This is a genomic window from Citreimonas salinaria (genome assembly GCF_900107235.1).
GTDB lineage: Bacteria > Pseudomonadota > Alphaproteobacteria > Rhodobacterales > Rhodobacteraceae > Citreimonas > Citreimonas salinaria.
In genome coordinates this window covers 1-56,333 of sequence record NZ_FNPF01000019.1, presented here as the reverse complement: position 1 = coordinate 56,333, position 56,333 = coordinate 1, and the positions used below count along the sequence as shown (strand labels likewise).

Below are 56,333 nucleotides of genomic sequence, written 5' to 3'. Positions count from 1 at the left end.
TGGCTGGTGCCGCGTCGATGCCTCGCTCCTCGGCCATGGCGCAGATCGCCCGGCCGAGCGGATGGCTGGCACCGCTTTCGACACCGACCGCGCGCGCCAGCAGCTCCGCCTCGCTCCCGGATAGGGCGATCACATCCGTCACGCGGGGCCGTCCTTGCGTGAGCGTGCCGGTCTTGTCAAAGGCGACATGCGTCGTGCGTGCCACCGCTTCGATCACGGCGCCGCCCTTCATCAACAGGCCCCGGCGCGCCCCGGTCGACAGGGCCGAGGATATCGAGGCCGGCACCGAGATTACCAAGGCGCAGGGACAGCCGATGAGCAACAGGGCCAGGGCACGGTAGATCCAGTCCTGCCACGCCGCGCCGAAGGCGAGCGGCGGCACGAGGGCGACCAGAATGGCCGCGCTCACCACGGCGGGCATGTAGACCCGGCTGAAGCGGTCGATGAATCGCTCGGTCGGCGCCCGCGCGCTTTCGGCTTCCTCAACGAGACGCACGATGCGCGCGATGGTGTTGTCCTGGGCCGCCTTCGTCACTCGCACGCGCAAGGCGGCTTCGGTGTTGATCGACCCGGCAAAGACCGCCGCGCCCGGCTCCTTGAGGCGCGGCACGCTCTCGCCGGTCACGGGGCTTTCGTCGACCCCCGAGGTCCCTTCGATCACCTCGCCGTCGCAGGGAACGCGGTCTCCTGGGCGGACCAGCACGGTCTGGCCCACCCGAAGCGCTTGCGCGGGCACCTCTCGGGTGCGTCCTCCGATCTCGAGCAGGGCCACTTTCGGCACGAGCCGCGACAGCGCGCGAATGCCTTCCCTTGCCTTGTTGGCGGAGAGACCTTCGAGCATCTCGCCCACCGCGAAGAGAAACACGACAAGCGCGGCCTCTTCCGCTTCGCCGATCACGAGAGCCCCCGTGGCGGCAATCGTCATGAGCATCTCGATGGTGAATGGCATGCCCGTCCGGAGCATGGCGATGGCCCGCCGCGCTACCGGTGCGAGACCAAGGAGCGTCGCGAGGACGAAGGCCCACTTGGAAATGTGGGTCGGCAGGAACAGGTGCGAGGCCGCGGCAACCGCCAGCAGCGCACCGGTGCCGATCACCAGATGTCCCTTCGACGTCTGATACCAGGATGCAGGGACGGGCTCGGCCGGTCGCGCCACGGTCTCGTCGCGGACGTCGTCCTCCTGCGTCGTGTCGGGAAACGCGCCATCCGGCAGGACAAAGCCGCCTTCGGGCCTTTCCGGCGCCGCACCCTTTGGCGCGATGCCGAAGCCGACGGCCCGCACCGCTTTCTCGACTTGCACTGGCAAAGTCTTTCCCTCGTCGAGGGTCAGGCGCAGCCGCTCGGTCATCAGGGCGACATCGACACCCGCCACGCCCGGAAGGCGTTCCACGGCCCCGCGCACCTTTGCGGCGCAGGAGCCGCAATCCATGCCCGTTACGCGCCACTCGTGTTGCCGGATATTGCCGCCCGCCATGGCGTTCTCCCCGCCGTGATTCCCGTTTGGCGTCCGATATACGACCTACAGCTGCTGTAGCTTCAAGCCCCTTGGCTCGCTTCGTTCAGCCATGCCACAGCGCCGATCCCCAGCAGGATCGCCATGCAAACGATAGCTACCGGTGGCGTGTGACGGGATTTGACCAAGCAGCCCGGGGCTTACACCGACCGCGGTCATGGGATCTGTGGGACGACCGTTCGCGTGAACTCAGCAAAGCGGCCCGTGATCTCGCGGCACCAGCTTGCCAAACCGCCGCTCCAAACCTACGGAGAGTATAGGTCTGGAGGGCGACGATGCTGACGATCGGTTATCTGGCGAAGATGACGGGCACAAAGGTGCAGACCATCCGCTATTACGAGCAGGTCGGCCTGATGCCCGAACCGGGGCGGACCGATGGCGGCCAACGCCGCTATGGCGATGCCGAGCTCGACCGCCTGTCCTTCATACGTCATGCCCGGCAGCTTGGCTTCTCGCTCGATGCGATCCGTGAACTGCTCGACCTCAGCGATCATCCCGCCCGGTCCTGCGAGGAGGCGGATGCCATTGCCCGGCGCCAGCTCAAGCAGGTCGAGCAGCGCATGGCGCGGCTCGACCTGCTGCGGTTGGAGCTGGAACGCATGATCGAGGAATGCAGCGGCGGGCGAGCGGCGGATTGCCGCGTGCTCGAAGTGCTGCGCGATCACTCGGAATGCCTGACAGACCACGAGAGCATCGGCACTTGAGCGCCGTCATCGCCTATCCGCTGGCCGCCATCGCCGAGATCGCGGGATGCTTCGCCGTCTGGGCCTGGTGGCGGCTCGGCGCCTCGCCGCTTTGGCTCTTGCCCGGCATGGCCTCATTGGCGTTGTTCGGATGGCTGCTCGCGCAGGTCGAAACGTCCACGGCGGGGCGTGCCTTCGCGGCCTATGGCGGCGTCTACATCGCCGCATCGGTGCTCTGGATGTGGATGGCGGAGGGGCACCGTCCCGATCGATGGGATCTCGTTGGGACGATGGTGAGCCTGACGGGCGCAATGATCATTCTCGCGGCGCCACGCGGCGCTTGAGTGGAAACTCTTGAAATCTGAGAACACCGAGAACCAGACGCAATTCAAGTTTCAGAAAAGGTGTCAGACCAGAGGACCCTCATCTTCTATGGGTTGCGAGTGCCATAAGACTGCCCTCCAAAAACGGCCGTTTTAGAGCCGTTGCAGCCGTCTGTTTAAGATCAGCAGCTTCGGCGCTCCACAATCCCACTTCCAAACTCTGCCGGTTTTGGTAGGTTTTGCGTTAGATCCTGTGGATCGTGGGCTCAACCTTGCAGACCCGCTGGGCGATCTCGACCACGTGGCGGTGATGCGTGAGATAGATTGCCTGACCGGCTTGCCCGATTTGGTCCAGCACCACGCAAGCTGCCTCGGTCCTGTCTTCGTCGAACGTCTCGAAGATATCGTCGCACAGGAATGGCAGGCGTACATCCTGGGTGATCAGCTGCTCGTACGCCGCCGCCCTTAGCGCGAGGTAGAGCTGGAATCGCGTGCCCTTCGACATTTCGTCGGCACGCTTCGATGCGCCATAGGCATCTATGGCGATCAGGGTCTCGATGGCCCCGTCCGGCTGCGTGCTCAGGCTGGGGTAGGCGCCTTTTGTCAGCGCGGAGAAGACCTTCTGCGTCGTGTCGAGCATGCCGCTGCGATGGGCATCGCGGTAGCGGCGAATTGCGGCATCGGCTTGGCGGATGCCCGAGTCGAGGATCATGTACTGCTCGACGATTGCCTCCATCTCGAGTTCCACCGCGCTCCTGCGCTCCATGAGCGCGGCGACCGTGTCCGATCCGGTCACGTTCGAGACCTCGCGACCCGCATCAACGCGCGCCGCGATGGCGTTCGAGACCGCGGCGTCGCACGCCTCTTCCGAACTCTGCGCGGTCTCGATGTCGGCCGCGAGATCCGCGGGGTCGACGCCGTCGAGGCTTGATCGTGCCTCCTCAATAGTCTCGACCGAGAGGTGCCGGAGCAACTCGGCCACGGCCTGCTCGCGCTCGCGCCGTTTCGTGATGATCGGCGAAGCGAGAAGTGCTTCCCGGCGAAGGTCTGCCAGCGTCTCGATCGCAACATGATCCGGGAATGCGCTGGCCATGATCCGGCAATCGTCCTCGAAGCCGCGGCGCTTGCCTTGCGCAACATCCCTCGCCGCCTCGGCCTCCGCGATGATGTTCGAGAGCTTCGCGTAATCGTCCTCCGCAGCGTGCGCGGCATTGGCCGCCGCACCGAGTGCATCGAAGGTGGAGAGCGGCGAGCCCGTAGGTTCCTGCGCGTACTCGGTGCAGAGCGCCTCCACCCGGGCCTGCAGAGCTTGCTCGTCATTTTCCATGGCCGAGACACGCTGCGCCGCCGTGGCGCGGCGCTGACCCTCTTCACGAAGCTCACGCAGCAGGCCGAGGGAATTTTCCATCGCCGCTGTATCGACGGTGTCTCCGAACCGGGCGACGACTTTTTCCCGCCACGCGCGGTTTGCCTTCGCGACTCCCGTAGCACACTTCTCGTACATGCCGCGGCGCCGGCTCGTTTCCGCTTCGGCCGTGGCGAGCTCGGCTTGCGCCGTCGTATGGGCTGCGCGTGTCGCGGCCTCGTTCTCGGCGATCTCCCGGGCTCTTGCGATGGCGGCCTGCAAGTCGAGGTTCCCGCCGGTCAGCCGCGGCCGCAGCGCCTCCAGAAGCGCCAGGGACCGCTCGAGCGTTGGCGCCTGCTTTCTGGAGACCTGATGGAACGCGTCTGCAGCCTTGGCCGCCACCGCATGGTTCGTGACCCAGCCGAGCCAATCGGAGATCGTCCGGGGCTCGGGAATCCCAGCTGCACGTGCCAGTGCGACCACGTCATCCAGCAGGGCCCGGAGGTTCGAGAGAGCAGTGTCGCGTTGCCCTCGAGCGACATCGAGAGCCGCGGCCGTTTCCGCGTCCGCAATTTCTGCCTGGCTCAGCTGCGCCAAGTCGCGTGCGCGCGACAGAGTAGCGTCAAGCGCATCGTCCACCCTCCGCATGGCGCTTTCGAAAAGCTCTGCGGTCTCGGCTGTGAGAGCGATCTTGTGCGCGGACCAGTGTCCGTCCCGATCGGCACGAAGCTGACGCGCCGTGGTGTCGTCAGTGGAATGATCCTGCTTGCGCAGGGCCGCGACGCGGGCCTGGCATTGCGCAAGATCTTTCTCGAGGTCCGCGATTTGCGCTTCAAGGATCGAGACGGTCTTGCCCAACGTCGCGCCCTGTTGTTCGACGCGCCGCGCCTCGGCTTCGCTCATCGGACAGACAGGCAGGTCTTGGATCGTCCGCGCCTTGATGCCCAGTGCCATCAAGCCTTGCTCGAGCGCATCGTGCGCCGCCGCAATCGCCTGGTCGGCCTTGGCCGCCTCTACCCCGAGAGCGTAGGCATCATGGCGCTCGAGTATCGCGCTGATGGCCTCTTGCGCGGGCAGCGCATCCTCGGCTTGCCGGACCGCCTTACGGGCGCGCGCCTCAGTCTCTATGGCGCCATCCAACTCGCGTTGAGCGGAGGCTTTCTCCTTGCGCGCGTCTTTCAGGCTGGAGAGGCATTCATCCAGTGCGTTGATCTCGTGCGCAGCCAGGACGACGCTTTCGAGTGTCACGTCTTCATGGAGCCCGATGTCGCGAACGAGCGCCCGCATGCGGTCCTCGCAGGCCTCACGTTCCGCACGACGCCGCTCTATGTCGTGCTGTTCGGTTGCGACCCGTTCCTTGAGGGTGCGGCATTCATCCAGTGCAGCAGAGAGCGGGAGGATCGGGGTGTTGCGAGATAGCCCCTCCCGTGTCCGGCCCGTTTCGTCGATTAGATTGCCCAGTCGCTCAATCTCCCGTTTCTGGGCGTTGTCCTCGGAGATCATGTCGACGAGTTTTTCGGGGTCGAAGTCGAGCGCGGCAGGATAATCCGAGACCTCGTCGAGCTCCGCTTCGAGGCTGTCGATGCGACGCAGGAGCGGGATCGCGTTCTGCATGGCCTTCAGCCGGCCGAGGCGTCTTGCGAGCCCGCTTCTTTCGGCCATCGCGTCCTGCTCCGCCTTTAGAGCGCGCTGCTGCTCCTGTTTGAGCGTCTTCCACTTGCTCGTGGTGACGTCGGCGTTCCGGAGATCGCGGTCGATCTCGGCGAGCTCGGACTTCAACTCCGCCATGCGGGTCTTCTGCGCCTGCTTGCGCCACAGATCGTCGCGCTCCTTGCGCATCTGGTCGAGCGCAGCAGTCAGGTCGGGCAGCCCTGAAGCAGCCGAGAAGAGCAGGGCGCCGATGTCGCCCTTGGCCTGCATGATCGCTTCGCCGCCTTCCTCGATAGTCTTGTCGTCAAGGCAAAGCAGGTCCCGGAAGTCCTTTTCGGTGAGCCCGCCGAGATGCGCGTTGAGCGCGGTGTCGGGAAGTGCGGCACCGGTCGCGTCCAGCAAGGAGCTGCCGCGTTTCTTCACGCGCGTGAAGCGAACCGTCTTGCCGTCGATGTCGAGCTCGGCCGAGACCTGGAGGTTCGCGAGTGCATGGCGGAACGCGTAGGCATCGCTGTGGGGGAAGCCGAATAGAAGCCGCAGCGCCGCCTCCATTGTCGTCGTCTTTCCTGCTTCGTTGCTGCCGTAGATGATATGAAAATCGCCCTGCGACCCGTCGCCGAAATCGAACTCGCGGTCGGTGAAATGGCCGAAGCGCTCAACCTGGAGCTTCCTGAAACGCATCAGCGTCCGACCCCGCCGAGCCGCGCCCGTACCATCTCTGCGCCAGCTGCCGCGCAGCGTGCCGCGAATGCACGCGCTGCTTCCTCGTCCGGAGCCACACGGGCGCGAACTTCGGCCGGGACGGCGCCCAGGACCGCGCCGAGGGTCGCTTCCGTGTCGGATGCGAAGGCTTCCTCGCCGCGCACGTCGCCCATCAGCGTGCCAAGCTCGGAAAGAGCACTCCCGGCGTCGCGTGCCGCGTCCGGCGCGGCCAGGTCGAGGACGAGCTTGTCGAGCCAGAGCCGGCCGGTCTCGCGCGCAATTTCGCGTGCAGTCTCGGTCCAGACATCGCGATCGCGCAGGATCTGCCAATGGCGCTCGGGTGCACCCGTCATGTGCAGCCTGATCACGCCCGCCGGATCCTGGCAGGCCTCCGCGGCATTCATGATCGTGTCCCGCATTGCCGCGCGGATCTCGTCGTCGGTCTCGACGTCTGCCCCGAGTACGATCGTCCGATGCTCGAAGGTCACGCCCGAGGTCGGCACTTCCTCGATCTCGATCCGGCCATCCTGGATCGTGAGCATGGTCGCGCTCTTGCGTCCGGCCTCGCCGATGTCGCGGCCCTGAGGCGTGCCCGGCATGACGATCCATGGGGTTGTCGCGTGGATCTGGCGCAGATGGACATGGCCGAGCGCCCAATAATCGAAGCCCATTGCCGAAAGCTCGGCCACGGTGCAGGGCGCATAAGGATCGTGCCCAGGGGCACCAGCGAGCGAGGTATGGAGCATGGCGATGTTGATCGCGCCGGCCACCGGCGCATCGAACCTGTCGAGCAGCGAGTTAGGCTCGTGACGGTCCTTGAAGCTCACGCCGTGGATCCAGACTTCATCGGATAACTGGTGCTTTCCGCCGCGGGCGGTGAAGACGTGGACGTTGTCGGGCATGTCGACCGCACCGGTGACCGGGCTTTCGGCGTCGTGGTTCCCCTTGATCAGGTAAACAAGGATGCCGGCTTCGCGGAGTCGGGAGAGCTGGCCGGCAAGGAAGGCTGCGGTCCGTGCGCTGCGCACCTGTCCGTCGAAGAGATCGCCGGCGATCAGAAGGGCGGCCACCTTCTCGTCGATCGCGACGACGACCAAGCGCTCGAAGGCGGCGCGCGGGCCCTTGTCGCAGTGGTTGCATCGCGGGCTGATTGATGCCGGATTGGATGCCGTTCTGATGGAGACGCGCCAGGTGAAGGGTGCCTTGAAGGCGATGCCCATCAAGACGGATCGCCGGGATGCCGAAGGCATTGCGCGTCTGCTCCACCTCGGCTGGTTCCGCCCCGTCCACTGCAAGTCAGCCTCGGCGCAGGAGGTTCGCGTCCTCCTGAGTGCTCGGAAGGCAATCCAGCAGAACATGATCGCACTGGAGATGTCACTGCGCGGGCTCTTGCGGAACTTTGGTTTGAAGGTCGGGGCGATCTCCCGAGGAAGGTTCGAACACCGCATTCAAGAACTCGCTGACGGCAATGCCATGCTCGAGACGGCGACAGCTCCCATGTTGCGGGCAAGGGCTTCGCTGCGCCAGGAACTGGCAGGTCTCGAAAGACTGGTTCGGCAGATGGCGCAGGACGACCCGGTCTGCATGCGACTGATGACGATGCCGGGAGTCGGCGCAGTTGTCGCCCTGACTTACCGATCTGCGATCGACGATCCGGGCCGCTTCACCTCTTCGAAGAACGTTGGCCCTTGGGTCGGCCTGACGCCGTCGCGCAACCAGTCCGGCGAACGTGATGTCTCAGGCGGCATAACCAAGGCCGGGGACGTGGGCTTGAGGCGCGCGTTGTGCCAGGCCGCAACCGTAATGATGAACCGGGGCCGAGCGACATGGCTGAGAAGCTGGGGCGCTCAAGTTGCAAAACGGCGGGGCAGGAGAAGGGCCATGGTGGCGTTGGCACGCCGGATCTCTGTCATCCTGCATCGCATGTGGGTCGATGGCACCACCTTCCGGATGGAGGCTGCGCCGACGACCTGATCAGTACCCGTCACCTGCCTGATCGCAGGCCCTCGAGGTCCCGCAGGGACGTGGTTCCGATGATGCCGTGCTCCAGACAGTTGCTGACATCCGTCAAGCACGCCTATGAGATGGGCACATCGGAATTGCACCGAACCAGCATCATGTCGGCAGCCAAGCGCTAACCACGGACCGAAGCATGTGCCCAAAAGGATCTCACTACAGGACGGCGTAGGGATCAGGGACGAGCACCGGAAAATGCCGCTCTCCTGCTTCGGCGGGTGCAATCCTTTTGCGTAAAATACATTGACTGGGACGGACCCGTTACCGAAGTCTGGAGCCTAAGCTGCGATCAGGCAGCGTTGGCGGGACGTTCGCGGGCGTGGCGGTTACGCAGCACGATCGCTGGGGCCGCCGGCAGCGCGGCGATTGCAAACATGACCTCGGAACGCGCACAAATCCGCGATCCGCGCGTCCAGAAGCCGGCCCACGAGATCATCGTGGCGCAACGGCGCGAAATCTCCGAGATGCGTTATCTGATCGAAGAAGTGTCGGAAGGCGAAATCGTCCAGTCCATCTATCAGGACCCGCCCGCCGAGGTCGGAACGATCGAGGCGGCGCTGAACAACACCCTGATCTCCACGCTCGATCCATCGACGATGCCGGAGGCGGAGGCGGACCAGATCCTCGATCCCGGCCCCCGCTGCACGTTCAACCGGACGCCCGAAGAGCACCCCATCCTGTGGGCGGCGCAGGACAGCGGCGCCGCCGCGATCAAGCTGAACGGTGTGTTGGTGCCGCTGGAGACAACCGGAGAGACCGAGACCGGCGGCAACGTCTTCGCGGCAGAGGGCACGCGTGTGGCCGTTGCGCCTCTCGGCGAAGAGGCCGAATGGCGCTCCAACGCAGAAATGGTCTTCGAGCTGGAGCGAGGGCTGACCGCCGGATACCGCGGCTTCTGGTCGTGTGCATAGCGACCGTGAGCGGCTCATGCGCACCGGACCAGGAAGTGCGGCCTTCGGTCTCGGGGCTCCGCACGCGCATCGACTGCTGCGAGCGCCGCGAATGCGCCGGCTGAAGCTTTGTTGTGCCGTCGCTGCTCAGGGGCGCTTCAAAGACCGCGAATTTCGGCTCAGTTTGACCGGCGTCAAATCCGGCGCCTCGTCCATCTGCTATCGATCCCGTGTGGGGCAATTAGGCCCTCTTACGGGAGAGCGAAATGAGACGCTTTGCGGCAACTGCCATAATCTTCCTGACGTCGGCTGCGGTCACTGCCGGAGGTCCGGTCTTCGCCGATCCGATCGGTGACAGTTACTACCACGGCCACATGAATGGCTGGGGTATGGGACTCATGGGTTTCGGCATGATGATCCTGTTCTGGGGCGGGCTTGCGGCTCTGATCGTCCTCGCGATCCGCTGGATCGGCGACCAGCGGACCGCTCCCGGTCGCCGAGATGCGATGGACGTGCTCAAGGAGCGCCTCGCGCGTGGCGAAATTGAACCGGAGGAGTTTGATCTGCGCCGCAAGCACTTGGAGAGCTGAACTTAGCAAGACTCGGACGCCCCACCCTTGCCCGAAAAGGCTGACTCAGCCTCGAACCCGATTGCTCGTTGGTTGAAGGTGCCGTTTCGCCGACGTCGATCGGCGCATGTGCGCTGCATGCCAGGGAGCAGGCCATCCGGCAGGTCCGCGTTGGGATCGAGATCAGAGAGGTTGGCGCAAGTTTCTAACTGCACGCTTCTTGACCTTCCAGCACTGGAAGACCCGATATCAGGTCCATCAGACAAGGAGACAGACATTGGATTTCCAAGTTCGAGGCATGACCTGCGGCCATTGCGAGCGGGCGGTCACACAGGCGGTCCGGGGGCTCGACCCCGATGCGAAGATCTCGGTAGACCGTGCGTCGGGCCGGGTATCGGTGGAAAGCGCGACCGATGCGAAGGTCATCCAGACAGCGATCGAAGACGAAGGATACCACGTTTCTCAGTGAAGCTCGGCCGCGCTTGCGCAGCTGGATAATGGACAGGAGCATATCTTGAAGACATCACTCATCCCGGCCGGTATTGCGGCCCTGCTGTTCTCGGCAGGTGGCGCGATGGCTCAGGGCAGCCACGATGGCGCCCAAGGCATGATGCATGGCGACGGCCAGGGCCACATGATGCAGGGCATGCACGGCGCCTCCCCGCAAGGAGATCACGCCGGCGCGGGGGCCCGCCACGACTCGCATGGTGCCGAAACCGCTGTTGAAACCGGGTCGCCCGCGAGCGATGCGTACCGCGCCGCCAACCTCGCGATGCACGAGGCTATGGATATCGAGTTCACCGGCAACGCAGATGTCGATTTTGCGCGCGGGATGATCGGGCACCATCGTGGCGCCATCGACATGGCGCGGATCGTCCTCCAACACGGCGAAGATCCGGGCCTGCGGCAGCTTGCCGAGGAAGTGATCGAGGCCCAGGAGGCCGAGATTGAGTTCCTGGAGAACTGGCTGGCCGAGAACGCCGAGTGAAACGAGCGTCGCTGCTGATCGGCACCGGCCTCGTCGCCGGTGCCGCGATCGTGGCCGTCGCCGCTTTCCGGGCGGAACGCGACGCGGCACCCGATGACGAGGTGTCGGCCACGGGGCAGGCGCTCTATGCGTATCATTGCGCCGCGTGTCATGGCGCGGAGCTCGAAGGGCAGCCGGACTGGAAGACGCGCCTGCCGTCCGGTCGCCTTCCTGCGCCGCCGCATGACGCCACCGGTCACACTTGGCACCATCCCGACGACGTGCTGTTCCGGATCGTGCACGACGGCACGGCGGCAATCGTCGGAAGCGGCTCGAGAGCGACATGGCAAGCTTCGGCGAGGTCCTGGAGGACGCGGAAATCCGGGCGGTTCTGGCCTACATCAAGTCGACATGGCCCGAACGCGAGCGGGCGTTCCAGGAAGAGGTGTCGCAGCGGGGCTGACCGTTGCTTCGTTGAACGGCAGAAGCGGGAGAGAATTGGATACCGTGCATCTTCACCCCCCGCCGCGAAGGCAAAAATGATGCGCCGCGCCCTGATCTGGCTGGCTGTGCTCGTGGCCATCGGGCTCGCCGCGTGGGGTCTCTGGGGCCCCCCGGGCCTCGCCGCCGAGATCGATCGCGAGACGCTGGACCGGTTGGTCAAGGCTGCCGGGGCAGCCGGCCCAGTTGTGATAGTGGGGTTCATGATCGTCGCGGTGGTGGCGAGCCCGATCCCGAGCGCCCCGATCGCCATGGCGTCCGGGGCGGCCTACGGCCATTTCTGGGGTTCGCTCTGGGTGATGACCGGCGCGGAGATCGGCGCGCTGATAGCGTTCGGTCTCGCCCGTGGTCTCGGACAGGGCGTCATGAAGCGCTGGTTCGGCGACCGGATCGAGCAGGGCCTGCTGGGATCTCAGAACGCGCTGACCGCAGCCGTCTTCGCGAGTCGCCTGATGCCGTTCGTCTCCTTCGATCTGATCAGCTACGCCGCGGGTCTCAGCACGCTGAAGTTCTGGCGGTTCGCTTTGGCGACACTCGCGGGCATCGCCCCCGCAAGCTTTCTGCTCGCTCATTTCGGAACGGCCGCGGCCAGCGGCGAGGCGGGTCTCTTCACTTGGGCCGCCGCGCTGGGTCTCGGCCTGGTGACCGGGGCGCCACTCGTCTGGGCCGCCTGGCGGGGCCGGGACCATGGTCCGCGCTGAGGCTGTGCAGAATCGTCCGCCGGCAGGGGCGCCGCACTCTACCGGCTCGCAAACACAGAGGTGATTGCCTGCGGCTTGCCACCTTGCACGAGCCGAGGATAGATGAAGCCCATGAGACTGCTGGTCCCATTCGTGAGGGTGCTATGCATCGCGCTCCTGCTACCTACAATGGTGTTGGCCGCGACGCAGACGGATCACGCGCCGACGTCGCACGATTGCTGCGACGACGCGGCGCTGACCTCTGCGCATCATGCCGAAGCGGCGGCGCAAGCCGACAACGCGGACGCGGGTCCCGGTAAGGGCGGGCAGCGATCCGGCGAGGCCTTTCACATCTCCTGCGGCCTGCACGCCTGCAATTGGATCGATGCGACGAACATCCTCGTGCCTCGCCCGGTCGGACTAATCGGCACGCGATACGCGGCGGCCGGAAGCGTGATGCCGCCGTTCATGCGCGCCGAGAGCCTGGACCGACCGCCCGCCGTTTCCTCCTGAAGCTCAGCCGTCCGAACGCCGTGGGAAAGGGTTCGGTAACCCTCACAAGCAGCTCTACCGGAGCCGCAGCTGTTCAGGAGACAGAATGAAGACCTACACACTTGCATCCGCCCTTGTCCTTACGTCCACCGCGGCCTTCGCCGCCGGCTCGGGCGACCATTCCCACGATATGGCCCGTCCCGTGGGCGAGCCAGGCAGCCTTGCTGAAGTCGACCGCACCGTAGAAATACGCATGATGGAGACGGACGGTGGCATGGGCTTCGATCCCGAGGAACTCGTGGTCTCCAAGGGCGAGACGGTCCGCTTCGACGTGAGCAACATAGGCGACCTCGCGCACGAGATCGTCCTGGGCACGAAAAAGAACAATCTCGCTCACAAGCAGGAGATGGCCGATATGGCCCAGATGGATCACGACGATCCCAATGCCCTGCGCCTCGCCCCCGGCGAGGAGGGTGAGATCATATGGACCTTCTCGAATGACGGCACTTTCCAGTTCGCCTGCCTGATCCCGGGGCACATGGAGGCCGGCATGCAAGGCCCGATCGCCGTCAAATGAGCATCATCGTCCCAAGCAAGGCGCTGGCGGCGGAACCGCCGCGCCGGACGACAGGAGAAACGACATGATCCAACCAACCACCACCCGACGTGCGGTCTTGTTCGGTGGTGCCGCTCTGGGCGCCGCGGCTTTATTGCCGCTCCGAGGTAAGTGAGTTTGATCAGGAGGCAGAATAGCCATGAGTTCCGAGTATGACAAAAACAGCATCAGCCTGACGGACGCCGTGGCCATGGGCACGGGGGTGATGATCGGCGCTGGCATATTCGCGCTGACCGGACAGATTGCCGCACTGGCCGGGCCACTCTTCCCGCTGTCTTTCGTCGCAGGCGCAATTGTGACGGCTTTCAGCGCCTACACCTACATCAAGATGTCGAACGCCTTTCCGTCCGCGGGCGGCATCGGGATGATCCTGACGAAAGCCTACGGGCCGACGACCATCGCGGCGGGGGCGGCGATGCTGATGGCGCTGTCGATGGTGATCGCCGAGAGTCTCGTAGCGCGTACCTTCGCGACCTACGTTCTTCGGCCCTTCGACATCACGGAGGGGCCGCTGGTGCCGGTTATCGCCGTTGCAGTGATCCTGTTTGCCTTCTTGGTGAACGTTGCCGGCAACCGGTCGGTCGGGGTCTTCTCGCTGGTGATGGCCGTCATCAAGATCGGCGGAATTGCGATATTTGGAATTGCGGCCCTGTGGTCGAGCGGCTTCGGCTTTGCCCCCGCGTCCGAGGTCGGCCACACGTTCACCGCGACCGGCTTCATTGCCTCAGTCGCCCTGGCCATTCTCGCCTTCAAGGGCTTTACCACGATCACCAACAGCGGTGCTGAGATCACCAACCCGCACCACAACGTGGGCCGGGCGATCACGCTCTCGATCACGCTCTGCGTCGTCGTTTATCTGCTGGTCGCTTTCGGTGTCGGTTCAAGCCTGACCATCGACCGTATCATCGAAGCGCGCGACTATTCGCTGGCCGAAGCGGCTGAACCTGCGCTCGGACAGGCAGGATTCCTTCTAACGGTGCTTCTCGCAGCGGTGGCAACAGCTTCGGGACTGCTGGCCAGCATTTTTGCGGTGTCGCGCATGCTGACGATGCTGACCGACATGAAGATGATCCCGCACAGCCATTTCGGCATGTCGGGTGGAATCCAGCGCCATATGCTGATCTACACGGTAGTCATCGGCTCGGCTGTGACGGTGTTTTTCGACCTTGGCCGGATCGCGTCTTTGGGCGTCTTCTTCTATCTGGTGATGGACATCCTGGTCCATTGGGGCGTCTTGCAAAACCTTCGAGCCGAGATCGGCGCAAGAAGCTGGGTCATGCTGACGGCAATCGGCCTCGATAGTGTCGTGCTTGTCGCTTTCGCTGTCATGAAATGGCAGCGCGACCCGGTGATCGTGGTCATCGCGCTCACTGGAATGGCGGCGGTATTCGCCTTCGAGTGGGTTTACTTGAGATTCTATCCGCCATCTGCAGAGATACATCATGGCGCTCACGCTGAGGCCCGTGACGAGGGGAAACCGAGTACTTGATCGCCTGGAGCCTCCGAAATTCCGAATGAAGGGTAAAAAGGACCATGACAAACTACGCTGGTCGCGACCCGCTGATCGCGTGGGTTGCGGCCGGAGGCATGATGGCCGTTCCCGTGTTCGAGCGGTTGTTTCTGCGACGTGCCGGACCACGCCTACATCAGCACGAGGTGTAAAGGCACGACCGTTAGGCTCGCACACGCGGTGACTGCGATTACACGTGTGCCTTCTCCGGCCCGGAGCATTCGCTTGATCCAAATCAATACCATCTTCCCGCCGTAGACCTATGACTGCAGTCGGGCATGGAGCGCGAGGCGAGGAAATGGACGGATCGACCAACTTGCACGCCAGGGTAGGCACAGCCGAAGAGGCCGGACGCTTAGTCTTGTTCCCCCGCCGGGCCCAGCGTCAGGGCGCCACCCTTTGCATCGCGAGAGGAGACAACGCTCTCTTTATGGGGCTCTGGCCATACAACCACTTAGTACGACCCGCGCAGCGGACAGGAGGCGCCAGCACCTCAGCGGCAGTCTTTCTCGCCGAGGCTTTCCCGTTTGACCTTCCCGCACGGGAGGGCTGCACGGTGACTCGCACCTGGAGAAGGATTGACCGATGAGCCGCGCACAGCAGAAGGCTCCGAACATGCAAGACGCGGCCGACGACACGGTTCCGGCCGGCTATGACGGCGCAGTATTCACCTGCCCGATGCACCCCGAGGTGCGGCGGACGGCCGCCGGGGACTGCCCAAAATGTGGCATGCATCTCCTACCCGAGGGCGAGGCGGCCGATCCGGCCGAGCATCACCAAGGGCATAGCCATGTCGCAGGCGCGGCGGCCGGGCAGTACGACAGTATCCCGGCGGAGTGGTCCGGGCCTATCTACACGTGCCCGATGCACCCGGAGGTGCGGCAAACGAAACCCGGCTCCTGTCCGATCTGCGGCATGGGACTGGAACTGGAATCTGCGGCCATGGCCGAAGAGGGGCCGAACCCGGAGCTCGTGGATTTCACCCGGCGCTTTTGGGTGGGCGCGACCCTCACCGTTCCGCTGCTCGTCCTCACCATGGGGCCATTCGTTGGCCTCGGCGGCGTACGGGAAATCTTCGGCGAGAGGGCGACGCTCTGGATCGAGTTCATCCTCGGCACGCCCGTCGTGCTCTGGTCCGGCTGGCCGTTCCTCGTGCGCGGCTGGAACTCCTTCCGAACGATGAACCTCAACATGTTCAGCCTGATCGGCATGGGCGTCCTGGCCGCGTGGTTGTTCAGCGTCGTCGCCGTTCTCGCGCCGGAGATCTTCCCGGCGGGGTTCCGCGACGCCGAAGGTCACGTCGGAGTCTACTTCGAGGCCGCGGCGGTGATTGTCACGCTGGTCCTCCTGGGACAGGTGATGGAGCTGCGCGCCCGCGAGGGTACCGGCAAAGCGATCCGCGCGCTGCTCGACATGGCGGCCAAATCCGCCCGCCGCATCCGTGCCGACGGCAAAGAGGAGGAAGTGCCGCTCGAGGAGGTGCAGGTCGGTGACCGGCTGCGCGTGCGCCCAGGCGAGAAGGTCCCGGTGGACGGCACCGTGGTCGAGGGCCGCTCCTCGGTCGATGAAAGCATGATCAGCGGAGAGCCGGTTCCGATCGAGAAGACGCCCGGCGCTCCGGTCACCGGAGCCACGATCAACGGCACGGGCAGCCTGGTGATGGAGGCGACCCGTGTCGGCGCGGACACGATGCTGTCACAGATCGTCGAGATGGTCGCCAACGCGCAGCGCTCGCGCGCGCCGATCCAAAAATACGCCGACAAGGTCGCGGGCTATTTCGTGCCCGCCGTTATCGGGATCGCTGCATTGTCCTTCATCGCCTGGGCGATATGGGGTCCGGCCCCGGCCCTATCCTATGCGCTCGTCTCCGCCGTCGCCGTCCTTATCATCGCCTGCCCCTGTGCCCTCGGCCTCGCCACGCCGATGTCGATCATGACGGCCACGGGCCGCGGCGCGCAGGCCGGGGTGCTGATCAAGAACGCCGAGGCGCTGGAGCGATTCGAGAAGGTGGACACGCTGATCGTCGACAAGACCGGCACGCTGACCGAGGGCAAGCCGCGCCTCGTCGCCGTCCTGCCGGAACCGGGCCACGACGAGGTCGAGGTGCTGCGGCTCGCCGCCTCGCTCGAGCGCGGCTCGGAACATCCGCTGGCCGAGGCGATCGTGCGCGGCGCAGAGGAGCGCCGGGTCGAGTTGGCGGAGGCGACGGACTTCGAGGCCGTCACCGGCAAGGGTGTGACCGGCAAAGTCGATGGAAAGCCCGTCGCGCTCGGCAACCGAGCGCTGGTCGAAGAGCTGGGCCTCGACCCTGCCGCGCTGGCGGAGAAGGCCAACGCCCGGCGCGACGAGGGCGAGACGGTGATGTTCGTTCTGCTGGGCCGTGAAATCGCCGGGCTCGTCTCGGTTGCCGATCCGGTGAAGGAGACGACGCCGGCGGCGCTGAAAGCGCTTCACGACCTCGGCTTCCGCATCATCATGGCGACCGGCGACAACGAGCGCACGGCGAAAGCGGTGGCGTCCCGGCTTGGCATCGATGAAATACGCGCGGATGTCCTGCCGGAGGACAAGGCCCGCATCATCCGCGAGCTTCAGGAGCAGGGTTACAGCGTCGCGATGGCCGGCGACGGGGTGAACGACGCCCCAGCACTTGCCCAGGCCGATGTAGGCATTGCCATGGGCACCGGGGCTGACGTGGCGATCGAGAGCGCGGGCTTCACGCTGGTCAAGGGCAATCTCGACGGCATCGTGCGCGCCCGGCGGCTGAGCCAGGCGACCATGCGCAACATCCGGCAGAACCTGTTTTTCGCCCTCGTCTACAACGCAGCAGGCGTGCCCATTGCGGCCGGCATCCTGTTTCCCTGGTTCGGCATCCTGATCAGCCCGATGTTCGCCGCCTTCGCAATGAGCGCGTCGTCGATCTCGGTCGTGCTGAACTCTCTCCGGCTCCGCACTCTGCGTTTCTAAAGGAGAAACCAAATGGAAAATCATCAAGCTCCTGCCGACGAACCCGTTCCAACGCGTGGAGGCCTTTTCAACTCGCCTTGGCGCTACACTCTCCTGGCCGTCGTGCTTGGCGCCCTGGTCCTGGGGTACGAGTACCGGGAGGCAATTTTTACCAGTGGGCTCCTGCTCTACCTGCCGATCCTTCTCTGCCTCGGGATGCATTTTTTCATGCACCGGGGCCACAAGGGAACCGGCGGACGTAATGAACATGACTGAGGCGGAACGCGATCAGGGGAGAGCAAGACGTGCAAGCGAAAGACGTCATGACGCGCGAGGTCGTCTCGGCGCATCCTGACACGCCAGTGGTCGAAGTCGCCCGGCTGATGATGTCGCACGGGATCAGCGGCGTCCCGATCCTTGACGACAGCGGGAGGCTCGTCGGGCTGGTCAGCGAAGGCGACCTCCTGCGGCGGGTCGAGCCCGAGCGATTCGCGCGCCAGTCGTGGTGGCTAACGCTCTTCGCCGGCGAGAAAGCCGAGGACTTCGTGAAGACCAAAGGACGGTACGCGCGGGACGTGATGACGAAGGAGGTCGTGACCGCCACCCCCGGCACGGAGCTGGGCAAGATCGCCCGCCTGCTCGAGACACGCCGCATCAAGCGGGTGCCCGTCGTCGAGGGCAGCCACCTCGTCGGGATCGTCAGCCGCGCGAACCTTCTGCACGCAATGGCGGCCAACCCGGCGCCGGCGCCCCAGACCGTGGTGCAGGACCGCGACCTGCGGGATGCGGTGACGAGGGCGCTCGAGGACGCGCCTGGCGTGAGCGCCGTGCAGATGAACGTGGTGGTCGCCGGCGGCACGGTCGACATCTGGGGCTACGTCCACACCGACGCGGAACGCAACGCCGCCCAAGTGGCGGCCGAGAACGTGCCGGGGATCAGGCACGTGCATCTCCACCTTGGGACGATGCCGGCTGCCGGCTATTGGGTGTGACGCTCCTTACGCAGTGGCGCGCGGCGAGGGTGGTAGGAAGGGTGACAGCGGGAGGCTGAGCCGCGCAGCAGCTCCCGGACCGCGAAGGAGGCCGATCTTGAGCAACTCCCCTCCGAAACGACACGGACTGCTCCCAGCGATAACCCGCTTCGTCACGGACGGGTCGCCGGGACGCCGCGGGGCGATCTTCGACCTGGACGGTGTCGTGACGCACACCGCGCAGGTTCACTTTGCGGCGTGGAAGCGCCTCTTCGACGCCTTTCTCGCCGCGCGGGGGGATGCGGCGCTGTTCAACGAGGACGACTACCGCCGCTACGTCGACGGGCTGCCGCGGTACGACGGGGTTATGGCCTTCCTGCATGCGCGGGGGATTGGGTTGCCGCACGGGGAGCCCTCCGACCCACCCGAGGCGGAGACGATCTGCGGGCTGGGCAATCGCAAGAACCGTTACTTCCGCGAGGCGCTCGAGCGCGAGGGCGTGGAGGTCTACCAGGACACCTTAGCGCTGATCGAACGGCTGCGGGCCGACGGGGTCGGCACCGCGCTCGTCTCGTCGAGCCGGAATGCGCGCGCAGTGCTGGAGGCGGCGGGACTGACGCGCCTCTTCGACGTGATCCTCGACGGGAGCGACGCGGCGGTGGAGGGGCTGAAGGGCAAGCCAGCCCCCGATATCTTCCTTGCTGCCGCCGCTCGCTTGGGAGTCGAACCCACGCATGCGTTCGTCGTGGAGGACGCAACGAGCGGCGTCGCGGCGGGCCGTGCGGGCGGCTTCGGTCTTGTCGTCGGCTTGGACCGATCCGGGCAGGCGGACGCTCTGCGGGAGGCGGGCGCGGACGTCGTCCTGCCGGATCTCGCGCCCCCGGAGGAGACTCCTCAGCCGTTCCCTGCGAACCCGGATGATCTGCGGCGCCTTCTGGCGGGACGGAGGCCGGCGGTCTTCCTCGACTACGACGGCACGCTCACGCCGATCGTGGCGCGCCCCGATCTCGCGGTGCTGTCGGCCCACATGCGTCGGGCGGTGCAGCGACTGGGGGGGTTGTGCCCCCTCGCCATCGTCTCGGGGCGCGACCGGGCGGACGTGGAACGCCTGGTCGGGCTTGGCGGGCTGATCTACGCCGGCAGTCACGGCTTCGACATCGCCGGCCCGGGCGGTCTGCGGATCGAGCATGACCAGGGCGCCGTCTTCTCCGCCGCCGTGGCGCGGGCGGCGGCACGCGTCAAGACGGCACTCAGCGGAATCGAAGGGGCGCTGGTCGAGCCGAAGAAATTCGCCGTCGCGGTTCACTACCGGCAGGTCGCCGAAAGAGACTTCGGCAGGCTGGAGGCGGCGGTAGACGAGGTGGCCGCCGCAGTGCCGGAACTGAAGAAGAGCCACGGCAAGAAGGTCTTCGAACTTCGCCCGCGCTTCGACTGGGACAAGGGCAAGGCAGTTCTGTGGCTGCTCGACGCACTCAACCTTGACGAGACGGAGGTGCTGCCGATCTACGTCGGCGACGACGAGACGGACGAGGATGCGTTCCGTGCGCTGAGAGCGCAGGGCATCGGCATCCTCGTCGGCGATCACGGCGGTCCGAGCGCCGCATGTTATCGCGTCGAGACCCCCGACGACGTAAGCTGCCTGCTGGGCGCCCTGGCCGAAACACTGGAGCTGCGCGATGGCTGACAATCCCTGGATGTTGACCTACGAGCGGTTCGATCCCGAAAGCGAAGGCTTGCGCGAGGCGCTCTGCACGCTGGGCAACGGGTACTTCGCCACGCGCGGCGCGGCCGAGGAATCAGAGGCGGACGAGGTGCACTACCCGGGCACATACCTCGCCGGGGGCTACAACCGGCGCGCCACGGACCTCTCGGGGCGCAGCATCGAGAACGAAGATCTCGTCAACCTGCCGAACTGGCTGCCCCTCACCTTTCGACCCGAGGGCGGAGCGTGGCTGAACCTGCGCCGGATGGAAATTCTCGACCATCGCCAGAAGCTCGACCTGAAGCGCGGGATGCTGGAGCGGCAGCTTCGGGTGAGGGACGATGCGGGGCGGATCACCGCCATCGCGTTCCGCCGGATCGTGCACATGCGTCACCAGAACCTCGCCGCCATCGAGATGCGGATCACGCCCGAGACGTGGTCGGGGCGGATGCAGGTCGCCTCTTCGCTCGACGGACGGGTGATCAACGCCGGCGTCGAACGCTACCGAGAACTCAATAGCAAGCACCTCTCCCCGCTCGAAGCGCGCGAGGCGGAGGAGCCCGATACAATACTTCTGGTCGCCGAGACAAACCAGTCGCACATCCGCATCGCGCAGGCCGCCCGCACCCGTGCCTATCGGGACGGGGCCGAGCACACGGTCGAGCGGGCCACGAGTGTCGAAGACGATCACGTCGTCCAGACCCTAACGCTCGAAGTAGAGCGGGGAGAGACGCTGATGGTGGAGAAGACCGTCGCTCTGTTCACCTCGCACGATCGCGGCATCTCGGAACCCGCGCAGGCCGCGCTCCGGGCCGCGCACGAGGCCGGGCGGTTCGAGGACCTGCTCGACACGCACGTCCAGGCTTGGCAGCTTCTTTGGGACCGGGGAGACATCGTCGTCGACCGTCATCCGCGCACCCAGATGATCCTACGGCTGCACGTGTTCCACCTGCTTCAGACCGTGTCGCCCAATACGATCGACCAGGATGCCGGCGTGCCTGCGCGCGGACTGCACGGCGAGGCGTATCGCGGGCACATCTTCTGGGACGAGCTGTTCATCCTACCGTACCTCAACTTCCATTTCCCCGAAATCTCGCGCGCACTCCTGCTCTATCGCTACCGCCGCCTGCCCGATGCACGCCGCCTCGCACGAGAGGCCGGGCTGGCGGGCGCTATGTACCCGTGGCAAAGCGGGTCGAGCGGGCGTGAGGAAAGCCAGGTGGTGCACCTGAACCCGCGCTCGGGGCGCTGGACTCCGGACAATTCGCACATCCAGCGCCACGTGGGTGCGGCAATTGCGGTGAACGTCTGGCGCTACTGGCAGTCCACATGCGACCATGACTTCCTCGGCCAGTACGGGGCCGAAATGCTGATCGAGATCGCCCGCTTCTGGGCGAGCGTGGCTAAATGGAACGACGCCACCGGCCGCTACGACATCCGCGGCATCATGGGCCCCGACGAGTTCCATGACGGCTATCCCTGGTCCGAGTCGCCCGGCCTCGACAACAACGGCTATACCAACGTACTCGCAGCCTGGGTCCTCAGGCGGGCGGCCGAGGCGCTCGATCACGTCGAGCCGGTCCGCCGGAAGGAGCTGGAGAGCCTCCTCTCTGTCACGCCGGAAGAGATCGCGGCGTGGCGCGAGATCGCCAGTAAGCTGGCGCTCTCCTTCATGGAAGGAGGCATCATCGCACAGTTCGACGGCTATGATCGGCTGAAAGAGCTCGACTGGGACGCCTACCGCGCAAAATACGGCGACATCCATCGCCTCGACCGCATCCTCGAGGCCGAGGGCGACAGCGTGAACCGCTACAAGGCGTCAAAGCAGGCCGACGTGCTGATGCTGTTCTACCTGTTTTCGTCGAACGAGCTGCGGGACCTGATCACCGGCATGGGATACGAGTTCGACCCGCAGGTGATCCCGCGGACGGTCGACTACTACCTTGCGCGGACCTCGCACGGCTCGACCCTGAGCCGCGTCGTCCATTCCTGGGTGCTGGCCCGCAGCGACCGGGCGCGATCATGGGAGCTTCTGACGGACGCCCTGGAAAGCGACATCTCGGACATCCAGCGGGGCACCACGGCAGAGGGCATCCACCTCGGCGCCATGGCCGGCACGGTGGATCTGGTCCAGCGCGGACAGACGGGGCTGGAGTTCTACGACGACACGCTCGCGCTCAGCCCGTGCCTGCCGCAAGAGCTTCAGGGACTTCACCTCGGCCTCATGCACCGCGGCCACTGGCTGCGGCTCGACATAAGCTGCGACGAGGTGCGGGTCGCCGTCCCGCTGGGTTGGCCCGGCCCCCACCGGATCCGTGTACGCGACGAGGTCCGCGAACTTACGGTCGGAGAGGAACTTCGCTTCCCCTGCGAACTGTATGCTGGTGGATGGCGACCAACCACGGAGGCTCGGCCTCCCGATACGGCCGCCGAGCCTTCTACGAACGAAACGAGGCGCAAGGCGCGAGGAAGGCCCACATGAAGATCGTGATTTACGAGGTGGAGGAGCGCGAGCGGGTCGATTTCCGCCACCTCGAGCGCGCGCATGAGGTGAGCTTTGTTCAGGAGCCTCTCTCTTCCTCTTCGCACGCCGCAGCCGAGCACGCCGATGCGGAGGACAAAAGGAACCGGAAGGCGCTACCATACCCGTTAGAGGAGAATCCGATGCTCGGTTGCTTGATGTGTGAGACGCCAAGGGATGCGTCGCGGTGTCCGGAAGCAGGCTGCCACAGCGTGGTCCTGCGGATATCGGACCCTATGGGCGCGGACGTCACTCGGCTTCAAAGGCGCCTTCGCGGGTCGGGCCTTCGAAAGCGCTATGCAAGGCAACTCGCCTGCCAGATCACCGACCTGGGTTTTGGCGCGATCGTCCTGCCCAGAGTTGACAATGTCGTGTCACTGCTCGACGAACTGTCCGGGATGAAGTTGGATGCGCGCGTCGTCGAAGAAAGCACCTCCAAAGCTTAAGTTCGGACTTGGGTACAGGGCCGCCAGACCCTGGGATCATGAAACGACAGCCCTTGTTGAGGTAACGGAACATGCGAACCGCACACTCGACCTTTCTTGCCGCTGGCCTGATGCTGGCCGGCTGCACGGCGCCGGTCGCCACCGAGGCCCCCCGCACGAGCGTGCCGGAGGCCGTCGTCGCGCTGGCTGCTCCGTACCAGGACGTGGCGACCGCGCGGGTTCGGCCCGAAGATGGGTGCTACTGGTACCTGCACGCAGGCCCCGTCGAGACGACGCTGCTGCCCCTTCGCACGCCGCAGGGGAACCGGATCTGCACCGAGGCCTCGGAAACCGCAGGCGCGTAGGCGCCCGCCGCCCGAAGCGGCCGGCCTCCGCGCGCCTTTCGTGCCGCTCAACTCTGGGCCGTGACCGTATTCTCCGCCGGGTACAGATGCGCCGTGACACCGGTCTCCACGCGGTCGTACAGCCCGTTGATATGCGCCATGACCATGCGAACGCAGCCCGAGCTCGACCGCGTGCCGATCGAGCGTGGGGCGGGTGTTCCGTGGATCCGCAGATACGTGTCGCGCTCGCCCACGAACAGGTACAGCGCGCGAGAGCCAAGCGCGTTGTCCGGGCCTGGCTCCATCCCATCGGCGTATTGGGCATAGGTTTCCGGATCGCGCTCGATCATCGACTGCGTCGGGGTCCAGTGTGGCCACGCCACCTTGCGCCGGATCGTGTAGGTGCCCGGCTCATAGAGGTCGCCGCGTCCGATGGCGACGCCGTAGCGCATGGCGGTCCCACCCTCCTCGATGTGGTAGAGATAGCGGGCGACCGCGTCGACATGGATTTCGCCCGGCACGAGGCCGGGGTTCGCCTCGACCCGCCTGGGCAGGAAACGGGGCTCCAGCCCCCACGGGTTCGAGGTTGCCGGGTCGTAGTTCGGGGGCGTCACCTGGGCGTCCCACGCCCGCTTCTGCGCGTCGGTGGGCCATGTGCTCGCGGCCAGCGGACCGGCAAGCGGCGCCGAGAACAGCGCGGCCGCCGTCGTGATGAAGTGGCGTCGTGTCAGCATGGGTTCGCTCCTGTGCGAGTGGGTGCGGCAATCGTTCTGCCGCGGCTATGGCTTCGAACGATGACCCGGGGGGCCAGCGTCGGGGACTCGGCAGGGACAGAGTCGTCGTCAGTCAGTTTCTGCCGTCGGAAATGCTGGCCTGAGTGCGTGCGGTCTGAACCTCGCGTTCGCGCTCGGGCCAAGTCGACTTGATATAGGCCAGGATGTTCCAGATCTCCCGGTCGCTCAGCTGCCCGGCGAAACCGGGCATCCCGCTGTCGAACGCGACCCCCTGCACCGCAAGCGCCTCGCGTCCGCCAAGCTTCGTGTATTGGAACAACAACCCGTCGGCATGGTGCCAAGTGTGACCGGTCTCGTCATGCGGTGGGGCCGGCAGTATGCCGTCGGGTCCCGGGCTCTGCCAGTCGGGCTGCCCTTCGAGGTCGGCACCGTGGCAGGAGGCGCAGAATTCGGCGTAAAGGCTCTTGCCCCCGTCGATGTTGGCATCCGCCGGCACGACCAGGTTTTCCTGCGGCTGCGCCATCGCGCCCTGGCTGCCGGTCCACCACGCCGCGCCCAAAGCTACCACGCCGACGACAGTGGCCGCCGCCGCGCCTCTTCTTCGCAGCATCGTTCTGGCTTCCGCCCGGCGGGCTCGCTTTCGTGCCTCGGTCATCGCCTCCTCCTTTCAGTTCAAGGCCGCTCCCGCCAGTCCTGCCACTCGTCGCCTCTCGATTCCGTGACAGGAGAGTGCCTGGCCATTCGCCCTCCGCGCGGAAAGGAAAGCTGATCCGGATCGTGAACTTCGGCAGATGACCGCATCACTCGATCCCGTTCGCCCTCTGAAGCTCGCGCACGTAGGTGGTGATAGCCGCGACGTCCGCGCGGGTGACGCCATCGACCGGCGGCATGTTTCCGAAGTTCCAGTGATGCGCCCGCACCCCGTTCTGCGCGGCGAGCTGGAACGATGCATCGGCGTGATGGCCGGGTTCGTAGATCTTGTGGACGAGCGGCGGACCCATGCCATTGCGACCAGCGGCGTTGTCGCCATGGCAGGCTGCACATATCGCCTCGAAAGCCCGCTGGCCCATCCGGGCCTCTTCCGACAGCGTTTCTGGAAGCTGGACCTGGACCAGCTGCGCGCCTTCGGGGACCTGCCGTGTGCCGGTGGGCGTGGTTTTGCCATCGTCCGAAGCAGCAAGAAACCAACCCAGAACCGCGAGGCCAGCGACCCCCAGCACTGCGATGGATACCGTCTTTGCGTTCATTTCCCGGTCACCTCGTCCTTGCTTTCCGTTGTTCCGCCCGGCGCAGGGGCGCGAACGTCCATGCCCCAAGGCCCGTGCCTCGCGCGGGACCTGACGACTCGGCAAGTTCCGCATCGGTTCGTACACCCGCGGTTGATCCCGCCGTCCGTGGCGCAAACTGGGCGACGCAATGGGCCGTCACCGCTCCAGCGCCTTCTTCCGGCGCTCGAACTCCTCTTCGTCGATTTCGCCCGCGGCGAAGCGTTCGCGCAGAACCTCCATGGCGTCGCGCCTTGCCGGGGTCTGTCCGGTTCCGAGCCGCCTGACCAGAAGGACGACGGCCGCGATGACCAGCCCCCAGAACACCAGCATGATACCGCCCATGAACCAATGGCCGCCGCCCCACATCATGTGATCATATCCGCCCCAACCGCCGTGCCGCTCCGCGGCCGCGATCGTCGGCGCCATCGTCGCGCCAAGCGTCGTCAATCTCCCGATCATCGGAATTCTCCTTTTCGTCGTATGCTGTGTCTCCCGGCCGCGCCAAGGGCAGCGTGACGATCGCGGCCAGCCCGCCCTCGGCACGGTTTTCGAGCCGGATCTCGCCGCCATGCCCGCGCAGGATCGAACGCGCGATCGACAGCCCCAGCCCATGCCCCCCCGTCTCGAGCGAGCGCGACTCTTCGAGCCGGTAGAACGGCTCGAAGACCTGCCCGAGCTTGTCCGGCACAATCCCGGGCCCGTCGTCGCGAATGGCGACCACCAGGTTGTTGGCCTCCGCCCGCCAGCCGATTGTCGCACCGCCGCCATAGCGCAGCGCGTTCTCGACGAGGTTGCGAATGGCGCGCCGGAACGCGACCGGCCGCACCCGTGCCCTCAGCGGTTCGCCCGCCTCGCGCGTGACCGCGTCGCCCATTTCCGCCGTTAGCGCGGCGAGGAACGCGCCGATTTCGATCGTCTCGGGCTCTTCGGTGGTGGTCAGGTCCTCGGCGAACTTCAGCGTCGCCTCGGCCATGACCTGCATCTCCTCGATGGACTCGACCAGGCTTTCGCGCGTCTCGTCGTCCTCCACCATCTCGGCCCGGACCCGCAACGCGGTCAGCGGCGAGCGCAGGTCGTGGCCAACGGCAGCCAGGACCCGCGTGCGGTCGGCGACGAAGCGCGTCAGGCGTTCCTGCATGCGGTTGAACGCGCACGTCAGGTCGCGCACCTCGGCGGGGCCGATCTCGGGCAGGGGAACCGCCTCCTCTCCGCGGCCAAGCCGGTCCGCCGCCCGCGCCAGGCGGCGCAGCGGCCCGGTCAGGCGCGTCACGAGGAACCAGCACACGGACACCAGGATCAGCGCGGCGCTCAGGGCGAAGGTGAATGTCGACACCAGCGGCCATTGCAGCGGCGGCCGCTCGAAGCGCGTCCCGACATTGAGCCACTGACCGCCGGCCAGGGCGATCGACAGCGTCATCTGCACCGCGGCCATCTCGCCGCGCATCATCGAGCGGTGCATCTCGGCCATCTCGGGTGACAGGTTCGGCAGCGGCAGCACGGGCGTTTCGACCTGCTGGACATCGGCGCGGATGTCGCGGCTGTAATCGTCGCCCAGAAGTGCGCGCAGCCGCCGCTCGACGTGGCGGGCGTGATGGTGCGCTGCCCGGTCCACCGTCGGCGCCTCGGACAGGTCGAACCGCACCATAGGCGAATTCGCCGCCCGCAGGATCGAGGGCCACAGGTCCTGCGGCGCCTCTTCGAGCAGTCGCGCGACGTTGGCTGCCCGTCCCGCCGCCTCGAAACCCAGCGCGGCCCGGACGGCCAGCCTGCGTTCGTCCACAAACAGCAGCAGGCTGATCGCCTGTGCCACGACCAGCGCGCCGACGATCAACACGATCAGCTGCGCCCGAAGACTTCCGAGCGGGCGCCTCATGCGTCCACCTCGACATCCGCCGCCAGGCAGTAGCCGCCGTTGCGCACCGTTGTGATAATCCGTGGCGCCAGATCGTGGGGCTCCAGCTTGCGCCTCAGGCGGCTGATCTGGTTGTCGATCGTGCGGTCCAGCGGCCCGGCGGCCCGGCCCGAGGTGAGATCCATCAGCTGGTCGCGGCTCAGCACCCGGCGCGGCCGCTCGAGCAGCACGACCAGCAGGCGGAAATCAGCGGTGGTCAGCGTCACGGCCCCCATCTCGGACCCCTCGACCACGTGGCTGTCTGTGTCGAGCACGAGTCCCGCGAACCGGATCCGCTTGCCCGCGAAGGCGCCCGCGTGGACCTCGCCCCCGGCGGGCGCCCGCCTGAGCACCGCCCTGATCCGGGCGAGCAGTTCGCGCGGGTTGAACGGTTTGCCCAGGTAGTCGTCGGCCCCGATCTCGAGCCCCGCGATCCGGTCGGATTCCTGCCCCAGCGCCGTCAGCAAGATGATCGGCGGCGCGTCTCCGGCCGACAGCCTGCGGCAGACCGAAAGCCCGTCCTCGCCCGGCATCATCACGTCGAGGACTACAAGGTCGAAATGCCCTCCGGCAAGCTGCGCGTCCATCTCGACCGCGTCCCTGGCCGCCGTGGCGCGCATGCCGTTCTTCTGCAGGTAGCGGGTGACCGACTCGCGGATCTGGCGGTGGTCGTCGACCACCAGGATATGCGGAGCCTCGGTCATGACGCACGTACAATAGTCGAACCGGCGCGCGACGGTAAGCGCCCGCATTGTCGCCGTTTGTATCAGCCCCGACCCCTGCGACACGCGGTTACAAATCCTTGCATGACGCTGGTTCCGAAGCGCGCTGTCATTGCCCACATGAGTCAGGTGAAACAAGGCTGGAGGAACGGATTATGAAACTGCTCTCGAAAGTGGCCGTATCGGCACTCGTGCTGGGCATGACGGCAGGCGCTGCCGCCGCGCAGGGATACCAAGGGCATCATGGCGATGGCGGGCCCGCCATGCAGGACGGCCACGGCATGAAGCAGATGATGACGCGGATGCACGGCATGATGGGCGAAAGCGGCGGAATGCATGGCATGGGCATGATGGGCGGCATGCAGGACATGCACGACAGGTTCGACGAGAACGCCGACGGTGAGGTCACGGTCGAGGAGATGCGCTCGGGCTTGGAGGATCTGCGTTCGGAATACGACGAGGACGGCGATGATGCGCTCTCGATCGACGAGTTCGAGACGCTGCACAGCGCCATGATCCGCGAAGCGATGGTCGATCGCTTCCAGCACATGGACGCCGACGGCGACGGCCAGGTCACCGAAGAGGAAATGCAGGCGCCGGTCCGGCAGATGGAGCGCATGGAGACGATGCGCGACCGCATGATGGAGCGACGCGCCGACATGATGGAGCGACGTGGCGGCGCGAACGGCCAGATGATGGACCAGAATGGCCAGGCGCGTCCCGGCATCGGTCACCCGATGGGAAGCACCGGCACTGCGGACTCCGACCCCCGGGACTGATCGCCGAGACCGGCGTTGATCAGGCGCCGGGCCGGAGCAGCTCTCCGGCCCGGATCACACAAGGAGTGACGAAGGAGTTCCGGAATGGCCTACACTCACGACCGACTGCTGGCGAACACGACTCTCGAAGAGGCGGACGCGCGCATGCGCGAGGCGCTCAAGGCCGAGGGCTTCGGCGTTCTGACCGAGATCGACGTCAAATCGACGATGAAGCAGAAGATCGACGCCGACATGGAGGGCTACACGATCCTCGGGGCCTGCAACCCGAAGATGGCATGGGAGGCCATCGGGATCGAGCCGCGCATCGGCGCCATGTTGCCCTGCAACGTGATACTGCGCCGCGTCGAAGGCGGCACCGAGATCAACGCCGTCGACCCGGTCGCCTCGATGACGGCGGTAGACAACCCCGAGTTGCACAAGGTCGCAGCGCAGGTGCGCGACAAACTCGTGCGCGCCGTCGAGGCGGCCTGAGCGGGGCTCGATACAGCCGCTCTCCGAATTTCCTTGGGATTCGTCGTGACGCTTCCCACTCTTCCACTGGCCTGGTTTTGTGCCGCCGCATGGCCGGTTTTTGCGCCGCCGTTGACAGCCATCGCCAGCGCGCGCCACGAATGGCGTGGCACGCGCTGGCTCTTGCTTCGCACAAGAGCCGGGATCACCGTAAGACAAGCATGCCATAGTGCATGATCTACGATTGGTGCCTCAGTCTCGGCCAGACGGCTCCCGCCGAAGGAATACCAGTATCGTTGCAACCGCAGAGAAGGACTGCTTCCCGCCCTTCTTACCGATGCTGCGCTTGCGAAATCGGCAAACCTGCCATTGCGGCGAACGACAGCAAGGTCCCGCACTTCAGACACTGATACCGGGCGGACACTCTCCCCTTACCTTTCCATGTCCTTCGCGCTTGCGGCGGAATGCGAGCGTCCGCAGCGAAGGGCAGGAAGGTCCCGCACAGCAGTCATTCAGCCGGTGAAAATGCTGCGCGATGCATGAACGACCGGTTCGGTTGAGCCGCCATGCGGCGTTGACCTCGGCCTCGAAGGTCCGGTCAGGGCCGGATGCAGTCGACGAAATCGTGTCTCTCGGCCATCGAAATCTGTAGTACTTTTGAGCATGTGGCTGGCAAGAACGGAGCCCGAAGTCAGGCCATCTGGTCCTGACTGAGGTTTGAATCATTGGTAATGTTGCACCGAAGGTCGCAGGTTTGCTGCCACCGCGCATTGGCTGGTATGGCAAGCTTCGCTCCGTGCAAGGCATAGAATCGATGATTGTCGATCCAGCCATTATTCGAAACAGGTATCATGAGCCACGTCATTCAAACATTCCCTATTCCCGCGACTTGGCGCAATCCGATGGACGGCGACAGCAAGGGAGAGGGCGGAAAGACCAAGTAAGAGGACCTAACCGCATTGTTGCGGAACTCACGCCTGAGGTGTGACGTCCGCTTTTCCCGCTGATGTCAGGCCTGAGCTGCTGCCGGTTGCGTGTTACGCCGGCTTGTCCGCACCGTGATACCGTCTCCGAGGACGCTTTACCATAACATGCAGATTATCGGATATAGAGGGGCTGCGAAGGGCAGGGAGGGACGCGATGGTGGCGCTGCGAGCGCGTATGGAGGAGCGCTAACCCGCACAGCAGACCTTCGTTGGCAGCAGGCCGGTTCACTCTCAAGTTGATCAGGCGTCCGGGGCGAGGCTCCCAAGACGGACGTTTCCGCCGATGATAGAAACGCATGACTTTTGGTGTGAACCCCGCTCGGGCTGCTTCAGCTCGCTCCAGACCTTCGCCTCAGACTGTTCCGAGATGCACATCTGAACCTTAAGGAACGGTTCGCGGGCTCACTGCCGCGCGAGACACGGCACACTCTGCGCGAGGAGCTGAGCCGCGATGACACGTCCAACCGCCAAGCTGATCGCCTTGCTGCCCTGCCTGTCTTGCTCGATGAACTGAAGTCGGAAGAGTTTGATGGTATCCGTCCGGTCTCGCGGTGACAGCGCCGTGGGCCCTTCCACCACGACCCGCCGCCCGTCCGACAGCGTGATGTCGACCCGATGGGCCAGAAGGGAGGCTGATGTCGAAACGGCTGTCCCTGCGGGCCTGTCGTCGATCTGCTGCCCGAGGGCGGAACCGGAGATCTCCACCGGCAGGAAGACGCTGCCACCTTCCTGGACGACGGGCGTTCCGCTGGTGGCGGGGGAAAAGAGTGGGTCCTTCAGCCACTTGAAAATCAGGTTGGCGTTCATCGCATACCGGCGCGCAACCTGTGCCACCGACACGCCCGGTGCCGACGCCTGCGCACAGATCGATCGCTTCTCTTCGTCAGCCCAGAACCGCTTCTTCTGACCCTTCTTCCCCGCCAATGGAGTGCCTCAAGATGTCCACAATCGATGGTGGACATTATCAGCCGCGGACCGTCAGAGCGGCCACAGCGGACGGATACGTTTGACGCGCAGACAGTCGCAGAGGGCCTGAGTGATATCCGGCGCTCGCGCGGCGAGCGCATGGCAGAGGTTGAGCTGGTATTGGCACCGTATCGCTTCGATGAGCGCGACCGAGCGCAGCGCCTATTCCGGCCGGTTGGAGGAGATGCTGCGGAATCCTCCGCGCCGCGCCCGTCAGTGACCCGCAATGTCATCCCGAAGCGCTTTGAAACATTGCTGGTGGCGGCGACAGAAACTCCGCCGACGTTCGTAGCAGTCACGTCGCAACCAGAAACACGACAGGACATAGCACCGACAAGAACTTCTTCGCTGTCTCTTTCTGCGGCCGAGTTGATGATCAGCCTTGGCGCGTTCACCACGCCGGTTTTCGCCCAGGCCCAGAACACCGAGACCACTCAGAGAGCGGACATGTTCCACACGCTTCGACGCCGACGGTGCCGTGACCCGCGAGGAGATGGAGCAGGCAAGGGACGCGGCCAAGGAGGCTCGCGAGGCTCGGCGCTCACAGAACGAGGGGCGTCCGAGCGGAAGATCTGGGGCGGGTGAGCAGCGTCACGATCTCGTCTTTGTGTCTGCGAAACCGGCAGCAGCTCACCCATTGCCCCTTCCGCGCGCTTGGTGCAGGAGCACGAAGCCGATCTGCGGAGAGCGAGCGCCATGGGCTTTTATGACATCCTCCTTCTCCTCGGCGCCGGCTTCGTCGCGGGTGCGATCAACGCGCTGGCCGGGGGAGGGACGATCTTCACCTTCACGGCTCTCGTTGCGGTCGGGCTACCGGCCGTGATGGCGAACGCGACCTCGGCAGTTTCGGTTTTGCCCGGCCAGATCGCAGCCGCATGGGCATATCGCCGCGAGATTGCCGCCGGCCTGCTCAGGTTGTTGCCTTTCACCGTTGTCTCGGCGATCGGCGGCGTAACCGGCGGTTCGCTGCTTTTGGGAACGGACGAAAGCTCCTTCCGCGCGCTGGTGCCTTTCCTCATTCTCTTCGCGACGATCCTGTTCCTGCTTGCACCCCGCATCGCGTCGCTGGGCGAGCGCATGGCGGCGCGGCGCGGATCGGACAAGCCGGGCCCGCTGGCAATCGGATTGCAGGGACTGGTCGCGGTGTATGGCGGTTACTTCGGGGCGGGGATGGGCATCATGATGCTGGCGTCGTTATCGCTGACAGAAGGGCGCGATTTTCACCGTTTGAACGCGGCGAAGAACTGGCTGGCTTGCGTGATGCAGGGACTGGCGGTGCTTGTGTTCGTCGTTTCCGGCGCCGTTGCGTGGCAGGCGGTCGCGATCGTCGCGATCGCCTCCATCTTGGGCGGGTGGAGCAGCGTGGTGATGGGACGGCTCGTGCCGCAACCAATCGTGCGTAGTTTCGTCATCGCCACGGGGCTGGGGCTCAGCGCGTGGTACTTCGTAGCATAGAGGCGGGTGCGTCTCCTGCCGATTGAATTCGTGACCGCGCCAAACTCGCAACGGATCAGTCAGGGACTGGCCCGCTGCGCTTTTGCGGGCCGTCCCAAGCGGCGACTACAGGTAACCGGAGATTCCTCGTACGAAATAGACCAGCTCGATCGCTTGCACCACCATGGCGCGGGACGGGTGGGGCTTCGGGAATACGTCCTTCGGCGATCTCGATCAGCAGTCGCGCCGGCGCACCGCTGCCGTCATAGAGAGTATCGGTGTGGACCAGCTGCTGCTTCAAAGCGCGGCTCCCCGCCGCCCGGATGCACCATCTCGTAGTGGTCGCGCAGCATCAGGTCGGCAGCGGCCTCCGGGTCGAGGATCAGCGTCGCGGCCGGATGAAGCTGAAGCGCCGAGGCCGGGCACGCCGCCGACAGCGGGCCTTCGATCGCCGCGGCGATGGCTGCGACCTTCCGCGTATCGGTGACCAACATGACGCAGGCGTGGGATTCCGGCACAGTGGCTATCCCCATTGATCGCAAGGCGCGGGGCCTCATCGTCCGCGCCGAAGAAGCGCCCAATTGCGCGGCGCGTGTCTTCGGTCAGGCTCTGCACTCGCGTCTGCGCCCTCGAGGTTCAAGGTGGTTTGTTGAACCCGATATGCCCGTTGCCCCCGATGCTTAAAAGCTGCAGGTCGGTCCCTCCCGCGTCGGTTATCGCCGCGTCCTATGCGCTGGCCTCGGCCGCGGCATATGCGGCGGTGCTCTCGGGCAGACGGGCACGGTCGGGGCGAAAGCTCGCGGCGTCGAACATCAGCCGCTGCATCCTGGCGCGGTAACTTCGCGGATGATCGCCGGTAAATGCATGTTGGATACCTGTGCTCTCACTCATCGAGCTGCCGCTCGCGAAAGACGATGAAAAGGCCGCTCAGGATGATGATACCGGCGCCGATATAGGTGGCGAGATCAGGGACCTCGCTCCAGATCAGCCAGCCGAGCACCGTCGCCCAGAGCAGCGCGGTGTAGTCGAATGGGGCGACCACCGCAGCGGGCGCGAAGCGGAACGCCTGCGTCATCAGGGTCATGCCGGCCGTTCCGAACAACGCGATGGCGAGGAACAGCCAGAGATCCTCGACCCGAATCGTGGACCATACGAAGGGGCTCACGATCCCGCTGAGCAGCGCTCCCGCTCCGACGAGGTAGAGCATCAGGGTCCAGACGCTTTCGCGCGGGTCGACCCACCGCGCGCTGATCATCAGCGCGGCGTAGAAGAGGGCGGTCGCCAATGGAAAGAGCGCGGCGGTCTGGAAGGCCGCGCTGCCCGGACGGACGACCACCAGCACACCGAGGAATCCGACCAGAACCGCCGACCATCGCCGCCACCCGACGTACTCCTTGAGCAGCAGCGCCGACAGCGCGGTGATGAACACGGGCGCCGCGAAGATCAGCGTCGTGGCTTCGGCGAGGCCGAGATAGGTCAGGCCCGTGAAGAAGAGCGTGGCGGCGCAGAGCCAGAGCACGGCGCGCACCAGATGCGCCGCCGGACGGTAGGAGCGCAACGCCGCCGTACCTCCCATCCTCAGGGCGATCAGGATCGCCACCGGCAGGGCGATCACGTTGCGCAGGAAAAGGATCTGCACCGGCGAGTAGTCGGCCGCCAAGGTCTTCCCGATGGCGTCGTTCACGCTGAGGCACGCGACGCCCGCGCACATCATCAGGATGCCGGTGAACGATCGCGAAAAGGCATTTGCGGCGACGGTCTGCATAGGTGTCCACTCCTCGCGCGTGACGCTGCATCGCTGATCATCGCCGAGTCGAGGCGGCAAGATTCTAAGAGCTCCAGCTCGAACTGCGGGAGCTACGACAACGCCCTGGCCAAGCCGACACGTTAGCGGCGCAGCCAACGGAAGTCAGCCTTCGGCAGACCGGGTGTGGTTCAGGGCCCTGCTGAACAAAATCCTCCGAGCCCATACCTTGTGTAGATCACGATCCCATACGCCCTTCGATCCTTGAGGCATCATGCGAGCGTCGCCTGGCGCCAAAATCTTTTTCGTGCCGTCCTTGTTAGGCAATATCGCCTTACACGCCACGATGTGCCCAACTCGGCACTCTCGGAGCGATCCGCCGTGAACTGCCCCGGAGTGCATTCCCAGACACCGATGTGGAGACGCCCTCGTCGGAGGCAAACAGGTTCGTGCTGACCTCTGTCTGGCCCGGTTTTAACGCGGTCGATTGGTCCTCCATGGCACCCAGGTCTATGCCCGCGAGGTCGCTGAAAACTGAGAGATCGATTATCGCCACTTTTTCTTTTGCAGTGGTTCGGAAGGCACCCAAGGTTGGCCATACACGCCAGAACCAAAGACCGCGCGCCTCCGCTCCTGGCTTCGTTGCGGCCTGCAAGGTGGTACGCCGCCGAAGCGGCGGAAAGCGCCTTCCATGCCTTCGAACCAGTGGTCCTGGCGCTTGCCGCAGAAGGCCCGCACATGTAGGCGCCGGAAATGACCGAGAGTGGCCACGAAGAAGAACACCTTCACCTTCGTACCGCCGATCTCCACCCAGCGCTCGCCGAAGTCGATCTGCAACTGCTGGTCGGGACGTGTCTCGAAGCGAACGTCGCCCGCGCTTACGCCCGGAGCTCCTGCCGCAACGGCGCGACCGCCCGCTCCACAGTGCGAAGGCTGCCGTGGTGCCCTTTTCCGCAGCCAACTCCTGGCGCACAACGTCCGCGTTCCCGGCGTGCTGCCGAAAACGCTCCGACACCCAGTCCTCCAAGTCATCGAGAGCCTTTGCCCGCGCGGCCGAAGACGGCGCGCGCCAGCCCCCGCCGCCAGCCAACGCCTCACGGTGTTCCGCGAGCAGCCGAGCTCCGCCGCGATGCGCTACGAGCCCCACCCACGCGCCTTCAGTGCCAGCATTGCCGACACTTTCAGGCGTCCGCATCTCGGTCCTCCGCGAAACTCGTCCTCGCGAAGAACCCTGCGATACTGCTTCCCTCATGTGACCTCCTTCTGACAACGGGGTCAGTTCCTCATGTCGTCGCGGGGGATCAGTTTTCTATGTCGCCTGACAGTTCCGAGAAACCGCCACGTCCTGTCCAATCGGCAGAAGGTTCCCGAAGTGCGGCATCCGTGGCGTTAGAACCGTCGCCCCGGGGACCGTCACCTCGAACTTTGCGCCTGCCCTGGCATCCCCGAGATAGCCGGCATGCGAAAAAACGCCGAGCACAAAGCTCGGCCTAAGTCCAACAGGGAGGTACGAAGATGATGCACAAATCAGCGCTTCATCGTTCATATGCCGCCTATGCCATCGTTCGGCAAACGGTCAAGGCAAATCAGCCTGCGCAACCGCATGGCCGGTATGCGTGATGTGCGGATACAGGTGCGAATAATGAGGAAGCTTGGCTTAGGTGTTTGCCGCAGCGATGAAGCGTCCTCAGCAGCCGAAGGACATTCTTCCTATGGCGCCAAGCGGCTCACGCGGCGACTCCTCATACCGGGAGTATCGCTCATTTCTCCGGCGGCTCATTATCGGGACGCGGTGCGTTGTCCCACGGCTTTCGCCGGCATGTTCGGAAGGCGCTTCAAACGCCTCGCGGCCGACCCGATCGTCGTAACCGCGGGCAAAGTAACAGCCTCCACCCGGTTCTCGCGCCGCTCGCCCCTGTTTTGGGGGATCTGGCTAACCGATCTTCGCGCCTCGACGGGAACACTTTTCGCCCAGTGCTGTTGGGCTGCCAGACTACCCAAGCATGAGGAGCGGCACGATGAGCGCGCGCAAGACCGAAGGCACGCGTCCGGCGCCCCGGTCGGACAGGTTCCTGACCAACCGCCAGGGCCACGTGATAGCCGATAACCAGTCCCAGCGTACAGTGGGAAGCCGCGGGCCAGCTACCCTCGAAAATTATCAGTTTCTTGAGAAAATCTCACATTTCGACCGCGAAAGGATACCCGAAAGGGTTGTGCATGCGCGTGGCTTCGTCTGCTATGGCGAATTTGAAGCCACGGGCATGATTGGAAACGAACCAGCCTCCAAGTATACGCGAGCCAAACTCTTCCAAGAAAAGAAGACGACTCCGCTCGCCGTCCGGTTCTCTACTGTGATCGGGGGCCGCGATTCCTCCGAGGTGGCACGCGATCCGCGCGGCTTCGCCGTGAAATTCTATACCGAGGATGGGAACTGGGACCTGGTCGGCAACAACCTCGCCATCTTCTTCATCCGTGACGCGATCAAGTTCCCCGATGTCATCCATTCTCTTAAGCCCGATCCGGTAACCTTTCGGCAAGAGCCGAATCGCATCTTCGATTTCATGAGCCAGACCCCCGAAACGATGCACATGCTGACGCATCTGTTTTCGCCCCGCGGGATTCCCGCGAGCTATCGCCACATGGAAGGCTTTGGCGTGAACACCTACAAGATGGTGAACGTCGCAGGCGAAACGTTTCTGGTGAAATACCATTTCCATCCGCGTGACGGCGTCGCCAGCTTGACTGCCGACGAGGCGGCAAAGGTGCAGGGGCAGGATCTGGGATCGGCCTCCAAGGATCTCTTCACCGCCATCGAGGTGGGTAATTACCCGCAATGGGACATGTTCGTGCAGATCATGGATGATCACGAGCATCCCGAACTGGATTGGGATCCGCTCGACGACACGAAGATCTGGCCCGAAAACGACTTTCCTCTTCGTCACGTCGGTACGATGACGCTGAACCGCAACGTCGAGGATTTCTTCAACGAAAATGAGCAGATTGCCATGGGTACCGGCGTTCTGGTCGACGGGCTGGATTTTTCCGATGATAAGATGCTGGTCGGGCGCACGTTTTCCTATTCCGACACTCAGCGGTATCGCGTTGGCCCCAATTATCTTCAGTTGCCTGTCAACCAGCCCAAGGGAAGCAGCGTCGCCACCCACCAATCGGGCGGCCAGATGTCGCATTATCGTGAGATTGCGTCGGGGCAGAACCCGTCAGTCAATTACGAGCCGTCGATCCACGACGGGCTGCAGGAAGCTGAACGGAGGCCTAACGATCCGCCCGAGATCAAGGGCCGCCTGACGCGCAGCGTCATCGAGAGACGCAACGACTATGTCCAAGCGCGCGCGCGCTTCTGCACGATGGAGCAGTGGGAACGTGACGATCTGATCCAAAACATGGGCACTCTTCTCGCCGAGTGCGAGCGGGATGTGCAAGAGCGAATGGTCTGGCATTTCCTGCTGGTGCACGACGAGTACGGCAGGCGTGTCGGTGAAATGCTCGGCATTGGGCCGAGCGACGTGCACGAGATGGATCCGCTGCCTGGCCAGGTACTGACCGACGAAGATCAACGACGTCTCACAAATTTGGGCAATAACGGCGACAGCATAGACAGCATGGTATGGGGCCAATGGACAAGCTCGGTCACGAACCGGCAGGCGACGGCCGAAGAGGTTCTGTCCGGGCAGGTGCCGCTGCCCTAACGCATTCGCGGTTACCCGAGCGCAATGATGATTGACAGGACCAGCGGCAGCGTAAGGATCAGCATGCCGAAGGTGTCTGCGGCAACGCGGCGTGGCGACCGCAGCGAAGCTTGTGAAGCGGGCGTTAGAGCGGATAGTGCCGGCAGCTGGCCGAAACGGGTCAGAAGAGCCGCAACGCTGGCCGCAGGGCGGTACGGCGCCAGCGGCCGCCCGCTCGACGTGGCCACTCGACGCGCAGGTGATCGCACGCCTGACCGTCGATGGGCCGCCTCTTCACGCGGGACTCCGGCTTTCTCGGATTTCGCCTTGACCTTCAAATACCGGCGCGCGAACTTGGGCACCTCAAGACGCACGGTAAGTCACAGATTTCATTGGAAGAAGGGAAAGACCCATGCCTTATGCACCCAAGGACTTCGCGCTGGCGGGATGGATTGGCGTCGGCTTGGCGCTGGCCGGTGCGGCGCAGGCCCAGAGCGTCCAGGTAGCGACGGACCCCAGCTTTGTCCCATTTGAGATGATGGATCCGGAAACCGGTGAAATGACCGGGTTCGACATGGAGTTGATCAGGGAACTGGCGGACCGTGCCGGTTTCGAAGTCGACATAAACACCATGGACTTCAACGGCATCATCCCTGCCGTTCAGACCGGAAACGTGGACATCGCGATCGCCGGTATCACGATCACAGACGAGCGCGATCAGGTCGTTGATTTCTCGGACCCTTACTACGACAGCGGCCTGCAGATCCTGGTTGCCGCCGGCAATGACGAGATCGAGACGATTGAGGATCTCGAGGGAATGACGATCGGCACCAAGGTTGGCTCGACCAGCTTCGACTACCTGACAGAAAGGTTCGGCGACGACGCCACGATCACGCCCTATCCGGGATCGAGCGACATGTATCTGGCGCTCATGGGCGGCAACGTGGATGCGGTGTTTTACGATGCGCCGAACGTCGCCTATTTCGCCAAGACCAGGGGCGAGGGTCGCGTCAAGGTCGTCGGACCGCTCTATGAAGGTCAGCAATACGGTATTGCCTTCCCCGAGGGCAGCGATTTGGTTGCGCCGGTGAACGAAGCGCTTGCGGCCATGCGCGAGGACGGGACCTACGACGAAATCTACAGCAACTGGTTCGGCAGCGGGACAGAGGAGTGATCACCGGAGAGTGACCGTCCGACCCGCGTGAGCATCGTCTTCAGATGCGAATGCCGCCTTCCCGGCGCAGTCACGTCGGGAAGGCATTTCACTTGATGCGCTACCACAATTCGGAGCCTTGCCTTGAATGCTTCCTTTGACTTCGATTGGCAGGCTGCCTTCGACTCGATCCCGTTCCTGCTGGCCGGTATCCCCTATACGCTGCTGATCTCGTTCGGGGGACTGGCGATCGGCCTCCTGCTGGGCATGATCTTCGGGCTGCTGCGACTCAGTTCGAAGCCGTGGCTGCGCTGGCCAGCCATCGCCTATATCGAGATTTTTCGCGGCACGCCCGTCTTGGTTCAAGTCCTGTTCATCTTCTACGGGCTGCCGCAGCTCTTGGGCGGTCCGATCGACGCCATCGCGGCCGGCATCGCGGCCATTGCCGTGAATTCGGGCGCGTATATCTCCGAAATCGTGCGCGGCGGCGTGCAATCGATCGAACGCGGCCAGCGCGAGGCGGGGTTGTCGCTCGGGCTTTCCAGGACGCAGACATTCAGATACGTGATCTGGCCGCAGGGCTTTCGGCGTATGATCCCGGCGCTGGGCAATCAAGGTATCATCAGCATCAAGGACACCTCGCTCTTCGCCGTCATTGGGGTGGGCGAACTCGTCCGGCAGGGCCAGATCTACATCGCTACCACGTTCAGGGCGCTGGAGGTCTATCTGATGGTTGCCCTTCTCTACCTGGCAATAACACTGAGCCTTTCGCTGGCGTTGAGGATGCTGGAACGCAAGGGGCTTGTCGGGCGATGAAAGAACGGGAAATCGATCACAGCGCCACGGCTATCGTGCGCATGGAGAAGCTGAACAAGCATTTCGGCGAGCTGCATGTTCTCAAGGATGTCGATCTGTCGGTGACCCCCGGTGAGGTCGTGGTCATCATCGGCGCCAGCGGCTCGGGCAAGTCGACGCTCATCCGCTGCATCAACGGTTTGGAAGAGTTTCAGAGCGGTCGGCTCGAGGTGGATGGCAAGGTACTGGAACCCCACGGCAAAGCAGGTCAGACGCTGCAGCAGATCCGCACCGAGGTCGGGATGGTTTTCCAGCAGTTCAACCTGTTCCCGCACCTGAGCGTTCTGGACAACATCACGCTCGCCCCGCGCAAGGTGCGTCACTCCAGTCGTGAAGAGGCCAGTCAGACCGCGAGACGTCTGCTGGAACGTGTCGATATCGCGGATCAGGCAGAGAAATTCCCCAATCAGCTTTCTGGCGGCCAGCAGCAACGCGTGGCGTTGGCCCGCGCCTTGGCAATGGAGCCCCGGCTCATGCTGTTCGACGAACCGACATCGGCGCTGGATCCGGAAATGATCGGCGAGGTCCTGGACGCCATGCGGGAACTGGCCCGCGAAGGTATGACGATGGTCATCGTCACCCACGAGATGAGCTTCGCGCGCGAAGTCGCCGACCGGGTCATCTACATCCACGAGGGCGAAATCGTCGAGCAGGGCTCGCCCGAGGATGTGTTCGACAATCCGGAACACGAACGAACCCGGAGCTTTCTCTCGCGGGTTCTCAAGCACTGACAGCGGCGCATCGGTGCCTCGCACCGCAAGACAGCAACCGCCTATGCGGCGGCCAACCTTGCGCGGGCCGGGGAGGGCAGCCGCTCACGCGACTGCCTTGGTCCCGTATCCGCAACCGCCTGTTCGGCGGCTCATGGTCTGGATGTGGTGACTTCCCTAATGAGGCGGAAATACCTTTCCAATTTTTCTCAGCCGCTTATGCCCGACTGAGGCGAGAGATATGGACGGATTTGGCGTCTCGCAAAGATCCTGCGCACTTCAGCAGGTTGCCAAGAGGATTTACCACAACACGAGGGTTGTCGGATATAGAGGGGCGGTGGCTGCGAAGGACAGGGAGGGACGCGATGGTGGCGCTTTGAGCGCGTATGGAGGAGCGCTAACCCGTATAGCAGACCTTCGTTGCCAGCAGGCAAGCGGCCGTGCTGCGGGCAAAGCTGACCCCGCGGCTAACGATCCCTGTAACGGGTACCCGTTCAGCGGGACCTGAGGCTGCCAAACATTCTCAGCATGATAGACTAAGATCGCAGGTCATCGCTCATGCGAGGTCCTTGCCCATCAGAATCCATTCGCCCGGGGCATCCGAGCCGGGAAATGCTGTGAACGGACGTTTGGCACGCTCAGCAAAACCGAATCGCAGATACAGGCGTCTCGCCCGTTCGTTGAAGCTTCCGACCATCAGCGTCAGCTGGCTGGTTTTCGCGGTCCTCGCGAGAGTCTCAGCTTCGGCGAGCAAGAATTCACCAAACCCTTTTCCCTGATGTTCCGGGTGAAGGGCTGCTGAAGCAATATACCACGTTCCGGTAGCGACCGTCTTGAGGTCGTTCAACCCTTTGACTTCAGGCGCAGGAGGGGCAGTCCGCGAGGGGGCCGGTAGCACGTAGGAGTTCACCGCACCGGCGAGGACGCCGTTGAGTTCTGCGACTCGCCAGTTTCCGAACCAAGCGGGGTGCTCGGAATTGCTGCGAATGATGGACCGGCCGACTTCAAATTTCGATTGGCCCGGCGCCGCGTCCACCCCCCAAAGGGCGGTCTCCGCGATCAGGTGTTCAGGGTGCAGGCCGAACTCCGCCTTCACCCGGCCCAGCGTGGTCTTGATTGGTCCCACCTCGGCCCGCGGAACCGCTCGCGCGGCCTCGACATCAACGATCACGCCGAGACCCTACGTGCTGCGTTCCACTGGCTGACTGGACTGGAATGCGAGGCTGAACTTCGCCGATAGCACCGAAACTGGCATCCGTCAGGCTGGCATTGAACGCCATGCGTTGGCAGCTGTCGAGGACTCTGGATCAAGCCACGCGACGCAGGAAGCGCCGCAGTCGATCGTCTTGCGGCGAGTCAAGCACCTCGCCCGGGGGGCCGGCCTCCACGATACAACCACCATCCATGAACACCACGCGATCCGCGATCTCGCGCGCGAACTGCATCTCGTGGGTGACGATCAGCATGGTCTGGCGGCGCTCGGCGACGCGGCGCATCAGGTCCAGCACCTCGCCCACCCATTCGGGGTCGAGCGCCGACGTCGGCTCGTCGAACATCATCAGGTCGGCGCCGATCGCCATCGCGCGCCCGATGCCGACGCGCTGCTGCTGGCCGCCCGACAGCGCGGCGGGATAGCTGTCGGCCTTGTTGGCAAGGCCGGTCTCGGCCAGCACGTCCAGCGCGCGCTGCTCGGCCTGCGCGCGGGGCCGGCCCTGCACCGTGACCAGCGCCTCCATGATGTTCTCCTTCGCCGTCTTGTTGGCGAAGAGCGCGTAATTCTGGAACACGAACGACGTCGCCCGGCGCAGCGCCAGCGCGTCCTTCTTCGACGCCCGCGTCACGTCGACCGAGACGTCGCCGAGCGTGATCGTGCCAGCGTCGGGCCGGTCGAGGAAATTCAGGCAGCGCAGCAGGGTGGACTTGCCCGTGCCCGACGGCCCGATGACCACGACCCGCTCGCCCGCGGCGATGTCCAGGTCGATCGCGTCCAGCACCGTGGTCTCGCCGAAGCGCTTGGTCAGCCCGCGGATCGAGATCATCGCGCATACGCCTTGTTCAGGTGCCGCTCGAGCCGCTTCTGCCCCTGGCTCAGGGCCTCGACCATGATCCAGTAGATCAGCGCGACGACCAGGAAGGCCTCGAAGTAGAGAAAGCTTCCGGCGGCTTCCTTCTGCGCCGCGCCCATCATCTCGGTCACGCCCAGCGTGAAGGCCAGCGACGTGCCCTTGATCATGTCGATGAAGTAATTGACCAGCGTGGGCGCCGCGATCCGCGTCGCTTGCGGCAGGACGATGCGGCGCATCATCTGCGCCTGGGTCATCCCGATCGATTGCGCAGCCTCCCATTGCGAGCGGTCCACGCCGGTGATCGCGGCGCGGATTGCCTCGGCCATGTAGGCGGCGAAGTGCAGGGTCAGGCCCATGATCGCCGCCGTCACGCCGTTGATCTGGGTGAGGAAGGCAAAGACCTGCGGCAGGCCGTAGTAGAACAGGAAAAGCTGGACCAAAAGTGGCGTGCCGCGAAAGAAGCTGATGAACAGCACGACCACCGCATCCAGCCCCGGCACCTTGACCACACGCTCTACCGCCATGAGCGAGGCGAGTACGAGCGCGCACACCATGGCCGCGGCGGCCATGAACAGCGTCAGCGGAACGTAGCCCAGGATGACGGGCACCAGCCCCAGCATGTAGTCGAGGTCGAGCGCCCGCATCGGCTGGCTTACTCGGAAGCGGCGGAATCGGAAGCTGCGTCCGAGGCAGCGTCAGAGGCGGCGCCATCCGTGCCGGCCTCGTCAGAGCCTGCCGGAGTGATGTCCGTGCCGAACCACTTCTCGGAGATCGCGGTCAGCGTGCCGTTATCCTTCAGCGCGGTCAGCGCCGCATCGACCCGGTCGCGCAGCGCCCGTCCACCCTCGGTATCGCGGAAGGGAAGCGCGTTGCGGATCTCGGAAAACGGCTGGCCGGCCAGTTCCAGGGGCAGGGGGCTTTCCTGGATCACCTGCGCCGAGGACACGCGGTCCATGACGAAGGCATCGACCCGGCCAAGGGCCACGTCCTGCTGGACGTTGCTCTCGTAGGTGCGGATGTCGATCTCGTCCGCGTAGGGAAGATCGCGCAGAAGCTGTTCAAAGTTCGACCCAAGGCTCACCGCGACCGACTTGCCGCGCAGGTCCTCGATGCCCTCGATCTCGTCGTTGCCCTCGCGGGTGACCACCTGCGCGCCGTCGATCACGTAGGGCTGCGTGAAGACGAAGGCCTCCTCGCGCTCGGGCGTGATGGTGATCTGGTTGGCGATCGTGTCGATCCGGCCCGCGTCCAGCGCGCCGATGAGGCCCGAGAACGACATGGTGTCGAACGCGATGTCGAGGCCGGCTTCTTCGCCCACGGCGTTCATCACGTCGACCTCGAAGCCCTGCAGCTCGTCCTGCCGCACGAAAGTGAAGGGAAAGTATCCGCCGGACATCCCGACGCGGAGCGTCTCGGCGTCCTGCGCAGCGACGGCGCCGGTCAGCCCGGCGGTAGTGACGGCGGCCGCGATGACGGATTTCAATTTCAGCATCTTTAATCTCCTGCTTGCGTTTGGCCACTGACGTGCCGTCTCAACGGCCCTATATCAACGTGATGTCCCGAAATGAGGGAGAATGTTCGGCAGGCATGGATCATACTGGACTGGCGTTCGTCGAAAGCGGCAGCGCCTTGGGCAAATGTTCCACGCACGCCGTTGCTCTCTCGACGACGCTTTGCTGCCCAGTCAGTGCCACAGGTTCTGCATCGCGCCGTTTTGGCATTGCGCTTCTGCCATCCGAGAAAAGTGCCATGAAACGGGGCAGGCCGAGACCGTCCCAGCTGCGTATGAAAGCCGGCGGCCGACTTGGCCGCCGGAGCAAGAAGTCACTGCACCTGCGGCAACGCGTCGTTGCAGGCGGTAGCGCAGCGGCGGCAGGACTCGGCGCAGATGCGGCAATGCTCGTGCTTGCCGGCGTGCTTTTCGCATTCCTCGGCGCAGCGGTTGCACGCTTCGGCGCAGGCCTTGATTGCGGCCACGAGAACGGCCTCATTCGACCCGGTGCGGCGCGACCCCATCGTGCCGGTTGCAGCGCAGATATCAGCGCAGTCGAGATTCAGGCGGATGCACTGGCGCAGGTCGGCGACCATCTCCTCAGCCAGACACGCATCTGCACAGGACGTGCAGGTCTGGGCACAGGAGTAGGCATCCTCGATGAACTTCAGCAGCGCGTCCTCGGTGCTGCCCTGGACGTCTGGGTGTGTGCTCATCATTTCGCAAACTTGCACGGGTATCTCCTTATCGGTCTGCAACGACGGGAAAACGGTAGGACTGGAGGGATGTTCCGCCGCCTTTTTGTGCCGAGAGCAGCTACAGCGTTCTGCAAGCCGCAAAAGCTACCGTCAGGCTTGTCGAATATCGGCTGGTTTCCCGGCCAGTGGTCACCGATCCCGCCGCATCTCATCCTTTGCCACGCTTGCTGCCTTTTCTCCCGGAGAGCTCGCAAGTGGGATAAAACTGAGCGGCGGGAAGGTCCGCGTTCTCGACGTGGGCTGCAACATGAATGCTGCACGGGTCACGAACGGCGGGTCCGGGGAAGCTGCACCGCAGCGGTCGCTGTGACGCGAACGGCAGGTGAGGGCCGGTCGTGTCGAACTCGCCCATGCTGCCACCTCGAAATTCGCGATCATCGCCGTGGGTGGTTTGGGCTCGAAGCGGGCATCCGGAACGCGGGACATAAGCGGTCGCTGGTTCTGGCGGTGTGGCGGCGGTATCCTCGGCCGGGCATGATCTCCCCGGACATGGACGTCGTTCACCCTCCAATGCCGAGACCACGGCATCCTTGGCCTATTGAAAGATCAAGGCGATTTCTTCTTCACTCAGCAGATTCCACTGGCCGGGGGCCATGCCATGCGGGAGCGACAGACCGCCCACACGCTCGCGGTGCAGTTTCTCAACGTGGTTGCCGGTCGCGGCAAACATGCGGCGCACCTGATGGTATCGTCCCTCGGTAACAGTAAGCAGCGCTTCCGTTTCCGAGACCACTTCCAGTTCCGCAGGAGCCAGCGGCTTGTCCTCGCCCTCCAGCATCAAACGGGCCGAGGCAAACAGATCGCCTACGGTGCCATCGAGCGGGCGGGCCAGCTTGACGCGATAGGTCTTTTTCACTCGGCGCCTGGGGCTGATGACACGGTGCAGCAGGCCGCCATCATCAGTCAGCAACAGCAGACCGGACGTCTGCTTGTCCAGACGGCCGATGGTCGAAATCGCCGGATCACGTCGTTTCCAACGCTCGGGCAGGACGTCATAGACCAGTGCACCGTTTTCCTTGTGCGAACACGTCATGCCCAAGGGCTTGTTCAAAACGATGACCACGCCCGGGACGGCATCGAGTGCCTCGCCGTCGATCTCCATGCGGGCCGGCAAATCTGGAGTGACAGAGATGCGTTTGGTGACATCCAAGAGCTTGCCTGCGTCCAGGGTGATACCGCCACGCTTGGCGATCCGCGCAACTTCGTTGCGCGAACCATAGCCCATCGAGGACAAGAGCTTGTCGACGCGGGAGGTTGGAGTATTGGTCATTACTTCCAGTCCCTCAAGTAGCGCGACGGGTCGGCGGATGGTGGCGGTTCATGACCCTCTTTCGGCGGAAAGGGGATGACAGCAAAGCGGCGGCTGTCGATGTCCCGGGAAAAGCGTCATGGCTTCGTCAGCGCGTCGCGCGACTCCTTCCGGGCGGATCATGGCCCTCGGCAAGGCCTCGCAAGAAATGGATCATTGCGCCTCCAGCCCTTCAGCGAAGTCGTGGGGGACGACGCGAAGCACAGTCAGCACCCGCCGCGTTCCGTCTCTGGTATCCCAGTCGAGCGAGGCACCCTCGGCCAGACCGATCAGGGCGACCCCGATCGGCGTCAGGATCGAGATCCGGCCGCTTGCGATGTCAGCGTCTTCGGGGAAGACCGGGGTTACGGTCCTCTCTTGGCCGGTGGTTTCGTCTCGGTAGGTGACCGCGCGACCGATCGCCACCACGCTTGACGGAAGCTTCGCCGTCGGAACGATCCGGGCCCGGCCGAGCTCGCCGAGCAGCCTGTCCGCGAGGTCCGGGTTGCGCTGGATCGCGCCCTCCGCGAGTGCCTCGAGCCTGTCCACGCACTCTGCGCCGATGACGACCCTGGGTCGTCTGCCTGCGCCGCGCGATATGGAGCGTTGTTCGTTCATCGAGTTCTCCTTTCCACCCTCTGGTGGCGTAGATGCAATTTGGGTAGCCAATTTCCCTCTCCCGCAAGGGGGCGGATGGGGATCAGGTCGCGTCGTGGTCTGGAGGCGGGCTCACATCCAGCACGACGACCGTGTGGATTTGACCGCTGTCCCGCAGAAGCGGCGCCTTCTGTAGTTTCCGCATCCCGATCAGAGTTGCCCCCAGCAGGGATGCAACGAGAACGCGTCCGGGGAGCGGCACCGGATGCATGGCGAGCACACCCGAGCGCGATCCCTCGCCGCTGATCATGTAGGTGACCTGGCGCCCGGCCAGGACGACCTCGGGCGGGGCCGGCTCCGGGGCACCACGGGAGATCCTCAGCTTGTGGCGCAGGAGACCGATCAGAAGCGGGGGATTTGGCGCATTCTTGGTCCCGCAATGGCGCAGCAGACGCTCGGTGCCGACCCCATCCTCGACCGTGAGGAGGAAACCGGTCTCGACAGCGGAACGTTCGAACAGCGATTGAAAATTACTGCCCGAAGGCAGATGGGGAATCCTGGTGATGGTCATGATGTATCTCCCGGGGCGGCGACGCCCTCGTTCTCATTTCAAGGATGTGAGAAAGCCCCGGGTGGTCGAGGACGCGCCTATGCGCAGGCCACCCGGGGACCCGGGCGGTTCAGAAGCAGAAACCGGAAGAGGTTCTCATGCATGACCATCAGGAGAGCGTAGCCAATGCACGAAAACTGTCAATCCTCAAGGCAGCTCCTTGAAACGGCGCAAACGAGACTGGTGCTGAGCGGATGAAGAAGATGTGCCGAACCGGAAGCGATCGAAGGGCGGGCGCACGAACCGCGTCGACGCCATCAGGTCCTGACTCGCCAAGATCGAAGCTGGCAAGCAAGCATGAGAAACCAACGCGCAGTGGGCGAGAGCCGCGCAGATACGAAGGGTATCGCGGAAATCCCAGCGCAAGGTGTGTGCGAAGTTCGCAATGCTGACCGGCTCGACCTACGCAGACCCGAGACACGGACAGCACCCTCGGTGACGGCCTCGCAGGGTCGCTCGAGATGTGCAGACGTAGTCTATGATATTTAATTCGCGCAAATCGATAATTGACATATCATAACGCAGTATCAGAACATCTACACAGAATTCGCGGGCATGCTCATGATCACAGGTTCTCAGATGCGCGCTGCGCGTGCCCTTCTCGGCATCGACCAGAAAACCCTGGCCGAACTGGCCGGGCTGTCCGTGCCGACGATCCAGCGCATGGAAGCCAGTCCCGGCAACGTGCGCGGCGTCGTGGACAGCCTGACGAAGGTAGTCGCCGCGCTCGAAACCGCTGGCATCGAACTCCTCGGAGAAGGCTCGGCCAGCACTGCGAGCGGACGCGGCGTGCGACTGAAGATGCCTCTCCCGAAACACTGATCCCTCAACCCGCGACGGCGACCGCCGACGACAAGCCGACGATCCCGCCGCAACCTTCCAAGGTGCGGCCACAGATGAAAGACCAAATTACCAGACAGAGCGACGACCCAAGCTTCGCCGAACTCTTCACTCCGAAACTCATCACCGTCCTGCGCGAAGGCTATGGCCTGCCGCAGTTGCGGGCGGACGCCGTCGCCGGGCTTACCGTCGCCATCGTCGCTCTGCCGCTGTCGATGGCTATTGCGATCGCGTCCGGAGTGGCCCCGGCGCGGGGGCTTTACACGGCCATCGTCGGCGGCTTCCTCGTCTCGCTCCTCGGCGGCTCTCGGTTTCAGATCGGCGGCCCGGCCGGGGCCTTCATCGTGCTGGTCGCCAGCACGGTCGCGTTGCACGGCATGGAGGGCCTGATCCTCGCCACGTTCCTGTCGGGGCTGATGCTCACCGTCATCGGCTTCCTCCGGCTGGGGACCTTCATCAAGTTCATCCCCTTTCCGGTCACGGTGGGCTTCACCGCCGGGATCGCGGTCATCATCTTCGCCAGCCAGCTCAAGGAGTTGTTTGGACTGACGCTCGAGCACGAGCCGGGCGACCTGCTGGAGAAGATCCCCGCGCTGTGGGACGCACGGACGAGCTTGACCCCCGCCGCCATTGCCGTCTCGGCTGCGACCGTGGCGATGATCCTCGGCCTGCGCCGTTGGCGCCCGCACTGGCCAGGAATGCTGATCGCGGTGGTCGTGGCCGCCGCCGCCGCCGTCACACTCACGCTGCCGATCCAGACCATCGGAACGAAGTTCGGTGGCATCCCGTCCTCGCTGCCGGTGCCGCGCTTGCCGGCGCTTTCGATGGACAGCATCCTGCCGGTGCTCCCGGCGGCGATCTCCTTCACTCTGCTGGGCGCCATCGAGTCGCTGCTGTCGGCCGTCGTCGCCGACGGCATGACCGGGCGCCGCCATCGCTCGAATTGCGAACTGGTGGCACAGGGCGCGGCAAACGTCGGCTCGTCGCTTTTTGGCGGCTTCTGCGTGACAGGCACCATCGCGCGCACCGCTACGAATGTGCGCGCCGGAGCGCATGGCCCGGTCGCGGGCATGCTGCACGCCACGTTCCTCTTGCTGTTCATGCTGCTCGCGGCACCGCTGGCCGCATACATCCCGCTGGCAGCGCTTGCCGGGGTTCTGGCTGTCGTGGCTTGGAACATGATCGAGAAGCCGGCCATCGCGATCCTGGTTCGTTCCGGCTGGGGCGAGGCGACGGTGCTGGGCGTTACCTTCTTTTTGACCATCTTTCGCGATCTGACCGAAGCCATCGTCGTCGGCTTCGCACTCGGGTCTGTCCTGTTCATACATCGCATGAGCCGGACAACGAACGTCGCGACACACAGCACCTTCGTTGGCCACGACGAGGCGGACACCGCCCACCCCCGCGGCGAATACCGCGAAGACCAGGCCGCGAACCCCGACGTGGTTATCTACCGGATCACCGGTGCGCTGTTCTTCGGTGCGACCGTATCCATCGGCTCAGTCCTCGACAGCATCCAGGACACGCACAAGGCGTTGATCGTCGACTTTTCGTCCGTGCCCTTCCTCGACTCGACCGGCGCCAACATGATCGACGGTCTGGCCCACAAAGCGCAGAAGCAAGGTGTCGCAGTCTGGCTCACTGGGGCGACGCGCGACATCCAGCGCGTGTTCGTGTCCCACGGCCTGAAACGTCCGCTGGTCCACTTTGCCACCACGGTCGACGAGGCTCTGGAGCTGCTGCGCGAACATGCCGCCACCGAACAGGAGGCAGCCTGATGCCAGGCCAAGGCAGTGATGCACGTCACCTTGCGCGTCGCCGGAACGGCCGGGTCGAAACGCGGCGACGCTATGTTCTCGAGGCCCTCGCACGCCCGCGGACGCAGGCGGAACTGCGGGATGCTCTCGGGATGAGCAACAGCGGCATCTTGCACCTTCTGCGGAGGATGGAACGCGACGGGCTGGTGCGGCCCGCCGAACGGATCTGCTGCACCCGGATCTGGGAGCGCGCGACCAAGCCGGCGACGGGTCGACGGTCATGACGGCAGTGAAGCAGACTGAGGGCGGAAGATATCAGCGGCCCCGCGGACCAGCGAAGAGGACGCGCCACGCCCTCCGGCAGCACGATGACCCCGTCCTACGCTGTCCAGTGAACGCGCCGCTCGCGCAGCAAACTACCGGTTTCTGCCCTTCCTACGCGCACCCCGCAGGCGCAGCAGAAGTCGAGCGCGCGACGAAGGTCCGTAAGGTTCGCATAGTATGAGTTCGCCCATCATCATAATTCGCGGTCGCAGCGAATGGCAGCATTGGCCGGCCGCACCGCAGCATCTACGATCTTCGATGGAGGCGGCTATGGGCCGTTCACGGCGGCCCGGTCGTCGTGCAGGAAGGGCGGGAAGCGGTCCTGCGCTGCGCCAGCGAAGTACGGGGCACTTTCTTTCAAAGCAGCCGTTCATCGTGCCGTAGCGTGGGACGCGCGAAAAAACGGCCCCCGCTGGTGGTGAATTCATGTCAGCCGCTGCTGATGTAGGCGGGCCGGCAAAATAGATGGCATGCTGGCGTACTCCCCACCTTCGGGCAGCTCGCGCTCAGACGGGCTATCGCTTGCCGACCAAATTTCTCAGCTCCCGCTCAAGAAGACCCACCGTCAGGGGCTTGGCCAGAACCGTGAGGCCTTGCCTCTCGACCCCGTCGCCGTAGCCGGTGGCCAGAAGGAGCGGCACGTTCCGGGACTGCAGAAGGTCCACCACTGGCCAGACTTCATGGCCCTTCAAATTGACGTCCAGCACCGCGATATCGAGTTCGGCTGTATCGGCGGCCAACTTGAGAGCTTCTCCAAGCGAATACGCTGGTCCGATGACATAGCACCTCAATTCGTTCAGAATATGGCAGGTCTCCATCGCGACGAGGGCTTCATCCTCAACGACCAGCACCTGCATCCCTGCCACGTCTCCTGGAGTTGGCGGGGTATCTCCGGCTGGCTGCGCAGCCGGCGCGGGCGCGCTACTCAAGTTTTCGGGCGTGACATCGAACGAGCAGCGCAGCCCATCAGGCGCCCAATCCCAAGTCGCGCCACCATCGAGCTGCTGGGATGCAGCTTGCACCATCTGCGACCCGAAGCCCTTGTGCGGCGGAGAGCCCGTCAGCGCAGGGCCACCGACTTCGCGCCAGTGCAGCCGGACGCCGCCGTCTTCGTTCCGCACCCACTGCACCTCGACAGTTCCGCCATCGGTAGAGAGCGCTCCATATTTCGCAGCGTTCGTGAGCAGCTCGTGCAGCACCATGGCCGTGGGTTGCACCGCATCGGGTGCCAGCGTCGCCGCGGGACCGCCCAGAACCTTCACCTGAGCATCCTTGCCGCCGTAGGAGGCGACTTCCGCCGTCACCAACGCGGACAAATCGGCGCCCGACCATTGACTGCTGGCGAGAAGGCTATGTGCACGCGACAACGCGTTGATCCGTCCCTCGACCGCCTTGACGAAGTCTGGCTGGCTGTCAGCCTTGGTAAGCCGGACCATCGACTGCACGACGGCCAGCACGTTCTTCGCGCGATGATCGACTTCTCGTGCCAGAAGCTTCTGCTTTTCCTCCGCCAGCTTCCGCTCCGTCACGTCGAACCCTTCGACGAAAATGCCGGCGATGCTCCCGTCGTCATCCTGGATCGGCTCATAGACAAAATCGAGGAACAGCGTTGTAGGCGCGGCTTCCGGATCGGACGGAGCAACCAGAATCGGCTGCTGCTGTGCGAGGAAGCGCTCTCCGGTGCTGTAGACATGATCCATTAGCTCATAGAACCCCTGACCCGCCATCTCCGGGAAGACTTCGCGCGCCGGCCGGTCCAGATAGTCCCGCTCTCCGAACAGGCTCATGAAGGACCTGTTGACGAACGAGAAGACATGGTCAGCCCCCATCGTGATCGCGATAAACCCCGGGGCCTGTTCAAAGGTACGGAGCCACCGCGCCTCTCGCTCCAGAAGTCGCGTCTCTGCTCTTTTGCGCTCGGTGACTTCGACCGCGGTATTCAGGATGCCGACTACGCTGGCCGCTTCATCCCGCACCGGGCTCATGCTGAAATCGAACCATGCATCTTCGGCGAAACCGCGGCGCTGCAACTTGAAATGGACACCCTCGTCGTAATAGGTCCGACCGTCTAAGGCGGCGGCGACAATCGGCTCAAGCTCGCTTGCCACCTCAGGCCAGATGTCGAAGGGCGACTGGCCGAGGGCGGGGTGCTTCTCGCCAAGCAAGGGGCGATACGCGTCGTTGTAGATGCAACACAGATCTGGCCCCCACGCCAGGATGGATGGGAAGCTTGTCTCCAGCACAAGGTTTGATGCGATCCGCAGGCTGGGCGTCCAGTCATCCCGCGAGCCGAGTGGCGTCGCTCTCCAGTCAAATGCGCGGACGAGTTCCGCCATGCTCTCGCCGACATGTGAGTTCTGGGCGTTGCGACGGCGGGACATAGGACGCTCCTCTCTACCCAGAACCTATGCGCAGCGAAGGTCGCTGTCACGGGCTGTGCGAAGGGTGCCGAGATACGGAGGAGGCGCTGGAAGCCAACGGTCGCGGAGCAAAGGGTCTACTTTGGAGCATTTCCGAGGTCTTCGCGCGATGACAGCTACGAGCGTCTCGCTGCTGGCAGAGGACGATTACACCACCGGCATCTACGAGACGGCCGATCTTGACGAAAACCACGTCATCACCGTCGAGGAAGAAGGCTGGTTCGACGGCGACGACGTCAAGGCCGAGATCGAGGAATTCGGCGACGTCTACTGAACGCGTCCCTTCTGAGGGACCATCCATCCCGGTTCCTGAAAATCCGCACCGGAATCCGGTGCCGGATTACCCGCGGCAGTTCGCGCATTCCTGCCGCACGTCCGCGATCGGAAAGCACGAACCTTTAGTTTTCACAGGAACGTTTTCCTGTGGTCGCACTTTGCGGATCAAAGACAGGGAAATGCGCGATGACCTTCAATCCCCACGCTACGCTCGCTGCCGGAGGCGCCGTGCTGATGCTCTCATCCATGGCGCAGGCACAGCAGAACGCCGGAGACGACGCGGCGGCCGATTTGACCGCGCGGATCATCGTTCTCGAGTTCGCCGGGTCCCAGATCACGACCACGGATGACTTGATCCCCGGGGCTCTTTTCGGTAGCCGAGGCACCGGAGGTGGCCCGGCGCGAACTGGGCCAACCTTCCGGTAGGGACGTCGGTGCCGAAGTTGAAGGCCCCCTGGTCTTCGTGGCGCCCGAGGCGTTCTCAGCCTGGCGGCAAGGTAAAATGCAAACGTTCTTCGAGCCGGTCATAGGGGTCGACGCGCTCGACGAGACGCTTCGCATCTTCCGGCCGCTTCTGCTTGAAACGAATGTTATGCCGGGCGGGACCGGCGCGTTCGACGACGTCTCAGTCAGCCATCGCAAATCGGGCAACGATGCAGCGGGTGATGCCGTATCGATGCCGTGACGGTGATTGTCCCGCGGACGATGCCGACTGCAAACCGTCCAAATGATTATGCCGATTGCGCCGACGCCGAAGGAAGCGTTCTCACGAGCCGTGGACGAGGGTGAGCGACGACTCGACCAGTCGATGATCGAGTTGCTGTCGACCGGGTTCATCGCGGGCTTCCCGATCATCTCGGGATGGTCGCGATGGGAGTTGTAGAGGCGCCTCTGGGTGAGGCGCCCGGGGGCGTGGGCGGCCCACAACTACGCGGACAGAAGTTACCATAACATGGATTATTGGACGGTCTCGAAGACATTATTGCCGCGGCAATACGATGCGAGGTGCCTGCTCTGGCTCCTACCCCGCGACTACTCTAACGTTGCTCATCGCGGTAGGAGATTTTCATGTTCGCACGCCTTGTTACATCGCTCGTTCTGGTTGCTTTTGCAGCGGACGCGCAGCCCGAGTCTGAACGCTACGAATACACCGCGAGATACACCGATAGCGGCTTTGCATTTGATCCGGAAAACGACGCAGCAGTCGAGCTTGACCGCACAATCGGATTCAATCGCAAATTTCTGCTGCCCTTCGCCGCCAATGATGAGGCCACGGGCGAGATCGAACGGGCAATACAGGAGAAGGTCGCACGTTCTGTCGGGCAAACGATGCAAAATCAAGGTAACGAAGCGGCCGAAAGGCTCGTCAAATCGTGGATAGAGTCAGGTATCGAGGTCGAGGTGAGGTCCTCGACCGGGGAAATCGTCACTGCGTCATTTGAAGATCCTGGGATGATCGCCGGCGTAAGCCGCGCAGCTCTCCGAAAGATCGCTCAAGACGCCGCATCTGAATTGTTCTCGTCAGCGGTAGAGTCAGCATGCGGCGCCTCGATAAGACCTACCGAAATAAGCCCATCATTCAGTGTTTCGTTCAACTTGTTCGCGGGAGCTGAGTTCACAATCGCCGCTATGTTTGAGACTGATCGGGTATGTGCGGACGCTGAGTAATCACTGACGACGCATATTGCCGCGGCAATATGGGGATCATTTGAGAGCAGCGCGCCACGCGTAGGCATGGGCCGCTGCATCTTCGGCGGCTCGATGCGCGGGCTTGTTCAGCCGCAGGTTCTTATATGCGTGATGTAGCCTGCCAGGCGCGACCTCTCCATCATCTGAGAAGGCTTGCCACAGAGCATCATGAAGTAAAATGATTTCGCGCCGCTCGCCAAGCAGTCGCTCAAGCCAGCGCCCATCGTGCTCCGGAGCGTCTGAGATCAGCGTCCGATCTCCGACGAGATCCAGGAACCAACGCGCGACATGATCGGCACCCGGCGCCTCCTCGAGTTCTGCCCGGGAAATCCTATGGACCGTCGCGCTCTGCTCGCTCCACGCATCATCGGACCACCCAGGTCGAGGACAGATCAACGACGAGTGCATGATGACCTTCCTGCCCTCGAGCCATGCCACACCGATCTCGATGGGCCAGCTACCCGGCCTAAGGCCGGACGCCTCGAGGTCGATGAACGCAATGTGTTTGAGATCCACGACCGGCATGACAATCCTTTGTTCCGGAGGACATATCATGAACAGAAACGGAAAAACAGACGAGCAGATCGCGGCGTTTCTGGCGGATTTCCAGGAGCTGACGCATCGACACGACATGACTATCCGCGGCGCCGGGCTGCACATCGACAAGTTGATTGCGCCTTACGGCGTGCATGCAGTCAGAAACCCCGACAGGTCGCTCAGTCTGCGGGAACATGTCGATGAGCCAGAGCCAGCGCCGCATCGCATACTGCCGACGAGCGCAATACGCGACGAACTAACACCTCGCCGATAGCATCAATCCGCTCTTATTGCCGCAGCAATATCTACGCGTGTGCTGGGAAGGTGACTCTGGCCTGCCCCCATCGGGTGGTCCGCAAGATCGCGCGCGGCTGCGCTGCATGAACGCGTTCCAGATGAAGGCGGCATCCTCGTGCGTGCGCACGCGCTGGCCCGCAGCTGGGCGCACAGGGCACGCAGAGGCAGTCGGTGAAGTTGATCATCGTGTTGCCAACCTCTGCCGTGCCGCCGTCGTCTGCTTCAGGTGCTTGGCGATGCCGCGGTCTTCGCGCACATCGCTGAGGATCTTCGCGTCGGTTGCCCGTGCGCCCTGCGCCACGCTGGCAGTCACGAACGCTTTCATGCTGCCGTCGTCGGCCGTCAACAGGGAGACGACTATGGCTCTTTGCAAAATACGGCCGAAGACGCGCCATCTGCGCCTCAGCGTGGCAGAAAAGATTGCTCATGTCGATATGGGCTCTGAGCCGACAGTTCCTTCGATAGTTTTAGATTTGATGGCGGGTTCTTGCTGACGCGCCAGATCGCTCCTTTCGCACCGGCGCCCGTCTGTGAAAAGTACTCCTTCAACAAGAGCGGCGCGGCCCGAGTCGTGAACCGCCATCGAGCAGGAGCAGCGGTCAGACGTGTCCATCCGAGACGCCCAAGCCCGGCATGGCAAC

56 protein-coding genes and 2 pseudogenes (1 of these 58 running past the window's edge) are annotated in these 56,333 nt (G+C 64.2%); 34 read left to right on the top strand and 24 right to left on the bottom strand.

Translation table 11 applies throughout. The annotated features are described in order from the left end of the window. A protein-coding gene (locus BLW27_RS17855; protein WP_177177977.1) for a heavy metal translocating P-type ATPase crosses the window boundary here: on the bottom strand, positions 1-1,474 show its 5' portion. 839 nt of this gene lie to the left of the window's left edge; the window shows 1,474 of its 2,313 coding nt (coding positions 1-1,474); it begins with the start codon at positions 1,472-1,474; its stop codon lies off the left edge, out of view. A gap of 314 nt (positions 1,475-1,788) precedes the next feature. On the opposite strand from BLW27_RS17855, the gene BLW27_RS17850 reads away from it, so the two are divergent. Both BLW27_RS17850 and BLW27_RS17845 read left to right on the top strand, forming a co-directional pair. Then, a complete protein-coding gene (locus tag BLW27_RS17850) occupies positions 1,789-2,217 on the top strand; it encodes a MerR family transcriptional regulator (RefSeq protein ID WP_089885454.1) in 429 nt (142 codons plus the stop codon). After that, on the top strand, positions 2,214-2,540 hold the full coding sequence (locus tag BLW27_RS17845) for a YnfA family protein (RefSeq protein ID WP_089885452.1): 327 nt from the start codon (positions 2,214-2,216) through the stop codon (positions 2,538-2,540). The genes BLW27_RS17850 and BLW27_RS17845 overlap by 4 nt, the downstream gene beginning before the upstream one ends. Positions 2,541-2,763: 223 nt before the next feature. On the opposite strand, the gene BLW27_RS17840 is transcribed toward BLW27_RS17845, so the two are convergent. Together BLW27_RS17840 and BLW27_RS17835 are read right to left on the bottom strand one after the other, a co-directional pair. After that, the gene (locus BLW27_RS17840) at positions 2,764-6,195 is read right to left on the bottom strand and encodes a YhaN family protein (protein ID WP_089885449.1); all 3,432 of its coding nucleotides are present in this window, start codon (positions 6,193-6,195) and stop codon (positions 2,764-2,766) included. Further along, on the bottom strand, positions 6,195-7,436 hold the full coding sequence (locus tag BLW27_RS17835; RefSeq protein ID WP_089885447.1) for a metallophosphoesterase family protein: 1,242 nt from the start codon (positions 7,434-7,436) through the stop codon (positions 6,195-6,197). Before BLW27_RS17835 ends, BLW27_RS17840 begins: the two co-directional genes overlap by 1 nt. Here BLW27_RS17835 and BLW27_RS17830 point away from each other — a divergent pair. The 17 genes and pseudogenes from BLW27_RS17830 to BLW27_RS17750 all read left to right on the top strand — a co-directional run. Beyond that, a pseudogene (locus BLW27_RS17830) lies at positions 7,333-8,190 on the top strand (IS110 family RNA-guided transposase); the annotation flags it as partial. The gene BLW27_RS17835 and the pseudogene BLW27_RS17830 overlap by 104 nt on opposite strands. A gap of 341 nt (positions 8,191-8,531) precedes the next feature. After that, the gene (locus BLW27_RS17825; RefSeq protein ID WP_143042337.1) at positions 8,532-9,143 is read left to right on the top strand and encodes a hypothetical protein; all 612 of its coding nucleotides are present in this window, start codon (positions 8,532-8,534) and stop codon (positions 9,141-9,143) included. 245 nt (positions 9,144-9,388) lie between these two features. Further along, positions 9,389-9,712, top strand: coding sequence for an SHOCT domain-containing protein (locus BLW27_RS17820; protein ID WP_143042336.1), 324 nt, complete (start codon positions 9,389-9,391; stop codon positions 9,710-9,712). A 256-nt stretch (positions 9,713-9,968) separates the two neighbouring features. Continuing rightward, positions 9,969-10,160: a heavy-metal-associated domain-containing protein gene (locus BLW27_RS17815; RefSeq protein WP_245710935.1), complete on the top strand. Its 192-nt coding sequence runs from the start codon at positions 9,969-9,971 to the stop codon at positions 10,158-10,160. 105 nt (positions 10,161-10,265) lie between these two features. Beyond that, a complete protein-coding gene (gene copM / locus BLW27_RS17810; protein WP_245710934.1) occupies positions 10,266-10,679 on the top strand; it encodes a CopM family metallochaperone in 414 nt (137 codons plus the stop codon). Positions 10,680-10,726: 47 nt separating this feature from the next. Then, positions 10,727-11,121 (top strand): annotated as a pseudogene (locus tag BLW27_RS17805) (c-type cytochrome). Between the two features lie 76 nt (positions 11,122-11,197). Beyond that, positions 11,198-11,860, top strand: a complete 663-nt coding sequence (locus BLW27_RS17800) for a TVP38/TMEM64 family protein (protein ID WP_089885438.1) — start codon at positions 11,198-11,200, stop codon at positions 11,858-11,860. 111 nt (positions 11,861-11,971) lie between these two features. Then, positions 11,972-12,352 carry a hypothetical protein gene (locus tag BLW27_RS17795; protein ID WP_143042335.1) on the top strand — a complete coding sequence of 127 codons (381 nt, stop codon included), beginning with the start codon at positions 11,972-11,974 and terminating at the stop codon, positions 12,350-12,352. An 85-nt stretch (positions 12,353-12,437) separates the two neighbouring features. Continuing rightward, positions 12,438-12,908: a cupredoxin domain-containing protein gene (locus BLW27_RS17790; protein WP_089885433.1), complete on the top strand. Its 471-nt coding sequence runs from the start codon at positions 12,438-12,440 to the stop codon at positions 12,906-12,908. Positions 12,909-13,086: 178 nt separating this feature from the next. Next, positions 13,087-14,436, top strand: a complete 1,350-nt coding sequence (locus tag BLW27_RS17785; RefSeq protein WP_089885431.1) for an APC family permease — start codon at positions 13,087-13,089, stop codon at positions 14,434-14,436. Positions 14,437-15,072: 636 nt separating this feature from the next. Next, positions 15,073-17,421: a copper-transporting P-type ATPase gene (locus tag BLW27_RS17780; protein WP_342708085.1), complete on the top strand. Its 2,349-nt coding sequence runs from the start codon at positions 15,073-15,075 to the stop codon at positions 17,419-17,421. A gap of 12 nt (positions 17,422-17,433) precedes the next feature. After that, positions 17,434-17,676, top strand: coding sequence for a DUF2933 domain-containing protein (locus BLW27_RS17775; RefSeq protein ID WP_089885428.1), 243 nt, complete (start codon positions 17,434-17,436; stop codon positions 17,674-17,676). Positions 17,677-17,705: 29 nt separating this feature from the next. Continuing rightward, entirely contained in the window at positions 17,706-18,392 is a 687-nt protein-coding gene (locus tag BLW27_RS17770) for a CBS domain-containing protein (RefSeq protein WP_089885426.1), read from the top strand. A gap of 13 nt (positions 18,393-18,405) precedes the next feature. Further along, positions 18,406-20,055 (top strand): trehalose-phosphatase, encoded by a 1,650-nt coding sequence (gene otsB / locus BLW27_RS17765; RefSeq protein WP_281242773.1) that lies wholly within the window; start codon positions 18,406-18,408, stop codon positions 20,053-20,055. Beyond that, the gene (locus BLW27_RS17760) at positions 20,048-22,555 is read left to right on the top strand and encodes a glycoside hydrolase family 65 protein (protein WP_089885423.1); all 2,508 of its coding nucleotides are present in this window, start codon (positions 20,048-20,050) and stop codon (positions 22,553-22,555) included. Before otsB ends, BLW27_RS17760 begins: the two co-directional genes overlap by 8 nt. Beyond that, positions 22,552-23,040 (top strand): hypothetical protein, encoded by a 489-nt coding sequence (locus tag BLW27_RS17755; protein ID WP_089885421.1) that lies wholly within the window; start codon positions 22,552-22,554, stop codon positions 23,038-23,040. The genes BLW27_RS17760 and BLW27_RS17755 overlap by 4 nt, the downstream gene beginning before the upstream one ends. Positions 23,041-23,111: 71 nt before the next feature. Further along, on the top strand, positions 23,112-23,384 hold the full coding sequence (locus BLW27_RS17750; RefSeq protein ID WP_089885419.1) for a hypothetical protein: 273 nt from the start codon (positions 23,112-23,114) through the stop codon (positions 23,382-23,384). A gap of 47 nt (positions 23,385-23,431) precedes the next feature. On the opposite strand, the gene BLW27_RS17745 is transcribed toward BLW27_RS17750, so the two are convergent. The 6 genes from BLW27_RS17745 to BLW27_RS17720 all read right to left on the bottom strand — a co-directional run bounded on the left by BLW27_RS17745 (position 23,432) and on the right by BLW27_RS17720 (position 27,960). Continuing rightward, complete coding sequence (locus BLW27_RS17745; RefSeq protein WP_089885417.1) at positions 23,432-24,097, bottom strand: L,D-transpeptidase; 666 nt, start codon at positions 24,095-24,097, stop codon at positions 23,432-23,434. A gap of 112 nt (positions 24,098-24,209) precedes the next feature. Next, a complete protein-coding gene (locus BLW27_RS17740) occupies positions 24,210-24,620 on the bottom strand; it encodes a c-type cytochrome (protein WP_089885517.1) in 411 nt (136 codons plus the stop codon). Between the two features lie 277 nt (positions 24,621-24,897). Beyond that, a complete protein-coding gene (locus tag BLW27_RS17735) occupies positions 24,898-25,344 on the bottom strand; it encodes a c-type cytochrome (RefSeq protein WP_089885415.1) in 447 nt (148 codons plus the stop codon). 177 nt (positions 25,345-25,521) lie between these two features. Beyond that, positions 25,522-25,734, bottom strand: coding sequence for an SHOCT domain-containing protein (locus BLW27_RS17730; RefSeq protein ID WP_245710932.1), 213 nt, complete (start codon positions 25,732-25,734; stop codon positions 25,522-25,524). A 4-nt stretch (positions 25,735-25,738) separates the two neighbouring features. Continuing rightward, complete coding sequence (locus BLW27_RS17725; RefSeq protein WP_089885412.1) at positions 25,739-27,238, bottom strand: ATP-binding protein; 1,500 nt, start codon at positions 27,236-27,238, stop codon at positions 25,739-25,741. Continuing rightward, a complete protein-coding gene (locus BLW27_RS17720; RefSeq protein WP_089885512.1) occupies positions 27,235-27,960 on the bottom strand; it encodes a response regulator in 726 nt (241 codons plus the stop codon). Before BLW27_RS17720 ends, BLW27_RS17725 begins: the two co-directional genes overlap by 4 nt. Positions 27,961-28,133: 173 nt before the next feature. Between BLW27_RS17720 and BLW27_RS17715 the strand changes: the two genes are divergently transcribed. Together BLW27_RS17715 and BLW27_RS17710 are read left to right on the top strand one after the other, a co-directional pair. After that, a complete protein-coding gene (locus BLW27_RS17715; protein WP_245710931.1) occupies positions 28,134-28,757 on the top strand; it encodes an EF-hand domain-containing protein in 624 nt (207 codons plus the stop codon). Between the two features lie 84 nt (positions 28,758-28,841). Then, a complete protein-coding gene (locus BLW27_RS17710) occupies positions 28,842-29,228 on the top strand; it encodes a DUF302 domain-containing protein (protein WP_089885410.1) in 387 nt (128 codons plus the stop codon). 1,367 nt (positions 29,229-30,595) lie between these two features. On the opposite strand, the gene BLW27_RS17705 is transcribed toward BLW27_RS17710, so the two are convergent. Next, complete coding sequence (locus tag BLW27_RS17705) at positions 30,596-31,117, bottom strand: transposase (RefSeq protein ID WP_245710930.1); 522 nt, start codon at positions 31,115-31,117, stop codon at positions 30,596-30,598. Between the two features lie 738 nt (positions 31,118-31,855). Between BLW27_RS17705 and BLW27_RS17695 the strand changes: the two genes are divergently transcribed. After that, a complete protein-coding gene (locus BLW27_RS17695; RefSeq protein ID WP_089885408.1) occupies positions 31,856-32,614 on the top strand; it encodes a sulfite exporter TauE/SafE family protein in 759 nt (252 codons plus the stop codon). A 242-nt stretch (positions 32,615-32,856) separates the two neighbouring features. Here BLW27_RS17695 and BLW27_RS17690 read toward each other — a convergent pair whose 3' ends face one another. The 3 genes from BLW27_RS17690 to BLW27_RS21335 all read right to left on the bottom strand — a co-directional run bounded on the left by BLW27_RS17690 (position 32,857) and on the right by BLW27_RS21335 (position 35,174). After that, entirely contained in the window at positions 32,857-33,087 is a 231-nt protein-coding gene (locus BLW27_RS17690) for a sugar phosphate isomerase family (RefSeq protein ID WP_089885406.1), read from the bottom strand. A 389-nt stretch (positions 33,088-33,476) separates the two neighbouring features. Further along, the gene (locus BLW27_RS17685) at positions 33,477-34,358 is read right to left on the bottom strand and encodes a DMT family transporter (RefSeq protein ID WP_089885404.1); all 882 of its coding nucleotides are present in this window, start codon (positions 34,356-34,358) and stop codon (positions 33,477-33,479) included. A 525-nt stretch (positions 34,359-34,883) separates the two neighbouring features. Next, complete coding sequence (locus BLW27_RS21335; RefSeq protein ID WP_177177975.1) at positions 34,884-35,174, bottom strand: transposase; 291 nt, start codon at positions 35,172-35,174, stop codon at positions 34,884-34,886. A gap of 1,181 nt (positions 35,175-36,355) precedes the next feature. Between BLW27_RS21335 and BLW27_RS17675 the strand changes: the two genes are divergently transcribed. The 4 genes from BLW27_RS17675 (at position 36,356) to BLW27_RS17660 (ending at position 40,762) form a co-directional block, all read left to right on the top strand. Next, entirely contained in the window at positions 36,356-38,044 is a 1,689-nt protein-coding gene (locus BLW27_RS17675; RefSeq protein WP_089885402.1) for a catalase, read from the top strand. Positions 38,045-38,435: 391 nt separating this feature from the next. After that, entirely contained in the window at positions 38,436-39,197 is a 762-nt protein-coding gene (locus BLW27_RS17670) for a transporter substrate-binding domain-containing protein (RefSeq protein ID WP_089885400.1), read from the top strand. 123 nt (positions 39,198-39,320) lie between these two features. Then, positions 39,321-39,992 (top strand): amino acid ABC transporter permease, encoded by a 672-nt coding sequence (locus tag BLW27_RS17665; protein ID WP_089885398.1) that lies wholly within the window; start codon positions 39,321-39,323, stop codon positions 39,990-39,992. After that, positions 39,989-40,762: an amino acid ABC transporter ATP-binding protein gene (locus BLW27_RS17660; RefSeq protein ID WP_089885396.1), complete on the top strand. Its 774-nt coding sequence runs from the start codon at positions 39,989-39,991 to the stop codon at positions 40,760-40,762. The genes BLW27_RS17665 and BLW27_RS17660 overlap by 4 nt, the downstream gene beginning before the upstream one ends. A gap of 535 nt (positions 40,763-41,297) precedes the next feature. On the opposite strand, the gene BLW27_RS21795 is transcribed toward BLW27_RS17660, so the two are convergent. The 8 genes from BLW27_RS21795 to BLW27_RS17620 form a co-directional block, all read right to left on the bottom strand. Beyond that, a complete protein-coding gene (locus tag BLW27_RS21795) occupies positions 41,298-41,912 on the bottom strand; it encodes a GNAT family N-acetyltransferase (protein ID WP_089885394.1) in 615 nt (204 codons plus the stop codon). Between the two features lie 136 nt (positions 41,913-42,048). Further along, the gene (locus BLW27_RS17650) at positions 42,049-42,780 is read right to left on the bottom strand and encodes an amino acid ABC transporter ATP-binding protein (protein WP_089885392.1); all 732 of its coding nucleotides are present in this window, start codon (positions 42,778-42,780) and stop codon (positions 42,049-42,051) included. Further along, the gene (locus tag BLW27_RS17645; protein WP_089885390.1) at positions 42,777-43,451 is read right to left on the bottom strand and encodes an amino acid ABC transporter permease; all 675 of its coding nucleotides are present in this window, start codon (positions 43,449-43,451) and stop codon (positions 42,777-42,779) included. The genes BLW27_RS17650 and BLW27_RS17645 overlap by 4 nt, the downstream gene beginning before the upstream one ends. 8 nt (positions 43,452-43,459) lie before the next feature. Continuing rightward, entirely contained in the window at positions 43,460-44,299 is an 840-nt protein-coding gene (locus tag BLW27_RS17640; protein ID WP_089885388.1) for an amino acid ABC transporter substrate-binding protein, read from the bottom strand. Positions 44,300-44,631: 332 nt separating this feature from the next. Continuing rightward, a complete protein-coding gene (locus BLW27_RS17635; RefSeq protein WP_177177983.1) occupies positions 44,632-45,033 on the bottom strand; it encodes a four-helix bundle copper-binding protein in 402 nt (133 codons plus the stop codon). 559 nt (positions 45,034-45,592) lie between these two features. Beyond that, the gene (locus tag BLW27_RS17630) at positions 45,593-46,327 is read right to left on the bottom strand and encodes a pseudouridine synthase (RefSeq protein ID WP_089885383.1); all 735 of its coding nucleotides are present in this window, start codon (positions 46,325-46,327) and stop codon (positions 45,593-45,595) included. A 192-nt stretch (positions 46,328-46,519) separates the two neighbouring features. Next, complete coding sequence (gene rnk, locus BLW27_RS17625; protein WP_089885380.1) at positions 46,520-46,963, bottom strand: nucleoside diphosphate kinase regulator; 444 nt, start codon at positions 46,961-46,963, stop codon at positions 46,520-46,522. 82 nt (positions 46,964-47,045) lie between these two features. Continuing rightward, complete coding sequence (locus tag BLW27_RS17620) at positions 47,046-47,513, bottom strand: hypothetical protein (RefSeq protein WP_089885378.1); 468 nt, start codon at positions 47,511-47,513, stop codon at positions 47,046-47,048. 594 nt (positions 47,514-48,107) lie between these two features. Here BLW27_RS17620 and BLW27_RS17615 point away from each other — a divergent pair. Further along, positions 48,108-48,374 (top strand): helix-turn-helix domain-containing protein, encoded by a 267-nt coding sequence (locus BLW27_RS17615; protein ID WP_245710929.1) that lies wholly within the window; start codon positions 48,108-48,110, stop codon positions 48,372-48,374. Between the two features lie 74 nt (positions 48,375-48,448). After that, entirely contained in the window at positions 48,449-50,170 is a 1,722-nt protein-coding gene (locus BLW27_RS17610) for a SulP family inorganic anion transporter (protein WP_089885375.1), read from the top strand. Positions 50,171-50,988: 818 nt separating this feature from the next. Here the strand turns inward: BLW27_RS17610 and BLW27_RS17605 are convergent. Further along, positions 50,989-52,854, bottom strand: coding sequence for an HWE histidine kinase domain-containing protein (locus tag BLW27_RS17605; RefSeq protein WP_089885373.1), 1,866 nt, complete (start codon positions 52,852-52,854; stop codon positions 50,989-50,991). A 148-nt stretch (positions 52,855-53,002) separates the two neighbouring features. On the opposite strand from BLW27_RS17605, the gene BLW27_RS21330 reads away from it, so the two are divergent. From BLW27_RS21330 to BLW27_RS17590, 5 genes are all read left to right on the top strand, one after another. Continuing rightward, a complete protein-coding gene (locus tag BLW27_RS21330; protein WP_177177974.1) occupies positions 53,003-53,167 on the top strand; it encodes a hypothetical protein in 165 nt (54 codons plus the stop codon). Positions 53,168-53,355: 188 nt separating this feature from the next. Then, positions 53,356-53,595, top strand: coding sequence for a hypothetical protein (locus BLW27_RS21495; protein WP_089885371.1), 240 nt, complete (start codon positions 53,356-53,358; stop codon positions 53,593-53,595). 76 nt (positions 53,596-53,671) lie between these two features. Next, the gene (locus BLW27_RS21490) at positions 53,672-53,854 is read left to right on the top strand and encodes a hypothetical protein (RefSeq protein ID WP_089885369.1); all 183 of its coding nucleotides are present in this window, start codon (positions 53,672-53,674) and stop codon (positions 53,852-53,854) included. A gap of 42 nt (positions 53,855-53,896) precedes the next feature. Continuing rightward, on the top strand, positions 53,897-54,052 hold the full coding sequence (locus BLW27_RS21320) for a hypothetical protein (RefSeq protein WP_177177972.1): 156 nt from the start codon (positions 53,897-53,899) through the stop codon (positions 54,050-54,052). A gap of 185 nt (positions 54,053-54,237) precedes the next feature. Continuing rightward, positions 54,238-54,837: a hypothetical protein gene (locus BLW27_RS17590; protein WP_089885367.1), complete on the top strand. Its 600-nt coding sequence runs from the start codon at positions 54,238-54,240 to the stop codon at positions 54,835-54,837. Between the two features lie 36 nt (positions 54,838-54,873). On the opposite strand, the gene BLW27_RS17585 is transcribed toward BLW27_RS17590, so the two are convergent. Beyond that, positions 54,874-55,383, bottom strand: a complete 510-nt coding sequence (locus tag BLW27_RS17585) for a 3'-5' exonuclease family protein (protein ID WP_089885365.1) — start codon at positions 55,381-55,383, stop codon at positions 54,874-54,876. Between the two features lie 28 nt (positions 55,384-55,411). Here BLW27_RS17585 and BLW27_RS20900 point away from each other — a divergent pair, with 28 nt between their 5' ends. Beyond that, positions 55,412-55,669, top strand: a complete 258-nt coding sequence (locus BLW27_RS20900) for a hypothetical protein (protein WP_143042333.1) — start codon at positions 55,412-55,414, stop codon at positions 55,667-55,669. 204 nt (positions 55,670-55,873) lie between these two features. Here the strand turns inward: BLW27_RS20900 and BLW27_RS21315 are convergent, their stop codons facing one another. Beyond that, positions 55,874-56,017 (bottom strand): hypothetical protein, encoded by a 144-nt coding sequence (locus BLW27_RS21315; protein WP_218141144.1) that lies wholly within the window; start codon positions 56,015-56,017, stop codon positions 55,874-55,876. Between the last annotated feature and the right edge of the window lie 316 nt (positions 56,018-56,333).

What these genes read in the sequence shown, in the direction of transcription:
- BLW27_RS17795 (WP_143042335.1), top strand. Translation starts at nt 11,972, where the DNA reads ATGAGACTGCTGGTCCCATTCGTGAGGGTGCTATGCATCGCGCTCCTG.
- BLW27_RS17685 (WP_089885404.1), bottom strand. Translation starts at nt 34,358, where the DNA reads ATGCAGACCGTCGCCGCAAATGCCTTTTCGCGATCGTTCACCGGCATC.
- BLW27_RS17775 (WP_089885428.1), top strand. Translation starts at nt 17,434, where the DNA reads ATGGAAAATCATCAAGCTCCTGCCGACGAACCCGTTCCAACGCGTGGA.
- BLW27_RS21330 (WP_177177974.1), top strand. Translation starts at nt 53,003, where the DNA reads ATGACAGCTACGAGCGTCTCGCTGCTGGCAGAGGACGATTACACCACC.
- BLW27_RS17690 (WP_089885406.1), bottom strand. Translation starts at nt 33,087, where the DNA reads ATGTTGGTCACCGATACGCGGAAGGTCGCAGCCATCGCCGCGGCGATC.
- BLW27_RS17740 (WP_089885517.1), bottom strand. Translation starts at nt 24,620, where the DNA reads ATGGCGCAGCCGCAGGAAAACCTGGTCGTGCCGGCGGATGCCAACATC.
- BLW27_RS17790 (WP_089885433.1), top strand. Translation starts at nt 12,438, where the DNA reads ATGAAGACCTACACACTTGCATCCGCCCTTGTCCTTACGTCCACCGCG.
- BLW27_RS21315 (WP_218141144.1), bottom strand. Translation starts at nt 56,017, where the DNA reads ATGAAAGCGTTCGTGACTGCCAGCGTGGCGCAGGGCGCACGGGCAACC.
- BLW27_RS21490 (WP_089885369.1), top strand. Translation starts at nt 53,672, where the DNA reads ATGCAAACGTTCTTCGAGCCGGTCATAGGGGTCGACGCGCTCGACGAG.
- BLW27_RS17620 (WP_089885378.1), bottom strand. Translation starts at nt 47,513, where the DNA reads ATGACCATCACCAGGATTCCCCATCTGCCTTCGGGCAGTAATTTTCAA.
- BLW27_RS17660 (WP_089885396.1), top strand. Translation starts at nt 39,989, where the DNA reads ATGAAAGAACGGGAAATCGATCACAGCGCCACGGCTATCGTGCGCATG.
- BLW27_RS17820 (WP_143042336.1), top strand. Translation starts at nt 9,389, where the DNA reads ATGAGACGCTTTGCGGCAACTGCCATAATCTTCCTGACGTCGGCTGCG.
- BLW27_RS17780 (WP_342708085.1), top strand. Translation starts at nt 15,073, where the DNA reads ATGCAAGACGCGGCCGACGACACGGTTCCGGCCGGCTATGACGGCGCA.
- BLW27_RS17610 (WP_089885375.1), top strand. Translation starts at nt 48,449, where the DNA reads ATGAAAGACCAAATTACCAGACAGAGCGACGACCCAAGCTTCGCCGAA.
- BLW27_RS17670 (WP_089885400.1), top strand. Translation starts at nt 38,436, where the DNA reads ATGCCTTATGCACCCAAGGACTTCGCGCTGGCGGGATGGATTGGCGTC.
- BLW27_RS20900 (WP_143042333.1), top strand. Translation starts at nt 55,412, where the DNA reads ATGAACAGAAACGGAAAAACAGACGAGCAGATCGCGGCGTTTCTGGCG.
- BLW27_RS17750 (WP_089885419.1), top strand. Translation starts at nt 23,112, where the DNA reads ATGCGAACCGCACACTCGACCTTTCTTGCCGCTGGCCTGATGCTGGCC.
- BLW27_RS17720 (WP_089885512.1), bottom strand. Translation starts at nt 27,960, where the DNA reads ATGACCGAGGCTCCGCATATCCTGGTGGTCGACGACCACCGCCAGATC.
- BLW27_RS17840 (WP_089885449.1), bottom strand. Translation starts at nt 6,195, where the DNA reads ATGCGTTTCAGGAAGCTCCAGGTTGAGCGCTTCGGCCATTTCACCGAC.
- BLW27_RS17730 (WP_245710932.1), bottom strand. Translation starts at nt 25,734, where the DNA reads ATGATGTGGGGCGGCGGCCATTGGTTCATGGGCGGTATCATGCTGGTG.
- BLW27_RS17755 (WP_089885421.1), top strand. Translation starts at nt 22,552, where the DNA reads ATGAAGATCGTGATTTACGAGGTGGAGGAGCGCGAGCGGGTCGATTTC.
- copM (WP_245710934.1), top strand. Translation starts at nt 10,266, where the DNA reads ATGGCTCAGGGCAGCCACGATGGCGCCCAAGGCATGATGCATGGCGAC.
- BLW27_RS17715 (WP_245710931.1), top strand. Translation starts at nt 28,134, where the DNA reads ATGAAACTGCTCTCGAAAGTGGCCGTATCGGCACTCGTGCTGGGCATG.
- BLW27_RS17785 (WP_089885431.1), top strand. Translation starts at nt 13,087, where the DNA reads ATGAGTTCCGAGTATGACAAAAACAGCATCAGCCTGACGGACGCCGTG.
- BLW27_RS17850 (WP_089885454.1), top strand. Translation starts at nt 1,789, where the DNA reads ATGCTGACGATCGGTTATCTGGCGAAGATGACGGGCACAAAGGTGCAG.
- BLW27_RS17630 (WP_089885383.1), bottom strand. Translation starts at nt 46,327, where the DNA reads ATGACCAATACTCCAACCTCCCGCGTCGACAAGCTCTTGTCCTCGATG.
- BLW27_RS17695 (WP_089885408.1), top strand. Translation starts at nt 31,856, where the DNA reads ATGGGCTTTTATGACATCCTCCTTCTCCTCGGCGCCGGCTTCGTCGCG.
- BLW27_RS17675 (WP_089885402.1), top strand. Translation starts at nt 36,356, where the DNA reads ATGAGCGCGCGCAAGACCGAAGGCACGCGTCCGGCGCCCCGGTCGGAC.
- BLW27_RS21320 (WP_177177972.1), top strand. Translation starts at nt 53,897, where the DNA reads ATGATTATGCCGATTGCGCCGACGCCGAAGGAAGCGTTCTCACGAGCC.
- BLW27_RS17640 (WP_089885388.1), bottom strand. Translation starts at nt 44,299, where the DNA reads ATGCTGAAATTGAAATCCGTCATCGCGGCCGCCGTCACTACCGCCGGG.
- BLW27_RS17760 (WP_089885423.1), top strand. Translation starts at nt 20,048, where the DNA reads ATGGCTGACAATCCCTGGATGTTGACCTACGAGCGGTTCGATCCCGAA.
- BLW27_RS17735 (WP_089885415.1), bottom strand. Translation starts at nt 25,344, where the DNA reads ATGAACGCAAAGACGGTATCCATCGCAGTGCTGGGGGTCGCTGGCCTC.
- BLW27_RS17710 (WP_089885410.1), top strand. Translation starts at nt 28,842, where the DNA reads ATGGCCTACACTCACGACCGACTGCTGGCGAACACGACTCTCGAAGAG.
- BLW27_RS21495 (WP_089885371.1), top strand. Translation starts at nt 53,356, where the DNA reads ATGACCTTCAATCCCCACGCTACGCTCGCTGCCGGAGGCGCCGTGCTG.
- BLW27_RS17590 (WP_089885367.1), top strand. Translation starts at nt 54,238, where the DNA reads ATGTTCGCACGCCTTGTTACATCGCTCGTTCTGGTTGCTTTTGCAGCG.
- BLW27_RS17650 (WP_089885392.1), bottom strand. Translation starts at nt 42,780, where the DNA reads ATGATCTCGATCCGCGGGCTGACCAAGCGCTTCGGCGAGACCACGGTG.
- BLW27_RS17615 (WP_245710929.1), top strand. Translation starts at nt 48,108, where the DNA reads ATGCTCATGATCACAGGTTCTCAGATGCGCGCTGCGCGTGCCCTTCTC.
- BLW27_RS17725 (WP_089885412.1), bottom strand. Translation starts at nt 27,238, where the DNA reads ATGAGGCGCCCGCTCGGAAGTCTTCGGGCGCAGCTGATCGTGTTGATC.
- rnk (WP_089885380.1), bottom strand. Translation starts at nt 46,963, where the DNA reads ATGAACGAACAACGCTCCATATCGCGCGGCGCAGGCAGACGACCCAGG.
- BLW27_RS17800 (WP_089885438.1), top strand. Translation starts at nt 11,198, where the DNA reads ATGATGCGCCGCGCCCTGATCTGGCTGGCTGTGCTCGTGGCCATCGGG.
- BLW27_RS17835 (WP_089885447.1), bottom strand. Translation starts at nt 7,436, where the DNA reads ATGGGCATCGCCTTCAAGGCACCCTTCACCTGGCGCGTCTCCATCAGA.
- BLW27_RS17745 (WP_089885417.1), bottom strand. Translation starts at nt 24,097, where the DNA reads ATGCTGACACGACGCCACTTCATCACGACGGCGGCCGCGCTGTTCTCG.
- BLW27_RS17645 (WP_089885390.1), bottom strand. Translation starts at nt 43,451, where the DNA reads ATGCGGGCGCTCGACCTCGACTACATGCTGGGGCTGGTGCCCGTCATC.
- BLW27_RS17605 (WP_089885373.1), bottom strand. Translation starts at nt 52,854, where the DNA reads ATGTCCCGCCGTCGCAACGCCCAGAACTCACATGTCGGCGAGAGCATG.
- BLW27_RS17585 (WP_089885365.1), bottom strand. Translation starts at nt 55,383, where the DNA reads ATGCCGGTCGTGGATCTCAAACACATTGCGTTCATCGACCTCGAGGCG.